General features: G+C 59.7%; 50 protein-coding genes and 1 pseudogene (2 of these 51 cut by a window edge). 21 read left to right on the top strand and 30 right to left on the bottom strand.

Going from position 1 to position 57671, the window contains the following annotated elements; translation table 11 throughout:
* Together G6M89_RS02995 and G6M89_RS03000 are read left to right on the top strand one after the other, a co-directional pair.
* Nucleotides 1–304: the 3' end of a glycosyltransferase family 2 protein gene (locus G6M89_RS02995; protein ID WP_165160309.1), read on the top strand. It extends 407 nt beyond the left edge of the window; 304 of the gene's 711 nt are visible here — the last part of the coding sequence; its start codon lies beyond the left edge, outside the window; it ends in the stop codon at nt 302–304.
* A 65-nt stretch (nt 305–369) separates the two neighbouring features.
* Complete coding sequence (locus G6M89_RS03000; protein ID WP_165160310.1) at nt 370–753, top strand: pyridoxamine 5'-phosphate oxidase family protein; 384 nt, start codon at nt 370–372, stop codon at nt 751–753.
* Nucleotides 754–768: 15 nt separating this feature from the next.
* Here the strand turns inward: G6M89_RS03000 and G6M89_RS03005 are convergent, their stop codons facing one another.
* From G6M89_RS03005 to G6M89_RS03020, 4 genes are all read right to left on the bottom strand, one after another.
* Nucleotides 769–1371 (bottom strand): HAD family hydrolase, encoded by a 603-nt coding sequence (locus G6M89_RS03005; protein WP_165160311.1) that lies wholly within the window; start codon nt 1369–1371, stop codon nt 769–771.
* Nucleotides 1372–1455: 84 nt separating this feature from the next.
* A complete protein-coding gene (locus G6M89_RS03010; protein ID WP_165160312.1) occupies nt 1456–2496 on the bottom strand; it encodes a deoxyhypusine synthase in 1041 nt (346 codons plus the stop codon).
* Between the two features lie 149 nt (nt 2497–2645).
* A complete protein-coding gene (locus G6M89_RS03015; protein ID WP_165160313.1) occupies nt 2646–3935 on the bottom strand; it encodes a hypothetical protein in 1290 nt (429 codons plus the stop codon).
* 766 nt (nt 3936–4701) lie between these two features.
* Nucleotides 4702–5469, bottom strand: coding sequence for a Nif3-like dinuclear metal center hexameric protein (locus G6M89_RS03020; protein WP_165160522.1), 768 nt, complete (start codon nt 5467–5469; stop codon nt 4702–4704).
* Nucleotides 5470–5608: 139 nt separating this feature from the next.
* Here G6M89_RS03020 and G6M89_RS03025 point away from each other — a divergent pair, with 139 nt between their 5' ends.
* A complete protein-coding gene (locus tag G6M89_RS03025; RefSeq protein WP_165160314.1) occupies nt 5609–6535 on the top strand; it encodes an acetamidase/formamidase family protein in 927 nt (308 codons plus the stop codon).
* Nucleotides 6536–6580: 45 nt separating this feature from the next.
* On the opposite strand, the gene G6M89_RS03030 is transcribed toward G6M89_RS03025, so the two are convergent.
* The 3 genes from G6M89_RS03030 to G6M89_RS03040 all read right to left on the bottom strand — a co-directional run bounded on the left by G6M89_RS03030 (nt 6581) and on the right by G6M89_RS03040 (nt 8350).
* On the bottom strand, nt 6581–6937 hold the full coding sequence (locus G6M89_RS03030) for a hypothetical protein (RefSeq protein ID WP_165160315.1): 357 nt from the start codon (nt 6935–6937) through the stop codon (nt 6581–6583).
* Between the two features lie 172 nt (nt 6938–7109).
* A complete protein-coding gene (gene speB / locus G6M89_RS03035; protein ID WP_165160316.1) occupies nt 7110–7976 on the bottom strand; it encodes an agmatinase in 867 nt (288 codons plus the stop codon).
* On the bottom strand, nt 7976–8350 hold the full coding sequence (locus tag G6M89_RS03040; RefSeq protein WP_165160317.1) for a translation initiation factor IF-5A: 375 nt from the start codon (nt 8348–8350) through the stop codon (nt 7976–7978). Before G6M89_RS03040 ends, speB begins: the two co-directional genes overlap by 1 nt.
* Nucleotides 8351–8475: 125 nt before the next feature.
* Between G6M89_RS03040 and G6M89_RS03045 the strand changes: the two genes are divergently transcribed.
* Nucleotides 8476–9054: a hypothetical protein gene (locus tag G6M89_RS03045; RefSeq protein ID WP_165160318.1), complete on the top strand. Its 579-nt coding sequence runs from the start codon at nt 8476–8478 to the stop codon at nt 9052–9054.
* Between the two features lie 173 nt (nt 9055–9227).
* Nucleotides 9228–9632, top strand: a complete 405-nt coding sequence (locus tag G6M89_RS03050; RefSeq protein WP_206335417.1) for a hypothetical protein — start codon at nt 9228–9230, stop codon at nt 9630–9632.
* A 225-nt stretch (nt 9633–9857) separates the two neighbouring features.
* Here G6M89_RS03050 and G6M89_RS03055 read toward each other — a convergent pair whose 3' ends face one another.
* Nucleotides 9858–10934, bottom strand: coding sequence for a hypothetical protein (locus G6M89_RS03055; RefSeq protein ID WP_165160319.1), 1077 nt, complete (start codon nt 10932–10934; stop codon nt 9858–9860).
* A 194-nt stretch (nt 10935–11128) separates the two neighbouring features.
* Here G6M89_RS03055 and G6M89_RS03060 point away from each other — a divergent pair, with 194 nt between their 5' ends.
* Both G6M89_RS03060 and G6M89_RS03065 read left to right on the top strand, forming a co-directional pair.
* Nucleotides 11129–11728, top strand: a complete 600-nt coding sequence (locus tag G6M89_RS03060) for a hypothetical protein (protein WP_165160320.1) — start codon at nt 11129–11131, stop codon at nt 11726–11728.
* Between the two features lie 376 nt (nt 11729–12104).
* The gene (locus G6M89_RS03065) at nt 12105–14480 is read left to right on the top strand and encodes a carboxypeptidase regulatory-like domain-containing protein (RefSeq protein WP_165160321.1); all 2376 of its coding nucleotides are present in this window, start codon (nt 12105–12107) and stop codon (nt 14478–14480) included.
* Nucleotides 14481–14538: 58 nt separating this feature from the next.
* On the opposite strand, the gene G6M89_RS03070 is transcribed toward G6M89_RS03065, so the two are convergent.
* A complete protein-coding gene (locus tag G6M89_RS03070; protein ID WP_165160322.1) occupies nt 14539–16185 on the bottom strand; it encodes an AarF/ABC1/UbiB kinase family protein in 1647 nt (548 codons plus the stop codon).
* A gap of 66 nt (nt 16186–16251) precedes the next feature.
* The gene (locus G6M89_RS03075) at nt 16252–16731 is read right to left on the bottom strand and encodes an Hsp20/alpha crystallin family protein (protein ID WP_165160323.1); all 480 of its coding nucleotides are present in this window, start codon (nt 16729–16731) and stop codon (nt 16252–16254) included.
* A gap of 117 nt (nt 16732–16848) precedes the next feature.
* Here G6M89_RS03075 and glp point away from each other — a divergent pair, with 117 nt between their 5' ends.
* From glp to G6M89_RS03130, 11 genes are all read left to right on the top strand, one after another.
* On the top strand, nt 16849–18162 hold the full coding sequence (glp, locus tag G6M89_RS03080) for a gephyrin-like molybdotransferase Glp (RefSeq protein WP_165160324.1): 1314 nt from the start codon (nt 16849–16851) through the stop codon (nt 18160–18162).
* A 400-nt stretch (nt 18163–18562) separates the two neighbouring features.
* Nucleotides 18563–19744: a hypothetical protein gene (locus G6M89_RS03085; RefSeq protein ID WP_206335418.1), complete on the top strand. Its 1182-nt coding sequence runs from the start codon at nt 18563–18565 to the stop codon at nt 19742–19744.
* A 130-nt stretch (nt 19745–19874) separates the two neighbouring features.
* Nucleotides 19875–24557: a hypothetical protein gene (locus G6M89_RS03090; RefSeq protein ID WP_165160325.1), complete on the top strand. Its 4683-nt coding sequence runs from the start codon at nt 19875–19877 to the stop codon at nt 24555–24557.
* Nucleotides 24558–25229, top strand: coding sequence for a LysM peptidoglycan-binding domain-containing protein (locus G6M89_RS03095; protein WP_165160326.1), 672 nt, complete (start codon nt 24558–24560; stop codon nt 25227–25229). It begins immediately after the preceding gene.
* Nucleotides 25226–26251 carry a phage late control D family protein gene (locus tag G6M89_RS03100; RefSeq protein WP_165160327.1) on the top strand — a complete coding sequence of 342 codons (1026 nt, stop codon included), beginning with the start codon at nt 25226–25228 and terminating at the stop codon, nt 26249–26251. Before G6M89_RS03095 ends, G6M89_RS03100 begins: the two co-directional genes overlap by 4 nt.
* Entirely contained in the window at nt 26248–26985 is a 738-nt protein-coding gene (locus G6M89_RS03105; protein ID WP_165160328.1) for a phage baseplate assembly protein V, read from the top strand. The genes G6M89_RS03100 and G6M89_RS03105 overlap by 4 nt, the downstream gene beginning before the upstream one ends.
* A gap of 36 nt (nt 26986–27021) precedes the next feature.
* Entirely contained in the window at nt 27022–27312 is a 291-nt protein-coding gene (locus tag G6M89_RS03110) for a PAAR domain-containing protein (protein WP_165160329.1), read from the top strand.
* A gap of 3 nt (nt 27313–27315) precedes the next feature.
* The gene (locus G6M89_RS03115; protein ID WP_165160330.1) at nt 27316–27714 is read left to right on the top strand and encodes a GPW/gp25 family protein; all 399 of its coding nucleotides are present in this window, start codon (nt 27316–27318) and stop codon (nt 27712–27714) included.
* A complete protein-coding gene (locus G6M89_RS03120; RefSeq protein ID WP_165160331.1) occupies nt 27707–30940 on the top strand; it encodes a baseplate J/gp47 family protein in 3234 nt (1077 codons plus the stop codon). Before G6M89_RS03115 ends, G6M89_RS03120 begins: the two co-directional genes overlap by 8 nt.
* Nucleotides 30941–31006: 66 nt before the next feature.
* Nucleotides 31007–32962: a putative baseplate assembly protein gene (locus G6M89_RS03125; protein WP_165160332.1), complete on the top strand. Its 1956-nt coding sequence runs from the start codon at nt 31007–31009 to the stop codon at nt 32960–32962.
* A 2-nt stretch (nt 32963–32964) separates the two neighbouring features.
* A complete protein-coding gene (locus G6M89_RS03130) occupies nt 32965–35202 on the top strand; it encodes a phage tail protein (protein ID WP_165160333.1) in 2238 nt (745 codons plus the stop codon).
* Nucleotides 35203–35341: 139 nt separating this feature from the next.
* Here G6M89_RS03130 and G6M89_RS03135 read toward each other — a convergent pair whose 3' ends face one another.
* The 11 genes and pseudogenes from G6M89_RS03135 to G6M89_RS22225 all read right to left on the bottom strand — a co-directional run bounded on the left by G6M89_RS03135 (nt 35342) and on the right by G6M89_RS22225 (nt 45511).
* A complete protein-coding gene (locus tag G6M89_RS03135; protein WP_165160334.1) occupies nt 35342–36268 on the bottom strand; it encodes a hypothetical protein in 927 nt (308 codons plus the stop codon).
* Nucleotides 36269–36273: 5 nt separating this feature from the next.
* Nucleotides 36274–37032 (bottom strand): annotated as a pseudogene (locus G6M89_RS03140) (DUF4157 domain-containing protein); the annotation flags it as partial.
* 20 nt (nt 37033–37052) lie between these two features.
* A complete protein-coding gene (locus tag G6M89_RS03145) occupies nt 37053–37856 on the bottom strand; it encodes a hypothetical protein (protein ID WP_343162617.1) in 804 nt (267 codons plus the stop codon).
* A 171-nt stretch (nt 37857–38027) separates the two neighbouring features.
* A complete protein-coding gene (locus tag G6M89_RS03150; protein WP_165160336.1) occupies nt 38028–39239 on the bottom strand; it encodes a DUF4157 domain-containing protein in 1212 nt (403 codons plus the stop codon).
* Nucleotides 39240–39490: 251 nt separating this feature from the next.
* The gene (locus G6M89_RS03155; protein ID WP_165160337.1) at nt 39491–40444 is read right to left on the bottom strand and encodes a hypothetical protein; all 954 of its coding nucleotides are present in this window, start codon (nt 40442–40444) and stop codon (nt 39491–39493) included.
* Complete coding sequence (locus G6M89_RS03160) at nt 40441–40947, bottom strand: hypothetical protein (protein ID WP_206335419.1); 507 nt, start codon at nt 40945–40947, stop codon at nt 40441–40443. Before G6M89_RS03160 ends, G6M89_RS03155 begins: the two co-directional genes overlap by 4 nt.
* A 130-nt stretch (nt 40948–41077) precedes the next feature.
* Nucleotides 41078–42046: a hypothetical protein gene (locus G6M89_RS03165; protein WP_165160338.1), complete on the bottom strand. Its 969-nt coding sequence runs from the start codon at nt 42044–42046 to the stop codon at nt 41078–41080.
* 2 nt (nt 42047–42048) lie between these two features.
* The gene (locus G6M89_RS03170) at nt 42049–43158 is read right to left on the bottom strand and encodes a DUF4157 domain-containing protein (RefSeq protein WP_241175191.1); all 1110 of its coding nucleotides are present in this window, start codon (nt 43156–43158) and stop codon (nt 42049–42051) included.
* A 71-nt stretch (nt 43159–43229) separates the two neighbouring features.
* On the bottom strand, nt 43230–44177 hold the full coding sequence (locus G6M89_RS03175) for a hypothetical protein (RefSeq protein WP_165160339.1): 948 nt from the start codon (nt 44175–44177) through the stop codon (nt 43230–43232).
* A gap of 6 nt (nt 44178–44183) precedes the next feature.
* Nucleotides 44184–44444: a hypothetical protein gene (locus tag G6M89_RS22840; RefSeq protein WP_394352355.1), complete on the bottom strand. Its 261-nt coding sequence runs from the start codon at nt 44442–44444 to the stop codon at nt 44184–44186.
* Nucleotides 44345–45511, bottom strand: coding sequence for a DUF4157 domain-containing protein (locus tag G6M89_RS22225; protein WP_241175192.1), 1167 nt, complete (start codon nt 45509–45511; stop codon nt 44345–44347). The genes G6M89_RS22840 and G6M89_RS22225 overlap by 100 nt, the downstream gene beginning before the upstream one ends.
* 235 nt (nt 45512–45746) lie before the next feature.
* On the opposite strand from G6M89_RS22225, the gene G6M89_RS03185 reads away from it, so the two are divergent.
* The gene (locus G6M89_RS03185) at nt 45747–48221 is read left to right on the top strand and encodes an ATP-binding protein (RefSeq protein WP_165160340.1); all 2475 of its coding nucleotides are present in this window, start codon (nt 45747–45749) and stop codon (nt 48219–48221) included.
* Nucleotides 48222–48272: 51 nt separating this feature from the next.
* Here the strand turns inward: G6M89_RS03185 and G6M89_RS03190 are convergent, their stop codons facing one another.
* The 8 genes from G6M89_RS03190 to G6M89_RS03225 all read right to left on the bottom strand — a co-directional run bounded on the left by G6M89_RS03190 (nt 48273) and on the right by G6M89_RS03225 (nt 54310).
* The gene (locus tag G6M89_RS03190; RefSeq protein ID WP_165160341.1) at nt 48273–48935 is read right to left on the bottom strand and encodes a Pvc16 family protein; all 663 of its coding nucleotides are present in this window, start codon (nt 48933–48935) and stop codon (nt 48273–48275) included.
* Between the two features lie 210 nt (nt 48936–49145).
* On the bottom strand, nt 49146–49607 hold the full coding sequence (locus G6M89_RS03195; RefSeq protein WP_165160342.1) for a phage tail protein: 462 nt from the start codon (nt 49605–49607) through the stop codon (nt 49146–49148).
* Nucleotides 49608–49669: 62 nt separating this feature from the next.
* Entirely contained in the window at nt 49670–49918 is a 249-nt protein-coding gene (locus G6M89_RS03200; RefSeq protein WP_165160343.1) for a DUF6760 family protein, read from the bottom strand.
* Entirely contained in the window at nt 49915–50478 is a 564-nt protein-coding gene (locus tag G6M89_RS03205; RefSeq protein ID WP_165160344.1) for a hypothetical protein, read from the bottom strand. Before G6M89_RS03205 ends, G6M89_RS03200 begins: the two co-directional genes overlap by 4 nt.
* Nucleotides 50479–50481: 3 nt before the next feature.
* Nucleotides 50482–50637, bottom strand: a complete 156-nt coding sequence (locus tag G6M89_RS03210) for a hypothetical protein (RefSeq protein ID WP_165160345.1) — start codon at nt 50635–50637, stop codon at nt 50482–50484.
* Nucleotides 50634–51086 carry a phage tail protein gene (locus G6M89_RS03215; protein ID WP_165160346.1) on the bottom strand — a complete coding sequence of 151 codons (453 nt, stop codon included), beginning with the start codon at nt 51084–51086 and terminating at the stop codon, nt 50634–50636. The genes G6M89_RS03210 and G6M89_RS03215 overlap by 4 nt, the downstream gene beginning before the upstream one ends.
* Nucleotides 51087–51154: 68 nt before the next feature.
* Nucleotides 51155–52879, bottom strand: coding sequence for a phage tail sheath family protein (locus G6M89_RS03220; RefSeq protein WP_165160347.1), 1725 nt, complete (start codon nt 52877–52879; stop codon nt 51155–51157).
* A gap of 171 nt (nt 52880–53050) precedes the next feature.
* A complete protein-coding gene (locus G6M89_RS03225; RefSeq protein WP_165160348.1) occupies nt 53051–54310 on the bottom strand; it encodes a hypothetical protein in 1260 nt (419 codons plus the stop codon).
* A gap of 255 nt (nt 54311–54565) precedes the next feature.
* Here G6M89_RS03225 and G6M89_RS03230 point away from each other — a divergent pair, with 255 nt between their 5' ends.
* Nucleotides 54566–55582 (top strand): hypothetical protein, encoded by a 1017-nt coding sequence (locus tag G6M89_RS03230; protein WP_165160349.1) that lies wholly within the window; start codon nt 54566–54568, stop codon nt 55580–55582.
* 99 nt (nt 55583–55681) lie between these two features.
* Here the strand turns inward: G6M89_RS03230 and G6M89_RS03235 are convergent, their stop codons facing one another.
* Nucleotides 55682–55999 carry a hypothetical protein gene (locus tag G6M89_RS03235; protein ID WP_165160350.1) on the bottom strand — a complete coding sequence of 106 codons (318 nt, stop codon included), beginning with the start codon at nt 55997–55999 and terminating at the stop codon, nt 55682–55684.
* 162 nt (nt 56000–56161) lie between these two features.
* Here G6M89_RS03235 and G6M89_RS03240 point away from each other — a divergent pair, with 162 nt between their 5' ends.
* A protein-coding gene (locus tag G6M89_RS03240) for a molybdopterin biosynthesis protein (protein WP_165160351.1) crosses the window boundary here: on the top strand, nt 56162–57671 show its 5' portion. Its footprint extends 365 nt past the window's final position; only the first 1510 of its 1875 coding nucleotides appear in the window; its start codon is at nt 56162–56164; its stop codon lies beyond the right edge, outside the window.

Below are 57671 nucleotides of genomic sequence, written 5' to 3' on the forward strand. Positions count from 1 at the left end.
CCCAGTGCGAGCGAAACTGATGGAGGTAACGCTCAATCACATCTTTTCGCGCCTCGAGAAGCCAATTTTGCCGGGGTTTAACTTCCTGATCAAACGGCGTGTCTTCGATGAGGTCGGTGGGTTCCCGACGGTCGCCAACGAGGACACGGCCTTTAGCCGTCTGCTCGGACGTACGTATCCGACCGGCTACTATCCCGGCGTGCTGGTCGAGTCCTCGGGCCGGCGCATCGCCACGCAGGGCCTCACCGGCACGTTGTATCATTATGCTCGGCTGGATCGAAAGCGCCTGCAGGCCGGGGCCTAACACCCCGCTCCGACACACGAACGGCAAGGATGGACTTTTTGCGCGTCGACAACGCCAACTCGACTATGACAGTCGACACCGAAGCCGCACACCTCCTCGAGAGCGAGCCGTTGATGGCCCATCTCGGAACCTGCGTCGATGGCCGGCCACACGTCGCCCCAGTCTGGTATCGCTACGCAGACGGCGTTGTCGAAATCGTCACAACTGGTCGGAAACTCGAGAATATCCGCGAAAATCCGCGCGTGTCGCTGTCCGTCCAGGCTGACGACGCCGGCCAGACGAAGTGGATGGTCACACTGCTCGGGACGGCCACCATCATCGAAGACGACGAGGAAGGGGACGCCGCTCGAGAGCGGATCAACGACAAGTACGGCGCGGGATCGAACGCCTACGAAGAGAATACCCTCGTTCGAATTGAGATTGGGTCGAGCAGCTATCAGACGTACTGATTCCGGCGTGTGCGGTCAGACGTAGTCACTCTCGTCCAGAACGTCATCGAAGCTCCCGCCATCGTATCGGATCGCATCCCAGCCCGCAGCCTGTGCGCCCTCGATATCGCTGTCGCTGTCTCCGACCATCACGTACTGGGCCGCCGGCAGCTGCGTCTCGAGTTCGCGATACGGTGCTTCGTCGGGTTTGTGCGCCCCAACGTCGTACGAGGTGACGACCGCATCGAAGTAGCGCTCGAGGTCGTTGCCCCGGAGTTTCGCCAGTTGCCAGTCGCGGACGCCGTTCGTGAGCACGCCAAGGTCGTGCGCATCTGCTGCTGAAAGCTGCTCGAGAACGCGACGAGCATCCGGCGGTGGCGAAAACGACTCGATCTCGGCCTCGAGCAAGGCGGTTGCGTACGGTTCGGGATCGTCACAGCCGTCGATTCTGGCGAACGTTCGTCTGATCGGGTCTGGCTCACACTCGTCGAAACACTCGAAAAACGACTCCGTGTAGGTCTCGAGCCACGCGTCAGGCACGTCACCGCGAACGGACGCGATTGCGTCTGCGAGTACGTCTTGGTACGCCTGCTCCGTCCGAAGCACGGTGCCGTCGAGGTCGAACACGATAGCTGCCATACTCCGACACTCACGTCAGCGATTATAACAGTTCATGGAGTCAGCGGGCGCTCGAATTGACTCGCCGTGGCTGGCCGTGGCAGGTCACTCCTCGAGTCGCTCGAGCGCCGCGGCCACCACAAGCGGGAACGTAATCGTCGCATCACCGTAGACGGAGACGTTTTCGGCGTCTTTCTCGAGTTTTCCCCACGAGCGCGCTTCGTCGAGCGTCGCGCCGGAGAGGCCGCCGGTCTGTTTTGGGTCCATCGTCAGTTGGACGGCGTAGTCGTAGGCGTCGGGCGAGACGAGCATCGTCTGGAGCGTGAAGTTCTTGGGGACGCCGCCGCCGACGACGAACGCGCCCGCCTCGTCGGCGTAGTAGGCGATGTCGGTCAGCGCGGTCATGTCGCCGAGTGCGTCGAGCGTGAACGGACCGGTCTGGGAGTACATCCACGCCTGCAAGCCGAGGACGGAGTCCTGGACGGCAGGGCAGTAGATCGGCACGTCCGACTCGTAGGCCGCAGCAGCAATCCCAGCGTCTTCGTCGATCTCGTCGCGCTCGTTGACCTCGGCGTTTGCCCGCCCAAGTTCCTCGGTGAGCCGTTGGATTGAGACAGCACCCTCCTCCTCGCACTCGGCCTCGAGAACTGGAAACACCTCGTCTCGGAGGTGTGACTCGAAGGTGGCGAAGAACTCCTGAGGGAGGTAGACGTTGTAGATGCGGTCGACGCCCTCATCGCGGAGAGTTTCGTCATGTTCGCGCTCGGTCTTTCCCTCGGCGTGGACCGCGCCATGGTGGTGCTTACCGCCAATCGCTTCGATGGAGTCGTGGGTGAGATTTGCCCCAGTGGTCACGAGGACGTCAATATGACCCTCACGGATCAGATCAGAGACGATGCGGCGCATCCCGGTCGGCACCATCGCACCCGCGAGGCCGAAAAAAACGGTCACATCGTCATCGAACATCGACTCGGTAATATGGACTGCCTCGTGGAGGTCTGCTGCACCGACGCCGGCCGCACCGTACTCGTCCGCGAGTTCGCCGACCGTCATCCCGGCACGGACTTCCGCGTGGCCGATTGGGTCGTGGGAAAACGTCTCCCGTTCCTGCTCGTCTGACTCGTGTGAATCGTGCGGGTCGCTCATACCGGCCCGTCCGCGAGCCAGCGGTTTGAACGCCGCGGTTCCGGTGTCGATCTCAGTCGTGACTCGAGGCGACTGGTTGAACGGTCATCGAGAAAAGAACCGAGCAAATCCGCGTGAACTACGTCCCGGAAATCGAGGCTCGAGTGTGGTTACTCGGCACCGCTAGTTTCGGCGTCGAGCAGTTCACCTTCGTAGTACAACTCGACCGTTGCCTCACCATCAGGAACGGTGATTGTGAAGTACAGAGAGCTGTTCGGATCGACGGTTGCGATGTCCTCGACATCCGTGCCAGCGATACGCACCGTGACGCTGCGCGGGATGTCGTTGTAGTTCATGATGTAGAACGTTGCCTCGTCGTTTTCTGCGTCGACGCTGTCGACGAACAGGTGGATACGCCCGCGTGGGATGCACTCTTCGTCGGTGTTGCTACGCATGTTGTCGACGACTGCGTCGTTGTAGCGAAGTTGGACCGTCGCAACGCCGTCGGAGGTCGTCGCGCCGACTTCGAAGTAGGTCGCGCTGTTGGCTTCGATGCCGATGGAGCCTTCCTCGGGAGAGAGGTGGACGTCGTAGTCGACGACGACTGGAGCATCATTGGCGTTCTCGATACGGTATCGGGCCAGTCCGAAGACGGTGTCGACACACTCAGGGATGAGTTCGATATCGTCGAGGTCGATTGAGACCGGCTCATCATTGTCACCGTTATCGCCGTTGTCATCGCCGTTTTTGCCTTTTTTGTCGTCGTATTTGCCCTTCCCGTTGCCTTTGTCTCCTTTCTTCCCGTATTCACACTTCTCGTGGACTTTCTTGTCGTACTTACACGCTTCCTTGAGCTTCTTCTCGTCGTATTTGTGGGTCTTATCCTTCGAGTCGCCCTTTCCGTAGCCCTTCTTTTTATCGGATTTTTTGCCGTGTTTCTTCTGTTCGCCTTCCTTGTAGCCGTTCTTGTAGTCGCCGTTTTTGTAGCCGTTGTGGTCGTTGCCGTTGTCGTAGTCGTTCGAATCGTCGTTCGGAACGGAACTGCACTCGTTCGGGTTGACGAGCGTCTCGTCGCCAACCGTCACCGAAACGATCTCGTCGCCGTCATCCGGCGTGCGGTTGTAGAACTGGAAGACATTGAACTCGGCAACGTAGTAGTCGCCGTAGATCGCCGGGAACTGGGTCACGTGTGCGCCCGTGATGGGTTTCACGACGTTCTCGAAGCGCTCACGTTCCGCGTTGTACGTGCGGATCCACACATTGGTCGGCAGCGAGTCCGTGTCCTCGAGGAGGACGTACAGGGAGTGACACTGCTGGAACGTGACCTGCGCCACGCCGTGGTCGTCCGTTTCCTGTGCGCTTGCCGTGCCTAGCCCGATGCCAGCACCGCCGATGAGTGCGCCAGTCGTTGCGATTCCTTTGAGGCTATCCCGTCTTGAGAGAGTACGTTCGTCGGTCATAGGTTCGCTCCCGGCCGCCGGCGGTCACGCCGACCCGGTGAGTATCGACTACTCCACGAGACGGACGGTTTGTAATCAGTGAACTAACCCTTCTCACGAGACTACTACTTCCTGAACGCTCACTGCGACGTGAGAGTCATGAGTATGAACGTCTCGAGAGTGATGTGAATCAACAGCGAAACCATCGACTAGTAGCGCCTACGACCACCATTCGACGAACAGACACACTGGAAGTCTGTGGATATGGATCGAAAGGTGGCCATACAGAGCACGCATCGGGCCATCGTCTGCTTGAGACGACTGACACAGGGGTTCGCTACTCGAGTCGGCCATCGAGAAACGAGGTTGTGTGTACACGCAGGCATGGGACAGCAGTGTCCTACCGACGGCAGTGTGGACTTACACGCTCGGAGGTGGTGACAAAAAAGCGTTGTTCACCGTAGATACCGATCCCAGTGCCGGAGTCTTCAGTACCCTAACGCATCCTTAGAGTCCGGACTGAATGGGTCGAAATCAAACCTCTCTCACTGGTACAACAGCGCACGGAAAACTGGAGAGAGTGCGTCCAAGAGGCTTCGCGTCCGAACTCGGGCATGAACAATGTGAACGATACCCGATTGAGGAGGCCAGGAATTGGCCCATCGACGCAGCGTATGCTACTGATTCTCGAGTAAGACGGTGGTTTCGACCGCGTAGCGAAGGTGCAGAGAGTGACACTCAGGGCTCGCGCTTGCCCGGAGTCGAAACTGACGGATAGCAGTCCGTCTCAGAGACCGGTCGGGATGTCAATGTACGTCGTCTCGAGGCCCCAACCAGTGACCAGATCCTGCAGCGAGCGCACGCCGAAGGTCTCAGTCGCGTAGTGACCAGCCAGTACGACGGTGATTCCGGCCTCTTGGGCGGCGTGGTAGACTTTCTGTTTGCCCTCACCCGTCACGAGCGCGTCGACACCCGCTTCCTTTGCCTCCTCGAGCCAGTCCGTGCCGCTGCCGGTGACGATGGCGATTTCCTCGAGTTCGTCGGGACCGAAGTCGAGGACGCGGACGTTCTCGCCGCCAGTGTCGAGGGTGTCCTCGAGGCGTTCACGCAGTTGCGTGGCAGTATAGCTGTCGGCGGCGACGCCGCGTTGGCCGATGTATTCGCCACCATGCTCGCCGAAGGGTGTGCGGTCCTCGAGATCGAGAACGTCTGCAACGCCTGCTGCGTTGCCCAGTTGCTGGTGCCCGTCGAGTGGGAGATGAGAGGCGTACAGCGCGAGGTCGTTCTCGAGCAGCGTGTCGACGTGGTCGTAGGTGCGGCCGGTGACGCGGTCGAAGCCGCCCCACGAGATGCCGTGGTGGACAACCAGCACGTCAGCGCCGGCGGCGGCCGCGCGCTCGAACGTCTCCTGTGCGCCGTCGACGGCGAACGCGACGTGCTCGACCGACCCCGTCTCGGGGCCGACCTGCAAGCCGTTTGCGCTCGCATCGATATCGGCGTAGTCGGCATGGTGCAACTCCGCGTTGAGTTGTGCGGTGAACTCCGCGAGATCCATACCCATACCTTGGCCTCGAACGGTTTGTATGCTTTCGATGCGTGCGGGTCAGAGCTGAGTCGATAGCAGACGAGCCACAGAACCCCACCACAGTCGCCGGGAGGGAGGAATTTACCAGCACCCCAAGAAAAAGAACGCTATGGCACGTTCTACTGTGAGCCACGAAGCCGGTGCGATCTACGAATTCACACCCGATCTCGAGGCACTCGAGACCGTCGACTCGGGCGCTCAGCTAACGATTGACACTCGCGACAGTCTCGATGGCGCGGTTCAGTCCGATTCAGACGTCCTCGAGTCGGTCCCAGAGGAGGTAAACGCGGCGACAGGGCCAATCGCTGTTTCAGACGCCAAGCCGGGAGACATCCTGCGAGTCGAGATCGAAGCGGTTCGACTCACCGAGGACCACGGTCGCGTGGTCACTATCGACGGCTTCGGCCTGCTCGATGGCGACGAGGCGATTGAGGCGCCACGGACGCGTATGACGCCCGTCGAGGGTGGCGGCGACGACAAGCAGACGATTGCCTTCGGCGACCTCGAGGTCCCTGTTGAACCCGTTATCGGAACGATTGGTGTCGCCCCCGATGCGGAGTCGTATACGACGCTCGTTCCGCACGACCACGGCGGGAATCTGGACACGACGGATATCACGGCAGGAAACACGGTCTACTTCCCCGTCTTCCAGGAGGGCGCACTGCTCGCGATGGGCGACTGCAAGGCCGCGATGGCCGACGGCGAAATGTGTGGTACGGGTGCCGAAATCGCCTGCGAAATCGACGTGACACTCGAGGTTATCGGCGGTAACGACGCCGCGGTCGACCTCAAGCGGCCGCTGGTCGAAACCGACGACGCCTGGAAGCCTATTGCGAGCGCGGAGACACTCGAGGAGGCCTGCAAACTCGCAAACCGTGATGCGATTGCGCTGCTGGCGGCTGCACACGACCTTGATGAGACCGAGGCGTACATGCTCTCGAGTCTCACTGGCGGCCTCGAGATCAGTCAAGTGGTCGACCCACTGGTGACGGTGCGGAACGCGATTCCAAAGGCGTCCCTGTCGGCGCCGTTCTAAGCGTTGGCATGGACGTCTCTGAGAGCGTGAGTTCCTGACTGTGGCTTAGGCCTGCCCGAGTGCTGGCTCGAGCAGTCGTTCGAAGACAGCGTCGGGACTCTCGCTCGTAATCGGCGTCGTAAGCACGACTTCACTTGCGTCCGTATCGTACTTGAGGACGTCATGCTCGTCCAGTCGCGGCAGGTGATTGTGCACGAGCGAGACCGTGAGCTGTCGGCGCGTCGATGGCTCGGGTGGTTGGTCACGTTCGGATCGCTCGTGTGTCGCAATCTTGCGTGCGACCTCCGCAACGGAAACGCGTTCGCCCCGCTCGAGCACACAAACGAGCGTCCGTCGGTGACGGTGAGAGACGATAGCTCGGGCCGCCAGTCGATCCAGTGTGGAGAGGTCCGGCTGTGTCACGGTCCGAGAATTGGTGTATAATGGCCCAACTGTTATCCCTAACTAGTAGGGTTTTACACGTCAATTACGTATTATGTTCGCGATGATCAGCAGGGATGGCTCCGGGAGACCAAGCTGAGTCTGTGGACCAGCCACTCACAAGTAGCGACCGCAGAGTGGGCGTGACTCGAGGTTACTGGCTCGAAGCGGCCGAAAAGACGAATTCTCGCAGCAGTTTGCCAGCCAGTGACGCTGCCTGTCCGTCGTCGCGGTCGTTGACTTCGACCACGTCGAACCCGCTCGCATGGGGAGCAACCGCGCGGACAATCTCGCGCATTTCGCGGGGCTCGAGACCGAACGGCTCCGTTGTCCCCGTTCCGGGTGCATAGCCTGGGTCGGCGGCGTCGATATCGACGCTTAGATAGGCAGATCGGCCCTCGAGATCGACGACATCGCTGACGGTAAACGACGGCTCTGCGACCGTCTCCGGTGAGACGATGGTCACGTCGTCGGCATCGGCACGCTCCCACTCGAGTTCGCTCCCTGTTCGGGCACCGAGGATGACGACCTCCTCGACAGAATCGACATCCTCGAGAATTCGGCGCGTGACCGCGGCATGAGAGAGTTCGTTGCCGTCGTAGGCGTCGTACAGGTCGAGATGTGCGTCGAGACAGACGAACACCTCCGGTTCGACGGCGCGGACGCCCGCAAGCGAGACGGTATGTTCGCCGCCCAGAACGAGCGGGATGGCGTCGTCCCAGACGGCATCTCGCAGCGTTCCCTTGAGCCACTCGAGATACGCTGAGACGTCGTTCCACGCGTGAACGTCGCCGTGGTCAACGACGCCGAGGTTGGAAAAGTGCTGGTCCGTCCGGTAGTCGTAATCGTCGAACGGCTCCGAAAAGGTTCGAATGCGACGGGGCCCGAATCGGGTCCCCGGCTGAAAGGTCGTCGAGACGTCCAGGGGCGCACCGACGACCACGAAGTTCGCGTCCACCGAATCTGCCGTCTGGCCGGCAGCGTCGCCTGCTCCGTGTTCGTCAGTTGCCCCGGGAAACATTAGACGATCTTTCGCTGATCTTCCATCTCGAGGTATTCGATGTCCTCGTCGGGGGAGACATCTTTGTCCTCAGGAATACGCATCGTGATCGTCTCGTACGTCTCGAGGTCCATCACCTGCATGTCGTTGCCGTCGACAGAAACGACTTGTCCCTGTTTGCGCTCGATGATTGGGACCCAAATCTTCGCGTCGACGGGCTGGGAGAGCGAGCGTTTCTTGCCGTCGAAGACGCCCTTGGCCTCGACGCGGGCCTTGGCGCTGCCGTGCTTGCCAGGCTTTGCGGTCGAGTAGCCGTTGATCTTACACGCTGCATCGTCGATCATGACGTAGCTGCCTTCCTGGAGATCGCGAACTTCAGTTTGCTGTTTCGCCATGTCCCGGGGTAATCAACCGACGGGCATAAACCGTTTGGAATGCGCTCCGGACGCCTGTACTGCGATACCAGGGACCGACCAGCGGCGAAATCACTACTATCTGGCCTGCGAAGGGGGTGACAATGATGGCAGTCTTCGGAGACGTTCCACCAGTACTCGGCGGCATTGTCGTCGCAATCGCGGTCGTCGTCGGCGTCAAACTCGTCCAACGCGTGCGAACGCGCGGCCAGCGCAGTCGCGTCGACGCACTCGAGGCTCGACTCGCCGACTTGATGCCGACCGGTCGGGGCACCCACCTCGAGTCGCCACCACAGGTGCGGGCGGTCGAAACCACCGACGACGAGCCACCGGCGATCATCCCGGTGATCCGAATCGACCTCGAGACCGCCGACAGACCGGGGATGGAACTTGTCTTCGGCTACGTCGTCGACGTCCTCGAGGCAATCCAGCCCATCCTCGAAGAACGTGACGAACGCGTCGAGCGCTACGACCTCGAGTTCACGTTCGGCCCTGGCGGCCTGCTCGTCGACGGCGAGTGTCGGCGCGTCTCGGTGCCGCCGGCGTTCGCACAGCGAGTAGCCACCGAAGAGGAGTATCGGGCGTTCGAACTGCACCGAGACGTCAAGGCTGCCTCCGAGGACGAGAGTGACGAGCCAAACGCGAAACGGGCGACCCTCTGGGGCCCCTGTCGAGAGTTAGCATAGTGGCCTTGTTGAAACCCTCAATCAATGATGGGTTTTAGCAATTGTGCTGAATATAGAGCCGAATGTGGCACGAGTCAAAATTTAATCAACAATAGCAACGGTCAATCAAAACAGGAATATTTGCTCCTTATTTTCTCCAGAAAGTATTTACTGATTGTATATATACATACCCTATGAAACGGCGTACCTTCGTTTGGGGCACGATTCCTCTCTGTTCGGGGCTTGCTGGATGTTCTAAGGTGTTCTCTGATTCCCCGATGCTCTCTGTGACCGTCTTTAACCAGTCCGAGAACCCCTACACAATCGAAATGGCTTTCTCACGAACGGATGGAGACCTCTCCAGAAGCGAAGCCCGAGTGTTCTCAGGACGGATCGATGTTGAGCCAGACGAACCAACGGTTCGTAAAGATGTTGCTGAACGACAGCAGTATCTTATAGAATACAGCCTCTATGAGGACAATACCAGTCTAAAAGAACAAGACAGTTTCTACTACTATCCGGGTGACGAGTATGAGAGTGGTGGTCTGGCGTTTGATATCCGTTCAAGGGGAATTCTGACACGAAGGTGGGCTCCTTGAACGATTACTGAGCGGATGAATTATATCAAGGTGCTTGTAATAAACAACATCGGTTTACTGCACCCATCCTCTGTATTTAGCACCTCCCTCTTGTCAGGTAGTGAGGGTTTCAACAGAGCCAGTAGTTGTCCCGTTCTCTCGAGTCGGCGATCCCACGAGTACGATACTGGTCGACCAGAACCACTGACGGGGTTGTCCAGTCTGTGATAACCCTCGAGAATTCAGTTACCAGCGAAAGCCGACCTGCTCCGCTGGCACCTCGAGTGGACTCTCCGGCAACCCATCGCTCACGTCAGGGTCGTTGTACGCGCCCGGTGCGACGTCGTTCGGTGTGTCCGGATAGAACAGCGACGCCAGCAGCTGTAACTGACCACGGCCGACACCGAGTTCGAACTGGCCGCCACCGTACATCGTAATCTCCCGCTCGGCGCAGTACGAAAGCGTCTCGAGGAGCGACTCGAGCGAGCCAAAGCGCGAGGGTTTGATGTTCAGCCACTCGGGTTCCCAGGGTAGCGCTTTGATGTCCTCGATGCCGTGGATCGGTGCGTCCCAGGAGAGTCGACGTTGGACTGCAGGCTCCTCGAGCAACGGACGAGTCTCATCAGTCACCGCAGGATCCTCGATAACGGCTTCAGGGAACGCCTCGAGGACGCGCTCGTAGAGGTCGGGATCTGCAGGGACGTCTACGTCGGTGCCCTCGTACTGGCCCTTGAGATCGAGGATTGTGATCGCGTCAGTGCCGACAGCGTCCTGAATCGAGTCGACGACGGCGTCGTCCCACTCTGGCGTTGGATCGAGTTTGAACTCGAGGTTGGGCACCTGCGCGTGCAGTTGCTCGAGTCGATCTGCTGTCGGCGGGTCGCCGAGTCTGGTGCTGGTGACGAATCGCACCGACTCGAGCGAGCGCCCGAGGGCGTCCTCGAGCGTTATATCGTTCTGTCGGAGTGCAAGGTCCACGGCGGCGCTCTCGAGCGCCCAGCGCCGGTAGTTCCGAAAGACTTCGCGGTCGGGCGCACCCGCGGGAAAGAGATCCACGTCGTCGAGCGTCCCAGCGAACGACTCGAGGGTGTACTCACCGGTCAGATCGGGAAGGCCAGTTTCAGCGAGCACGTCGTGTTCCTCGGTTTCGTAGGTGACGTCCTCGCCAACGCCCTCGAGTCGGTCGTCAGTCGATTTGTCGGCGGGACCGGTAAGCGTCACTTCCGTCGTCACACGGGTGAACTCACTCGAGGTCTCACGCTCGAGGCGGTCGGTCGAAACGGATGCAATCTCGAGGGACAACTCGGCGATCTCATTGAACATCGTACTCTCCCATCACGGGCGAGTCAGAAGTACGTTTCACCGAATGCGAACGCTCAGTTGGTGGTAGTGGGAGGAGTTATTTGATGTGCAATGGTTGCTCTGGCTCGAAACCCGGCGTGGGTCACGTTGCGCCGTACACAACCGAACACATTGATAGCGTCATGTATATCTGGTGACGGAAAATGCGAACCATCATGAACCGAAGACGGTTGCTTACTTTTGTTGCGGGAGGAGCGATTGGCTGTATCTCGGGGTGTTTGACGCAACTGGCTGGTGAGACCTATGAGGTCTGTGAGGCCCCAGTCATCATGTACAGCGATCTGCCCGATGCAGCACGCGAGGAGGTCGATAGTGCACTCGAGACTGGGGAGTATGAAACGGATGGTGAACTCCTGTGGAGTGCGATCACACAATCGGAGCCTGAGTTGTTCACTGGAGATGCGCTCTATCACTCAAACGTGGGACGTGCTGGCGATGTCAGCCGCCTTCAGTTCGAACGGGACGAAGGCAGTTATCGTAGCCTGACCGTCGCGAATGAGACTGCAGATGACCTCACAGTGACGGTAACTGTGGCTAGTGAGAACGCAACTGATCCACTACAGATAGAGACCGTTGCGCTTGGCCCGGACGAAGACACACAATGGCGACGAACCTTTCCCGGATACGGTGAATATGAGATTTTCGTCGACACAGATTCCCGTTCGGAGACGCTTGTCTGGGACTATCCACCGTCTGCGTGGAATTCATATGACTCCCCCCGTGTCGCCATCGGTTCTGCCAACATCGAACTATAGTAGCCACTGAAAGTCAGTGCACACCCAATCGCACGACAACTGTGCGATTGGTGTGTAAACAGTTTCAGTTGTTACTATAATGGCACCGGTTGCTGTGCCTGGACTCCCGGATGACTACAATTGCGCTCGCATCTGGGGTACTCACGAATAGGAGACAAGGCGGTTGTCGGCCTGCTCGCTCCGTACTTCGCTCATAGTGAGTCCCCACTACGCGTTCAGTGGTGACTGTCTGCAGCAAGAAAAGTTGTGCATCTGCCACCGGTTCAACGGAACCGTTCCAGCGAATCTAAACACTCGAGTGGCGATTGGCACCTCAAGTCCCGTACTAGTTGATACACCAACAAGTTATAAATAATTGTATTCATGATATAATAGTATGAAAACTACAGTGCAAGCAGTAGTGCTCACAGCTATCTTGATTATATCGCTCATTGCGATGCCACTCGGTGTGGCAGGCCTCGACAATACCGGGCCAGTAATAAACGAACCGGATAACGAAACGCAGCCGGAAGCAACGGCGTCGATCTCGGACAATACGTCCACAGAGACCGACCCCGCCGATTCTGAACGGATAGACGGTGTGACTGTCGATGAGGTCTCATCACCGCACACAGTGACAAACCAATCGGAGACGACAACTGCGACGACTGACTCTCACTCGGAGTCGTTCTACGTCACTGACACCGAACAACTAACCGAGGCCCAAGACCACGGAGAACGTCTCGACGTCACCTATCACATTGAAAATCGTGGTGACGCCGCTGGGTCACAAACTGTTACCCTCGAGCTTGGAGACTATCAACTCGCGAGTGAACAGCACTCACTCGATGCAGGCGAACAGATGACGGGGACGCTTTCTGGAACCATCCCTGCCGAGGCAGCCGGAACAGACGTACTCACAATCACCACAGCGGACCACGTTCGATACGTTGGGTCAGTCACGGTCCCGTACGGGACTGTACACGGAGACGTGGTAGCTGCGGATGGCTCTCCCCTCGTTGCAACTGTCGAGATCATCGATGCAAGCTCCGATGAGCGGGTCGAAACCCTGACAACAAGCGACAACGGGACCTATGAGGCACTTGTCCCAGAGGGACAGTACGTCCTCGAGGTTGACGCGACTGGGTATATCCCACAACAGTATCCAGACCTCGGAACGGTCAACATCAGACCAGGGACAATCGCGGACTCCACAGTCACGCTGGACCCACGGACTGGCACACTCGTCGGTACCGTCACTGACGCAGATGGAACCGCTATTGACGGCGCCACGGTGAGCGCCAGTAACGAACGAACAACTACTGACGAAACCGGAGCGTACGAGCTCCCAGTCAGTCCCGGCGAGCACACGCTGGTAGTGGATGCCCCTGCGTTTGACAACAGCACCGAGACGGTGACTGTCGATGCTCACGAACAAGTGACGACGAACGTGACGCTCCAACAATCATACAGCACGCTCGAGGGGACGCTCACCGATACCGACGGTGACCCCATCTTCGATGCGGTCGTCTCCGTCGGCGATCAGACGGCAATCACTGACGAAGACGGCACCTACGAACTCACAGTTCGGTCTGGGACCCATACAGTCGAAATTGACGCGTTCGAAAACAGAACTGAAACAGTCACACTCGAGCCTGACGAGACGACGACGCTTGACACGACGCTTGGAACTGACGCGCCTCGACCCGCGACGTTCATCGTGGCGGAGAGCACTCCGCTCATTACCGATCCCGATCCTGGAACGAACGTCGATGTCGAGGTACTCGTCGAGAATTACGGGTCTGAAACTGGAACACAAACGGTTACGCTCGAACTCGACAATGAGACCGCTGCGACTGAGGAGGTAACACTCGAGGGCAACGAGCAGTCGCTGTTAATCCTCTCTGTTGATCTTCCGGACGACGCAACTGGTGACCAGGCACTCACGGTTCGCACTGACGACCACGAACAGGACACAGGGACGGTGACCGTCCCGTACGGCACGATTTACGGAACGATCACCGACGAGTTCGGTGAGCCACTGGATGCGACCGTTTCACTCAGATCGGGAACGGACACGAAAACCGTACAAACCGACGCTGATGGCACGTACGAGGCTATCGTTCCGAGAGGGACATACTACATCACCATAGAAGCCGATGGTCACAACTCGGTGAACTTACCGAGGAAAGCTGATCCGTATCCAATATCGCCCGGCTTCGAACTGGGAATTTCGCGGAGCCTCGACGTAGACTCGGTCGCGATCATGCACTCGGACATCTATCAAGACGAGCGAGCCCCCGGTGACTGGGTCGACGTTGGGTACGTGGTCGAAAATCATCAGGACGAAACTACGACGGAGACACTCACGTTCGAACTCGACGGCACTGTCCTCGAGACGAAAACCGTAACGCTCGAGCCGAAAGCCGAGGCGGGCCTCGCGACACTACAAATACCCGAGAACGCGACTGGTGAGTCGTTGCTCACCATCAGTACTGAAACGAGCGAACACGAGGCTGGAACGATTGTCATCGACGCCGGCACGCTCGAGGGAACGGTTACGGACGCTGACGGAACACCACTCGAGACGGAGGTTGAAATCAGAGACGCGGAAACTGGAGCCGTCGCCGACACGGTGATGTCTGACGACGACGGGAGCTACAAAACGACTGTCAGCTCTGGGACCTACGAGATTGCTGCTGAGGCAGTCGAATCGACTGAATCGGCCACAGTGGAGATGGACGAAACGACGACCGTCACTATCAGTAGCTAGGGTCTCGGTCCCGTTATTCAGAATTACACTTGAAACCGAATCTAGCAGTTGTGGCGTGCTATTCCTCGCCCCGTCGCTGGCGCATGCTCTGGCGAGTAAACTGCGGTTTGACGCGCGTCGAGCGCCGGTCGCGGAACGAGCGATACAGCAAGACGATGACGACGACAGAGAACCCGGCCGCGATGACCGAGGCTTCGGCGGCGTCAAGCGCGTACAAGACACCCATTGAGAACACCGACATTGTCAGCAACATCCCGTAGATCAACCGCTTTGCGAGCAGTGCAAAGACGTCTTTCGAGTCTTCGACACCGATCCGGACGTAGAGGTCGTCGCGGTCGATTCGATCGAGCGTGCGCTCGGTTTTGGGGGCGATTCTGGTCAGCGATTCGGCCGAGCGCCGGACCTGGTGGCCCGATTCGGAAAGATACTGGCGAATCGACTCCTCGCGGTAGCCCTCGTCAACCAGATAGTCGGTTGCCGTTGCGATAAAATCGAAGTCGGAATCGAGCGTCACGCAGACCCCTTCGACGACGGTCGCGACTCGAAGGACGAGTGCGAGGTTCTTCGGCAGGCGGAGCGGAAACTCGTAGATCGAATCCTCGACCTGGCCGATAATCTGCTGGACGCGATACTGCTCGATATCCTCGCCGCGAGCGTCCTGAATCGCGAGTTCCATCACGTTGGCCATTACCGCCCGGTCGGCCTCCGGCGAGAGCGTGCCAATCTCGATAAGCGCGTCGAGAATCGCGTCGATATCCTGGTTCGCAACGGCGATGTAGAAATCGACAATCTTCGACTGGACGAACTCATCGACCCGTCCGGACATCCCGAAATCGTAGAAGACAATCCGGCCATCGTCGGTGACTGCCAGATTACCAGGGTGTGGGTCAGCGTGGAAAACCCCGTCGTCGATGATCATCTGCATGTACGCCAACTGGAGGTTTTCTGCAACCTGACTACGGTCGACACCCCGTTGCTCGAGATCGGCCACATCGTTGATCTTCGTTCCGCCAACGTACTCCATCGTAAGCACACGTGGGCCTGAATGGCTCTCGATCACGTCCGGGATGACGTAGCGGTCGTCGCCGTCGAAGTTGGACTGAATCTCGCGGAGAATCTCCGCTTCGCGCTCGTAATCCATCTCCTCACGGATTGTCTTCGAGAACTCGTCGGCGAGGTTCTCGAGCGAAAAAGCACGCGCATCGTCGACAAAGTACAACAGGATGGGGAGTGCCCAGTGGATCACCTGTAGATCCGTTCGAACGAGTTCCTCAACGCCGGGCCGGCGGATTTTGACGGCGGCATCTCGGCTGCGGTCGGCCGCGTCCGGTGCGTCGGCGGGTGCGGTTGGGTCGGCGACGCGGGCGCGATACACCTGCCCCAAACTCGCGCCGCTGATCGGCTCAGTCTCGAACTCGAGGAAGCGCTCGTCGACCGGCCCGAGTTCGTCCTCGAGCACCGCTTTCGCGTCCGCCCAGTCGGCTGCGGGGACGTCGTCTTGCAGTGCAGAGAGTACCTCGATGTACGACGGAGGCAACACGTCGGGACGGGTTGAGAGCAACTGCCCGAGTTTGATGAACGTCGGCCCGAGGGTAAGCAGTGACTCGAGGAGGATTTCAGCGCGTTTGCGGTGGGTTTCGGGCGAGACCTGTCGTCGGGAGCCAAACAGGAGAAACCGGCGTCTGTCACGGGCGTATGCGAGCAACAGTGGCAGGAACTGCCAGGCGACGAGGACGAATCGTTTGTACGCACGGAGCGAAATCAGTGTCAGTCACCCAGATTCCGTCGTGGTGTCGGTGTCTGTCTCTGGATCAATCTCGGTCTCGGTCTCGGACTCTGAAGCGTGTACCTGGCCAGGTTCTGCGGTAATCGTCGTTCCGCCAGTTTCTGCGTCGTCGGCGTCGACAATATCGATCGTTGTTTCAGTCCCGCCAGTGCGTTTCGGGATCGACAACTCGAGAACGCCTCGTTCGACCGTTGCCTGGGCCTCTGCAGGGAGGGTATCCGCAGGCAAGGGGAGTTCAACATCGAAAAACAGCGAGCGGGTTTCCTCGATGTACTGATACTCCTCAGGGAGGGCTTTCTCGCGTTGCGCGCTGATCTCGAGATGACTGTCTTCGGCGGTAAGATCGAGCGAGTCGGCGGAGATGCCGGGGACGTCGAGGATGAGCAGGTACGCCTCGTCGCTCTCTAAGAGATCGAAGAAGACGTCGTCGGAGAGGGTCCGCAACGCGTCACGAAGCGCTGACATGGATACAGGTTCGAACGCCGATACGAAAAAGCCCGCGGTAGCGGTTGCCCCCTGAAAGCCGGCGCTCGTCTCGAGTGGTCCCGTACGCTTTTGGCGTCAGCCAACCCGAATCAGCGTATGAACGGACCAGACAGCGACCGCACGGAATCGGGATTCAAAGTGCGGACGCCCGTTGCGGACGCGCGCCAGCGACTCGGCGAGGCGATCAGGAACCGGCGCGAACGAGAGGGAAAGAGGGATGGTGACCATGGCTCGAGGCTGGATACTGAACAGATCGACCTCGAACGCGCAGATGGGCGTGTCCTCGCCGCGCCGGTGACGGCAGCCAGGAACGTCCCCCACTACCGGCGCGCTGCGATGGATGGCTACGCGGTCCGCGCGGAGGACACGTTCGGCGCGAGCGAACGCTCACCCGAAGTGCTCCACGTGGCGGACGAAATCGGTGCGGCAGCGACCGTCGGACCGAACACCGCAGCGCGAGTGCACACTGGCAGCGCGCTGCCGGACGGCGCAGACGCCGTCGTCATGATCGAACACGTGACAGAGCTTGAGGTAGCGGGCGAACTCGAGGTCGAAGACGCTGTCGCAGGTGGCGAAAACGTTGCTCCAGTGGGCGAAGATATTGAGGCAGAGCAGCACCTCTATGACGCGGGACACCGCCTGCGGCCATCTGATCTCGGCTTGATTCGCTCGGCGGGCTACGACCGCGTCGCCGTCGCCTCACAGCCGACCGTCGGCGTGATTCCGACCGGCGAAGAACTCGTTTCGGGTGATCCCGGACCGGGCGAGGTGATCGAAACCAACGGCCTGACCGTTTCGCGGCTAGCCGAACGGTGGGGCGCGCGTGCGACCTACCGCGGTGTCGTCACCGACGACCCCGAGTCGCTTCGCGTGGCGATCCAGCGAGACCTCACGAAAGACGTCGTCGTCACGACGGGCGGTTCGTCCGTCGGCCAGCGGGACCTGCTCCCCGAAGTCATCGACGACCTGGGTGAGGTGCTCGTCCACGGCGTCGGGCTCAAACCCGGACACCCCGTCTGTCTCGGCATCGTCGAGGAGACACCCGTGCTCGCTCTGCCCGGCTACCCGGTCGCCTGCATCGTCAACGCTGTCCAGTTCCTCCGGCCGACCCTGCGCTGGCTCGAGGGAACCGAGCCAGCCCCCCATCCGACCACGCAAGCCGTCCTCGAGCGCAAGATTCCGAGTGAGCCGGGAACGAAGACATTCGCGCGCGTGCAGCTCAAAGACCGCGACGCAGCCGAGCGCGGGGACGACGACACCCAATTCGCGGCGACGCCGACGCGGGCCAGCGGCTCGGGCGTCCTCTCGAGTGTCGCGCTCGCAGACGGCTGGGTCGTCGTCGACGACGATCTCGAGGGCGTTCCGGCGGGCGAGACGGTCGCAGTCCAGGACTGGGAGCTGAATCCCTGAACTCTGTTTACGTTCGGATACAGATTTGCCGACTCGAAAGCGTGTAACCGACACAGCGTGAGTACCGACGACCAGTTCGTGATCGTCTCCAGAGAGATGCCGACTCGAGCCACTCGGCCGTCGATAGCGCAGATCTGACAGGAACCGACAGCCCGGATTTCAACAAGCCATCCCCGCGACGACCCATATTTGAGAGGGTATAATCACAGCATTTATAACAATACACTTTCCTTAAGATAACAACTGAGATAAATGCATATTTGGGGATGCGTTGGCTCACAGACGACGTGGAGGATACTCGCTCGCGGGCCGGAGCCGCGTTTAGCAGCGTTTTCGGCGGTCGTGACGAGCGTTTGTCCCGCAAGAATCAGCCCGGAACGACAGGTTGAGGAATACTGACATGGCGTTCGTAAACCGACTCCAGAAAGTACTGGGTACGACTCTTCGAAAGCGTCTTGCACCGATTCTCCCCGTTCTGTTCGGAGCACTTATTGTCGCGCTCGTGACCGTCGCGACCCTCCAGTTTACTGGGTTCATCGACGCCGTACCGTCGATCTCGGTCCCGCTTCTGGGCTGGACATTCTCAGCGCGGCTCACTGCGTTTCTCCTCGCGGCTGTCGTCAGTCTGGTGGTCGGCCTCTGGTATCTCTCCTATCGGCGCTACCGCGAACCGATCCACGAGTACTGGGGTCAGTACTCGACGTGGGCGCAGGCACTCATCATCGGCTGTGTCTGTGGTCTCGTCGTTGCGCTGGGCCTCGGTATCGGCGCGTTGTTCGGCCGCGCCCATCCGGCAAGCGTCGTGCTCGGATTTCTCGTGGCGTGGCCGACGTCGGCCGGCCTGTTGCTGCTGGTTGATCACCGGAGCGACGGTGCTGACTCCTCGCTTTCGTCCGTCAAGATCGGCTACGTCCACACGCGAGGCCTCGAGAGCCGAACGCTGTCGATTATTCTCGGGCTGTTAGTCGCCGTCGCCGGTGGGCTGGGTATCTGGTACGTCGGCGCGCGGTACATCAACGGCGTTTCCCTCGCTATCACGGGTCTCGGTGCGCTCGTGTTGTGGCTCGGAACGACTGTGTTCATGTACAACAAGTACGATGCCACGACGACGGAGCGGACGGACGTCAGCATTATCGCCGTCAGCACGCCCGAATCCCGTCACACACGAGAGCTGACGATCAAAAACGAGTCAGCAGCGTCGGTCGACCTTTCGGACTCTCGGCTTCGCGATACAGAGTTCGAACTGTACCGACTCGGCGTCACCGTGACGCTCCGGCCGGGAGCGGTGTGTACGTTCGAAATTCCGGAGTCGTTTACGCTCGAGCCAAACGACGATTCGGTGGAACTGCCGCTTGGGTACAGTCTCAAGCGAGGCGGTGAAACGCCCACGCTCTTTACGAAAACAGGTGAGATCTACTCACTTCAGTGGTCCGAATCGGCGGGAGAGCGGCCAGAAGCGGTCGATTCGACGACGATTTCGGAGCGGGCTGACGGACCATCGGATGGGGCGAATGCCGGTGGTGATGCGGACGTAGAGTCGTCGCTTCAACCGTCCGGACCGAATCCCGCGACGCAGGATTGAGTCGTGTCACTCGAAAATAATTAAGGAGGTAGCGTGTCACTCACGAGATACCGCGTGAGTTGACGACTCGAGTTTCGGTTGTCCATCGTGGACAGCCCCGATTTCACCAGCAGTCGACGGAGGAGATGACATGGACGAGTTTGACAATATGGCGGCTGTACCGGGCCTTCGTAACATACGCGTAAGCCAAGCCTGGATGAACATCGAGACGGCATCCCACTCGCCACCCGAGGCGGCGACACGGAGAGTGACAGAAGCCGATGAGGCTGGACACACGGACACGACGCCAGCGGACCGGCTGCCGATCAGTGGACTCAGCCGCCGTCAGCAGTCAATCACAACGCTGGACCCCTCCCGTCTGATGAGTGGATTCGTACTCCGTATTCTCAACCGCCATCAGCAGGCCGAGTTGACGTACCGCCGGTTTCATTACGGACGCAGGGACGAACCGCTGCCCGAGGAGTCAATCACAGAATCAGCCGATTCGATTCCAGGTCGACCGCCACTTTCGTACCTGGCGTCGGTCACAGACGACGACCGGGCCACCCCACCCGCCGATCTGACGCCGCAGTCGACGCGCCCCGCCGTTCGCGAATTGGCGGTCAACTCCCGGGTGCCGGCTGTCTCTGTCCGGCGGTCTGTTCACCGCATCCAGTCGAATTCGAACTCGGCCGATGTCCCCGAATCTCCTCCTGAGAGTCGCTCCCAAGGCGCTGCGAAGTCACCGGAGTCTTTGTTCACCGATGGAAGTCGACCCTCACTTTCGCTGGCGTCCACAACTGACGCTGCTGCTTCGGCCGCCGGAAAAAAGCCTGACACCCACGCGCCACAGGTGTCGGATTCGGCGGTCGATGAACCAACTCGAGACGACCCGATTCGCTCGAGTGTGCCAACCACAGTCGAGACGACCGAACGCAACGAACGCACCGACGTTCCCTCGTCGGTCGGGCCGCAGTCGGACTCGTCGCTCGGCGTTTTGCCACGAACCAATGAGGGATCCCAGACAGAGTCAACGACCTGGCGTCGTGCTCCCGGAGAAGGACCCGATGCCCCTCGTGCGGTCGTCCGTGAGGACAACGACGACGGAAAGCCCGCTGCGACGAACGACGCTATGGACACAACTCGCGATACCATCAGCGCGGGAACCACAGCGAACGCCGCAGCAGCGGTTCGAACGCGTTCCGAAAAACACCGGAAGCGAGTGACGGCTCGGCTCTCGCAGAACAGTCACGTAGAAGCGATGGAGACGATGACGGCGGCGTCGCTCGAGCGGGCACGGGACAAGATGACACTGGCAACGCGAACGGACGAGTCGGCCCAATCTGTTGCTTCGACACCCAATGGCCCGACAGATCGGCCGTCACCGATGACGGACCCCCAACCCAGGTCGGTCCACCAGCAGCAGGCGGTAGTGCCGGACGACGGGTCTGAAACCGTCCAGCAATCGGGGCAGTCCCCGAAACCGATGCCCCCAGACTCCAGTTCGGTGCTCAGTGAGTCTGCTGGCTCACTCGAGCGCGCCGCCAGACGGTCATCAGGTGGCGAGGGATCACAATCAACATCGCAAACGACTGGTCGGGACCGCAGCGAGCACCCTGGTACCGATACTGGCCCGGCCGAGGGAGAGAAAGCAACCGGAAAGCAGTCTGTCGGTTCCACCGCCCGCGAACCGAGTACCCGCGACCGGGTGCTTCGTCGGACTGCCGGAAACGCAAGGCAGAGACCCTCGAGTACCGCCAGCGTCGATTTTGGCTCTGAGAGAGCGCCGAAACTGGGTCCGCAGACGGCAGAGGGCGTGCGGGCTGCATCGGCTGACACTCCGCTGGTCGAGTCAGTCGAAACGTCGGCGACTGGATCGGCTCAAATTTTGACAACTGAAGCGACCCAAACCGCAGCGACTGAACCGGCCCAACCTACGACAACTGAGCTGGCCCAAGCTGCGCCGACTGAATCGGCTGCACCTTGGACGAAGACCCGACTGGGCCGAGCAATCGGTACGTTGAACGCCTCGCGCGTACGCACGGGATCACTTGTAGCCGGTTCCGTGCCGGCCGTGACGCTCGAGGGACACTCGGTTCGTAGATCGTCGACCCCCGACAGTGAACGGATTGGTACTACCAACGGCGCTGACACCGACGCCGACACCGGATCAGCGGCCCCACTCGAGGTCGCGGACCAACCGTCTCCCGTCACCGAAACGAACGCACAGCCGTCAGGCACGTCAATTCCCTCGAGTGGCGAGAGACCGGCGTCTACTCGGTCTGGCTCGCAGTCGGACGCGCTGTCAACGTCAGTTGTGCAGCCGTCTTCATCGACAACCGAGTACGGCGGGCAAAGCGGTCAACCCGTCAGTCAGGTCGCGGAAGGTGGCCAAAGCGACGCACACAGATCGAGTACACGCACAAAGACACAGCAGAACAGGCCGGCGCGGAACAGACAAGAATCGAACTCCGTCTCGGTGATGCACGCACGCGGGCCAGCGCTCGATCCGAAGACGGCTGGTGAGGACGGTAACCCGCTGTCACGTCCTGTCTCGGCTGCGAACACACCCTCGCTGGACCCACAATCAGAAAGGCGGGCTGACTCACCGCCCCGGCTGACCAGCCCGAACGAGACGAGAAGGGTTCGACCACCCGTCAGGTTGCAGTCCGTTGCGAGAGTCGCCAACGCGCTTGCTCCGGCTGGGGAAGGTCCGCCTCGAGCCGAAACCGACGTCGACAACCGACACCAGCGCCCGTCTCGTCGAGAACTGAGCCGTCGACCCGAGACGACCAGTACCACCACGCTGTCTTCGGACCAGAGAGTCGATCACCGTTCGGAACCAGAGTCGGCAACAGCGGTTGAATCGAGTGGGCAAACGGGTGGGCCGGAAACGAGTGTCTTCGTATCGACGGCCGCGTTCTCTCGTCCCGAACTCCGGCCGGATACCCACCGTGCTGACAGCGAACAGGCACGGCCGTCTCCGCAGGTTCGGACTCGAGCCGACCGCGGGCAGCGCTCCCAGACGGCAGCGGATGCTCCCCCTCACGTCTCGGAATCGGTCCGTAACCCGTCGTCGCGGCCGTCACGCTTGAGCGCTCGAGACGACGGGTTTGACTCGAGTCCTGCGAGCCACGGTGACGGACGCGGTCAGGAATCGGGAACTGGTGGGTTGACGGGCGAGAGTGTTCGACGGAGCCGCTCACTGACGATTCATCGTCGGTCGAAGACGGCGATTACGACCGGGACGCACCCGACAGCGCTTGAACCGCGAGCGAGCCAGCGTCAACCGGGACATGCTGGAGCGACGACACAGGGTCCGAGTGCACAGCAGTCGCCGCCAGCGAGTAAACCGACTGCTCGAGCGAACGCGACCCAACCGTCGCTCGAGTGCTCGAGTGGATCTGCCGCGGTGCTCGAGAAGACCGGTGAGTCGAGTCCCAACGGAGGCAACAGCGGGCATCTCTCTGCTGCAGTCGACACACAGCCCGGAGCTACACCGGGAGCCGAGAGCCCGATCGGCGGAGTCGAAGAGCAGTCAGCGGAGAACCAATCCGTAGGGGCCTCTGTCGCCGCTCGAGATGAGCGATCCCCAACAGATGTATCAACACCCCCGATGACGGCCAGTGGATCGATGAGTGAGTCACGACCGAAGACACCGACAGCGACTGATGTCGACTCTGCGGAGACGACAGTTCGATCCGAAACGGGGTCAGAAACCAGTCCCGATTTTGCCCGGATTCACGCCGTCGGACCGACCGTGAATCGGCTTTCGGCGGCCGTTCAGGGCCGGACTACCATCCCAACCGTCTACAACCGCGGCCGCGAGAGAGTCCCTTCTGTAGCCAAGCAATCCGCAAGGGGTCGGGCGACATCCGTCCTGGCTCGTCGACCTCCCGAACCGCCGACGGATGAGGCGCAGTCGAGGCAGACCTCGAACGCTAGGACTCGAGTCGGCGAACACCCGCAGTCGGCAACCGAACCGACACGTTCGACAGCTGATACGGACCGGCTGACAGCGTCCAGCAAAACGGATACCGCTGGCTCGAGACTGCACAGCGTCGCACGGAATACTCCCTCTAACGAGGATACCGGCAGAGAAATGATTAAATATAAAACATACGAGAATAAAGGAAAAGAAAGTCAATCGGAGAAAAATAGTATGAAATCGATCAGTCGCCAGGCAACGCTCGTCTACCGGGATACGTCCTCACCAAGAAGTACCGAGGACGCTGCGGGTCGGGGTGGTGCCCCGAACGCTGCTGGAGCAGACCGCCATAGCGGTTTGACTGGGCGGCCCGCTGCAAACACTGCCCGTCCACAGGGCGCGACAGCACCACTCGAATCGCGACGCGAGACCGCAACCGATTCGATGGCTGGTCGTGGCCAGACTGCCGGATCGGCCGCATCTCGAGCGAGCACCGAGAAGCACCGCCGAAAGCACTCGAGCAGGGCAGACCGAGGGCGACCAAGAACGGACGTAAGCGCGACTGCCCGCCCGGCAGATACCGGCCCGTCAGCCGCCCGAGGCCAAGGGAGCGTCGGACCCGGTAGCGGATCTCGAATCGGCGTCGACGACCGATCACCTGACTCCAGTCTCCCGCCCGAACAGGGTGGCAGGCAACCGCGCCACACCGAGGGGATGGGCGATCACGATCAATCCAACCGCCACGGTCACAACCGAACTGCCGACAGGGACCAGCGTCCCGCTGTCGATCTCCCATGGGGCGAAGAGTCTGTCCAGTTCGACGCCGACGTCGACCGGATCGTTGACCGTCTCTATCGGAAACTCGAGCGAAAGCAGCGGATCGAACGCGAACGGAGGGGACTGTAGATGGCATCCAGCGGAAAACTCGAGAAAGCCCAGATCATGATCCTCAACGGGAAACAGAAGGGCGAAGCGATAGAGTGTAAGTTCAACCCGAACTCGTATACCCTCGAGAAGAGCGTCAACTACGGCGAGATGAAGGCGACAGGGTCGGGAGCGTCGATCATGCAGTTCGTCGACGGCAACGCGGAGACCCTGTCGATGGAACTGTTCTTCGATACGACCGACGAACTCGAGAAAGACGGCGGCGATGACGCCATGATCGATGTCCGAGAACAGTATACGAAGTACATCGACCTGTTGCTGTCCGTCGACGGCGAGTTACACGCGCCGCCGGTCTGTCGGTTCGTCTGGGGCGAGGGGATCGATTTCACCGCGCTCGTACAGAGTGCGAACAAGCAGTTTACCAAGTTCCTCCCCAGCGGAATCCCCATCCGGGCCCGCGTCTCGATCGTCTTCACCGAGTTCAAAACGGCCGACTACCACAAGTCAGAGGTCTCACCCGAGTCCACCGATAAGACGAAGGTTTGGACGGTAACGGAAGGAGATACGCTCTGGCTCATCGCGTCGGAGGAGTACGGTGATCCGTCCCACTGGCGGACAATTGCGGATCAGAACAACGTCGACAATCCACGCGCCATCGCGCCCGGGGACAAACTTGAACTACCGCCGTTATGAGCACTGAACTCAACAATCACCCGCGATACTCGCCGCGATTCAAGGTCGACGTTGGCGATCAGAAATTTCAGGAACCCGGCGGCAGAATCGCCGATCTCGTCGTCGAAACGACCTTCGAGGGAGCGGATCGGTTCTCCTTTACGCTGAACTATCCGTTCGACGAGGAGTTAGACGAGTTTGCCGGCCTGTCGTGGGACGACTTTGCCGTCGGGACAGACGTCGAAATTTCAATGGGGTACGGCGACGACGGACAACTGACGCCGTTGCTGTCTGGAAAGATTCAGTCAATCACCGGCGAGTTTACCGTCGACCGTGGCCCGTCGATACAGATCGCCGGCTACGGGTTGCTCTGGGAAACCATGCAAGGGTCCGCCGCCAACTCGTGGTCGGAAACGACAATCGGCGACGCCGTTGAGGATGTTCTCTCGAGGTATCCGTTCTCGACGGTCCACGTAGAACACGCGGATATCAAGCGAGAGAAGCTAATTCAGAACGATTGCAGCGACTACCGGTTCGTCCACGATCTCGCATCGACCTACGGATTCGAGTTCTACGCGAAGCGAGATACAGCCACGTTCGTCCCGCGCTCGTCGGCGGTGTCCGACGATCCGGTTGCCGAACTGTGGTACGGAGAAGCGCTCCACGATTTCTCCGGAGAGATCACCCGTCGAAAGCACACACACCAGGTCGAAGTCCGATCGTGGGACATCGGAGAGAAGTCCGAAATCGTCGCCACTGCAGGCAGTTCCACTGCACAACACAAGGAGGTATTCAGAGTGCCAGCTATGTCACGTGATGAGGCCGAACGAATCGCAGCAACGAAACACAATCAGTTCTCCGATGGGATCGTCCAGGCCCACGGTGAGGCCGACGGAATTCCGGAAATCCGCGCCGGCGAGACGATTGAGCTCGCCGAACTCGGTAACCGGTTCTCGGGGTCGTACCACGTTACCAAAGCGACCCATCGAATGGGCACTGCAGGCTATCGGACGACATTCGAAGCGACGGAGGTGTCGGTATGAGCAGTCCGGGCTTTTTCGACGGCGAAACCGCCGAGGGCGGGATTCAGGGAGTCGTCGTCGGGATCGTCACCGACAACGACGATCCGAAAGACCTCGGCCGCGTCAAGCTCAGGTTCCCCTGGCGCGACGCTGACGACGAGAGCTACTGGGCCAGAATCGCCACGCCGATGGCGGGTGACGAGTACGGCACGTACTTCCTGCCGGAAGTCGACGATGAGGTGCTCGTCGCCTTCGAAAACGGCGATATTCACGAACCGTACGTCATCGGGTCACTCTGGAACGGCGAGCAAAAACCACCTCGTCGAAACGAGGGTCACAACAACACCCGCGAAATCCGATCGCGCAGCGATCACACAATCGCGTTCGACGACAGCGATGACGGCAGCATCACGATCCGCACGAGCGACGGCCACGAAATCGTCGTCGATGACTCGAGCGGGTCAGAAACGGTTGCCATCCGCGACGACCGCGGCAAGAACACGATCACGCTCGACTCATCGAGTGGCCGGATTTCGATTGAGGCGGACGACGAACTCGATCTCTCTGCATCGAAGATTTCCATCGACGGCACGAAATCCGTCGAAATCTCCGGCGGCACCGATGTCGATATCTCGAGTAAGAACACCATTGAACTCTCGAGTAAGGCTCGACTCGATATCTCGAGTAGCGGACTCATGGGAATCGATTCGACGGGGCCGCTGACGATCCGCGGTGCACTCATTCAGCTGAATTGAGTTGGAACTGAGACAAGCGAAACACGAGACTCATACATGAAACCCGCAGCACGACTCGGCGATGCGACCGCCCACGGCACACCGCTTACTGGAACCGCGAGTCCAAACGTCTTCATCGGCAAGCAGCCAGCGTGGCGCGCTATCGCGGACGTCCACGCGTGTCCGTTGACAACAGGGGCGGTCCCACATGTTGGTGGAAAAGTTGCAGTAGGAAGCAGTACCGTCCTGATCAACAAGATGCCGGCGGCACGAATGGGTGACAAGATCATCGAGAACGGCCCGCCGAATACGATTGTCGACGGCTGTCCAACCGTCCACATCGGGTGAACGATGGCCGACGATTTCCTTGGAACCGGCTGGCAGTTTCCGGTCACGTCGGATCACCGCGGCGATATCCAACTCTCGGATACCGACGCCGACATTCGGGAAGCGATTGCGATCATCCTCGGAACTGCGAAAGGCGAACGGATCATGCGCCCGGAGTTTGGCTGCGATATCCACGATCATGTCTACTCGTCGGCCTCGCCGGCGACGTTGAACCTCATCGAGAGTAGCGTCCGCGAGGCGCTCGTTCGCTGGGAACCCCGGATCGACGTCGAAGACGTGACCGCGAGACCCGCCGACGAAGACCCAAACAGGATCCTGATCGACATCGAGTACCGCGTGCGGACGACGAACAGTCTGTCAAACATGGTCTATCCGTTCCATATTACAGAGGGAGATGGCTGACGAACCGATTATCGACGAGCGAGACCAGGAAGCGGTGTTCGAAACGCTCCTCGAGCGCGCCGACGGCTACACCGACGCGTGGGATCCCCAGACGTCAGACGTCGGACGGACGCTGTTGCGCATCTTCTCGACGTTCGAAGCCGACGTACGAAAGCGACTGAACGAGGTTCCCGAAAAGCACCTCCTCGCGTTTCTGGACGCTCTCGAGTTCGCTCGACGACCACCGCAGGCGGCTCGGACGCCGCTTACGTTTACCGTCTCGACGGATCTTGACCGAAACGTCCCGATACCGGGTGGTACGCGGGCGACCGCCAATCCGGGCGATGGAGATACCCAGCAGTTCGAACTCCCCAAAGACGGCGGGTTCGAAGCGACGCCGGCGCGGTTGCGAGACGTCGTCGGCGTCGAGCCGACGGACGACGCCATCGTCGATCACGGCGACGTTCTCGAGGGAGAGGCAATCGAACTGTTCTCGGGAAGCAACATGCAGGCCCACGTGCTCTACCTGGGAAACGACGCCGCGTTGAATCTTGAGGGAGGGGCGACGTTTTCGGTGTCGGTCGAAGCAGAGACGGGCGCCGACCGGTTCTTCGAGGCAACGGTCTGGGAGTACTACGGCGAAGATGCGGACGGAACTGAGGGATGGCACCGACTCGAGCGCCCAGCCGACGATCACCGTGATGACGACGTTGGCGTTGAAGCACTGCAGGAACGGCTGCAGTCTGACGCCGCAGGGACGCGACACCATGCCGACCGAGAACAGCGCAGTGAACGAACGTTTCGCGTACCCGGAAAACCGGTCGAACACGAACTCAACGGCGTCGATAGTCGGTGGATCCGCTGTTCGATCACCGACGCCGATTCGAATGTGCTCTCGACGACGGTAACCTCACTTTCAATACACGTCGCAAGCACCGGGACGGAAGACGGTCTCGAGGCAGATATGTTGCTGTTCAATGACGTTCCGCTGTCGGCCGACGACGGTGCGATCAGGCCGTTCGGACGCATTCCGCAGCCGCCGGCAACGTTCTACGCGGCGTGTCAGGAAGCGTTTACGAAACCGGGCGCGGTCGTCGACCTCGAGTTCATCCCACCGACCGCCAGCGCGGGTGACGAGGCGGAAACGACGGATTCGGAAACGAGCAGGGAAACGGCGGAGACAAGAGCGGGAACGGGGATGGGAAGCGACGGGCCAGCGACGAACGCGGGTGCCGGCGTGCTCGGTGGTCCGCCGCGACTCTCCTGGGAGTACTGGAACGGTGACGGCTGGACGCGACTGGAGTCAGTCGAGGACGGAACTGGTGCCTTCCAGACTGCAGGCACAGTCCAGTTCGATGTCCCCCAAGATATCGAGGCGACGACGGTGTCCGGTCACGAGAACGTCTGGATTCGGGCTCGACTGGTCGGTGGGAACTACGGCCAGCCGTCGTATGAGGTAACGAGCGACGGCACCCGTGGATCGCTCATCGACGAGCCCGACTCGCCAACGTTTGGCGACGTTAGCATTCAGTACGACCGCGGCGAACAACCGTTCGAGACGGTGTTTCGGTACAACAATGCGGCATACAGCGAGGATTTATTCGACGCCACTGGCGGGTTCGAGCCGTTTACCGACGTTCCTGACGAACACCAGACGCTGTATCTCGGGTTCGATGACACTCTTCGGAATGGGCCGTTGACGCTGTTCGTTCCGGTCGAGGATACGACCTACCCCCAGTCGTTCGATCCCGGTGTCCAGTGGGAGTACTGCATCGACCCCGTCAGCGGTGAGTGGGCCAAACTCGATACCTACGACCGAACGGGCGGCTTGACCGAACGAGGAATTGTCACGCTCACGTTCCCCGAACCTACGTCCGCACTCGAGTTGTTCGATCGGGAGCGCCACTGGATTCGAGCCCGCGTAACCAAAGACGAGTTCGATATCGATCACGACCCACGCGATGGCCAGCCCGCAACGACTGAAACGGTTTCGGCCGGCCACACGGACTCGGATCCGGTGGCCGGCTCGGTCCCGGCGGACGTCACGAGCGAGCGGACAACCTCGTCGCCCGTTCTCGAGGGGATCTACCCGAATACGCAATGGGCGTACAACACCCTAACAGTCGAAGACGAGGTCCTTGGCTCGAGCGATGGCTCTCACAACCAGTCATTTCGATGTGGACACGCACCGATCATCGATATCGACGTGTGGGTGGACGAACGCTCGACCTTGTCTGCGGGCGAACGCCGCAGGCTTGATGAGGAGCGTCCAGAGGCCGTCGCGCCGGAGTACGACTCCCGTGGGGAACTGACCGCATTCTGGGTTCGCTGGCACAGTGTCGACGATTTCCTCGATTCGGATCCGACCGACAGACACTACGTGATCAATCGAACGCTTGGTGTCGTCGAATTCGGCGACGGCGACAACGGCGCGATTCCGCCGACAGGACAAGACAACGCCAAAGCAACCTACACTACCGGCGGCGGCAGTGACGGCAACGTCGACGCCCGAACAGTGACCGACCTGAAGAGTTCAGTCGCGCTGGTCGAGTCGGTGTCAAACCCGACACCGGCTGACGGCGGTGCCGATATCGAGTCGACCGACACGCTCGTCTCTCGGTCGACGAATCGACTCAAACATCGCAACCGGGCGGTGACGGCGCAAGACTACGAGCAGGTCGCGAAAGCCGAATTCCCCGAACTCGCTCGCGTCACATGCGATCCGGCGCTCGGCGGTGGAGATGGGTCACGGGTGACCGTTCTGATCGTCCCGCAGACCGAACGCGAAAAACCCGTTCCATCGATGGAACTCAAACACCGTGTTCGCGAAACGTTGTACGACCGCGCACCCGCCTCGCTCGTTGCCGACGATGACGCTGATATCGTCGTCCGTGGCCCCGGCTACGGTGAACTCTCAACCGAAATGACAGTCCGTGCGACTAACGTCAAAAGCGTCTCGTTACTCAAAGGAGCTATCGAACGGCGGCTCAACCAGTATCTCCACCCCCTGTTTGGAAACGACGGCAACGGCTGGAAGTTCGGCGCAGTACCCGATTCGAAACGACTTGCAACGGTCGTCGGCGACGTCGATTCTGTCGCCGAAGTCACAACGTTCGACGTCACAGTCGAAACCGGATCGCAGCGTCACATGCTCTCGGGCCACGACGATACTCAAACACTCCCTCGAGACACGCTCGTCTGCAGCGGCACACACGAAATTACGGTGACGACGGAGGGACAACGATGATCGAATCGATCCAACGGCGACCGCACTGTCACACCCTGCGGCAGACTGAACTGAGGTAATACGACGATGGGACTCGACGTACCAGAACTCGACGATCGGGAGTACGAAGCGTTGCTCGAACAGGCTACAAAGCTGATTCCAGCGTATTCGGACGAGTGGACCGACTTCAACCCACACGATCCTGGGATCACGATCCTGGAAGTGCTCGCATGGCTCACCGAAACGCACAGCTACCAGCTCGATCAGATCACCGATGAGCACCGCGAGAAGTACCTTCGACTGATTGATCACGGGTGTCGTCCGCCGAAACCGGCAACGGCGCAGTTGCAGCTTTTCCCGCCCGCTGCAGTCAGTGGCGACCGCTTGCCGGCCGGAACGCAACTGGCAGTGACCGACGGATCCGATGCTGTCTATCGGTTCGAGACAAACCACGATGTCGTCTGTTCGGCGGCTGAAATCCAGCGCGTCATCACCGTCGACGAGACCGGAACGACCGATCACGGCGAAGCAAACCAAACTGACGGCATGTTCTACCGGCCGTTCGGTGACGAGATTACCCGCGGAGACGCAGTCTATCTCGGCTTCGACCGGGATCCGTTCGAAAACAAGGAAAGCCTCACGCTGTCGGTCGACTACCACGACGAGAACCTCCCGGATCCCGAACCGCCACAGTCCGACGAAGCGCCACCTACGTTCACTCCATCCGTGGCGCTGGCCTGGGAGTACCGCGACCCAGAGACAGAGACGTGGCGAGCGCTGTCCGTTGTGGCCGATGAGACCGACGTCCTGTACGGCGGCGGCTGGCTCGAACTCATCGACGACTCGGACGAAACCACCTCGAGCGAAGACGACGACTCTTCACCTGAGCCAGCAACCACCGGCGAGGTCTGGATTCGCTGTCGCGTTGAGAAGCCAGGCTACGAGATACCGCCACAGGTCAACGCGATCAGACCGAACGTCGTCAGCGCCAGCCACGCCGTGTCGGTTTCGAACGAACGCCTGTCTCCAGTTGGGGACGCTAACTGGTCAGAGACGTCACCGGCACTCGACGGCCAGACGTACGCATTCGAGCATGATCCAGTCCTCTCGGCGACCGTCTACGTCGACGGCGACCGCTTCGTTGAGGTTCCCGACTTCGACGCGTCAAGTCCCGATGACTCTCACTACGTCCTTGACCAAACCCGCGGACAAGTGACGTTTGGCACCGGCGTTGCCGGCCGCGTTCCGCCACCGGACGCGACGATCACCGCCGACTACGTCACCGGCGGCGGCACCGATGGCAACGTCTCCTCGAGTGCCGTCTGGCGATTCAGCGACTCTAATACCGAACTGACGGCGGGTGTCTCGCCAGCCGACATCGACGTCGAACCATTACGAGCGGCAACCTGCGGCACCGACGAGGAAACGGTCGACGCCGCGCTGCGCCGTGCTCGACGTGACCTTCGACGGCCCCATCGGGCGGTCACCGAGGACGACTACCGCTATCTCGCGTCACGAACGCCCGGACTCAGGATCGGGCGCACGACCGTCCTGGTCGACGGCGACCAGACGACCGTGGTCGTCGTCCCCTACGCGCCACGAGATATCCCCAGCCCGGAGCCAAGCGAGGGCTTTCTCGAGGCAGTCAATCGACACCTCCGCGAACGGACGCTCCTGACCGACCGCATCCACGTCAGCGGGCCGCGATACGTTCGACTCGAACTCACCGTCACCGGACGGACGCGCCCTCGCTACACCGACAGCGGACACGAAGCTGCGATCACCGATGCCGTCGAGTCGTATCTCCATCCGTTGTACGGGTACAACGGCGAGGGGTGGCCGTTCGGCCGCAGACTCGAGGGAGCGGGACTGGCCGATGTGATTGGCGCTGTCGACGCAATCGATGAGGTGACAGACATTGCGATCACTGCCCACGGCGGGACGACCGTCGACGACCGGACGGTACTGATCGACGAGACGTCGCTGTTTACCGTCGCAGACGTGACCGTCGATCTGACGACGGCGAGCCGACGAGGTGACTAACAATGGAATTTTCGTATGCAACGACGACCAGCGAATCAGACTGGAGCGGGTGGACGACCCGAAACGTCGACGTCGCCGACGGCGGCATCACGCTCGCCCGAACGACGGCGATCCGTGAAAGTGACCTCGGCGCGTCGTACGTCGATCTCGCCGTTGATCCATCTGGACTGCTCTATACGCTCCGCTCGTCCGGAGCGCTGTACAGATACAACCCAAGCACCGACACCAGACAGCGACTGCTGGACGCGACCGATACCTCACTCGAGTCGCCGCGTGCGGTTTGTGCGAGCGAGAACCGGATCTTCGTCGCCGACGGTGCAACTGAGTCAATCGTGACGGTCTCGCCGCGACTCCAGCGGGAGACGGGAACGCTGCGCGCACAGGCGGTCGACCCAGTCGAACTCACCTACGACTCCGGAACGATCTACGTCCTCGACGGCGACGAACGGATCGTTTGCATGGGTGACGACGACCTCACTATCGACTGGTGGCTCAGATCGCCAGTCGACATTGCCGTCACGGACGAACTGAGCTACGCACTCGATACCGTCGACGGCGAGCCAACCGTCCGTGCATTTCGAGACGAACAAGAGATTCGTGATGAGACGTTCCCGCTGTCGGCTGATGCGTTCACCGTAAACGACACGCGATTCGTTCCAACCGCTGTCGCCGCACCTCGAGGCAGCGTCGTTCTCGCCGGCACGATGGCTCAGGACGACCACGGACTGTTCGAGTGGAACCCGGAGACACGCGAATTCGAACAGCTTGCGACCCTCGCGGATCGCTGTGTCCAACTCGTCAGCCGCCCCGCTGGACCCACCCCCGGTCGCGTCTTCTACGCGCTCGTCGGCGACAACCGAACCTGTTACGCACTACGAGAGGTCACCGAGTACGCTCGACACGCAGAGCGTGACCGCCACGTCGGTCTCGCGGTTCACCGATACGACTCCGGCGCCGATGATATTGAGTGGCACCGACTCGCGCTCGAACTCGCCCGTTCTTCGGCCAGTACGCAGGTTCGCGTCCGATACCACGCAACCGACGACCGAACCCTGTTCCCCCTCGATTCCGACGGGGAAAAGACACAGGTGGTCGGACTCTCCGCCCTCGAGACGGAGCAGACCGACGCGACGACCGGCGGCGGGACCGCGCAGGCTCGAGAGAGCGGGCAAGAGTGGGACCCATTTGATGCCGACGCTCTCGAGGCCCTCGCTACAGCTGGCGTCGACTCAGTCTGGGAACTCGCGACAGCGGACCCCGACCGGCTGACAGCCCAAAGCGGGCTTGCAGGCGAGACAGTTCGCCGATCACAGCGAACCGCAATTGACGTCCTCGCCGCCCACATCGAGACGGCGTGGACGCATGTCGACGAAATCGATCCTGAAGACATCTTGTTGCGGTCGGCAACGGGGCGGTACCTATACGTCGCCATCGAACTCGTTGGCACTCCAACCGTAGCGCCGCTGATCGACTCGATGACCGCGTACTGCCCCCGTCAGTCGTATCTCCGATATCTGCCCGAACTGTATCAATCAGACACACGCTCGAGTGCGTTTCTCGAGCGGTATCTCTCAGTCTTCGAAACCTCGTTCGCCGATATCGAGTCTGAAATCGAACGTCTCGGCCGCTACCTCGATCCACATGGCGCTCCGAGTCAATCACTCGCCTGGCTCGAAGACTGGCTCGCCGCCGACGAGTACCGACACTGGCCCGAGAGCGCCCGACGGGAATTTCTGGCCCGTGCACCCGAGTTGTACAAAAAACGCGGCACGAAAGCCGGCTTGCGGGCAATCCTCGAGTTGTACCTACGACATGCAACAGGATCACGTGACGGCGTAACCCAATCACCAACCGGCCGTGAGACTTCCATCGATGACGATCGCGGCGGTCAGGGCGACATCGGCACAGGTCATCGCCTGTTTTTTGTCGATCCCTCCGACGTCGGTCGGCTCGACGACCCAGCCGCCCAAGAGTACGCTTCGATGCTGTCCGGGGACCGAGCGTTCGCCCTGTTCTGTGGCCCCTTCGAATCCAACGACCACCAAGCGGCAGTTGAGCACATCGTCGAAACCGAAAAACCGGCTCACGTCGACGCGCACGTCCTCGCACTCGAGGATGAGTTAACCCTCGGCGGCAGTACGTTCCTCGGACTCAACAGCAGTCTCCAGACGCGGACATTCGCGATGGGCGATGCCGTCCTCGGAGAAGATACGATCCTCGGCACTCGCGGGTCAGACTGAGATCGAATGTGCGTCGTTCCACACATCGGATAGAAGGCGACGTTCTCACCCTGCTCTATCGCGTCTCCGGCCCCAAAACCGAGACACTGGACCTGCTCGAGCAGCTCGAGACCCATGCGTCTGAATTTCTCCCTGTGGATTACGCGGTTGGAACGTCCGCCTCGAGGGTATGGTACTCGTCGTACATCTCGAGTTTGCCATAGCGCTTCGTGTAGTAGAGACGACCGGGACCGAGAACGCGGAATTCGGCAGGTGGTTCGACACCCATACCGATGAAGCAATCCCGAATCTGGCATTTTAGGTGATGAACCAGAAACTCCTGACACCGCTCAAGCGAATCGAATTCGACGGGCAGCAGTTCGATTCGAGCATCGGGGTCGCGAGCGACGGCTGCGTCACCGTCGACAACGTGCTCGGTCCACTCGTCATCGAGATAGAACATCCCGAGATCGGAGACGGCTCCAATCTCGAGTGAGTCACCAAAGTCGATCTCAGGATGGGCGGCGACAGCATCGGTAAACGCCTCCCAGTTCCCGGAGTCTTCTGCAGGCGGCTGCTCGAGGTCGATATCGTAGGTGTCAGCCATACTCATCGCTTGCTCCAAGCCTGTCGACTGATCGGAATCGACCGCGAGGTGGATATCCTTCCGATAAAGGATTTCAGACGGCTCTTCAGCGTTTTCGGGGATCTCAACAACCCGTTCGGTGCCAGCATCGAAATAGCTGGTCACCTGCTGATAAAAGTCACCGAACAACCGCTCGAACTCCTCGAGCGAGAGGTCCTCGAGGGCGACACGGACGGTGTTGAGACGATCCGGATGTTCATCCCATGAGAGCGTCTCGTACCCGCGTTCTTTGTAGACGTAATACCGAGCGAATCGACGAGCCTGCTCGACGTGTTCGTTCCCCTCGTTAGTTCGCTTTGATGGATCGTCTGGATAGCCATCCTGCTCGTGATATTTAATATCTCCGTTGAACTCCATCTCGACCCAGTGTTCCACGTTATTATTATCGTATGTGTAGAGTCCAACTCGCTCACCATTTTCACCGGTGATATTGGCCTTCATTGTAATCACTTACCCAAATCATTCGCCTGTGAATCTCCTTCTCCAGTCTCAGACCCATCACGAAGCCCAAGCTTCTGCTTGAGCGATTTGTATTTGTCTTTAAGGAACTCGATTTCGTCTTCGTACTTCTGACCGACCCATTTGCCGCCTTTATCGAGTGCACGTTTGCCGACCTGTTCGTAAAGGTCTTCGCTGGTCGTGGCTGCGTAGGCCAGCAGCGGCGCACCGATAAGTCCTGTCGCGGCGGTCACGGCACCAGTCGCGACGCCAGCAATCCCTGCTCCGAATGCGAGGCCGCCGGCTAACATTCCCTTCTTCGACGCATCGACAGCATCCACACCATCAGAGCTGTAGACATCCTCTTTTAGCTGTTTCACGTCGTCGATGATTCGATTGACGGACTCTGATAGGTCGGCCCGCTCGTCGTCCTCAATCGCGTGCACTCCGTCCTCGAATTCCGGCTGTTCACCGCCGAGCAAGCTCTCGAGTGTTCCTTTGGCCGACTGCTGAATGTGCACGTCGGTTCCCATCCGATTGACGACCACAGGTTTCTCACCAGACAGTGCTTGTTTCGCCGTCTCGTCAGCTTCCCGCTCGAGTTGGGGATCCGGATCGATCTCTACCTGTGCACCCTCCTGGGGCATCATCGAAACCGTCGCACCACCGTTCTGTTGTTTGACGTGTTCTAACTCGTGCGCGAGTAGGAACGGCCCCTCGCCAGACTCCGGGTCATACTCGCCGGAGTTGAACACGATATCAGTTCCTCAGAGCGCACATTGACTCATCACTTCGATGCGAGCAACTCTTCGTTGTCGGGATCAGTGAAATCGGGATACATCTCGAGAGTTTTGTACTGTTCAGCGGCTTCGATTCGCCCCGGTCCAAGCACACAAAACGCTGTAGGCGGATGTAGCCCCATTCGGATGAAGCAATCCCTGATCTGGCATTTGAGGTAGTGATCAAGGTAGCCACGGAACTCCTCAAGCGGTCCGGGGTCAATCGGTGCGAGTTCGATCAGCGTGTCCGGTTCGCGGTCGAAAGGGTCTCGGTCGGGCTCGCCGATGTGTTCGACGCCGCGGTCGTCAACGAAGGCCGTGTAGAGTGACGAAACGTCGGCAATGGTGAGTTCGTCGTCAACTGTTACATTCTGCGTGCGTGTCACAGTAGCCAGATCCGCGGAGAAACGCTGCCAGTCGTCGACTGATGACGTACTGAATTCATCGATATCAGTGCTATCCCAGATGTCTTCAAGATCCACGCCATGTTCTGATGCGAGGGTTTCAGCCCCCTCAGCGAAATCGGTCTCAAGAGGATCGACACCGAGATAGATGTGCTGGCGGTACAGCACCGAATTTGGGTCAGCCGCAGCGGACGGAATCGGGACCGACCGAGAAATTCCGTCGTCGTGATAACTCCGAAGTTGTTGCTCGAGATCGCCGAATAGGTCGTCGAACGCCGAATCCGAGAGTTCTTGGACCGCTAGCCGAATAGCGTTGATCCGCTCGGGGTGAATCTCTGATGGGACGGTGTCGTAGCCCTGCTCGCAGTAGATGTAGTATTGGGCGAATCGGCGGGCCTGTTCATTCAATTCATTTTCTTCCGGCGTACGATCAGCTGGTTTATCAGCATATGCGGCGCACTGATGTGCTTTTATATCTCCATATCTATCAATTACAATTTTGTGATTCGACTCACCATTATCTATAACAGTAACTGCAACACCAACGTCTTTTTCTCCAATATATTTGGCGTTCATGACTTACCACCCTTCGAACTCGTCAATGATGCCGTCGCCACCGTGTTCAGTTCCACCGAAGCGTTTACGGAACTTTTCATCGATGAGGTTCTCGATGTAGGTACCGAAATCGGCCGATTTCTCGGCGATCGCTTTCGACCCGGCCTCGAAGGCCGGATCGTAGGCAGCTTTTGAGACATCACTGGCGATTCCCGACGCGAGTTCGGTGAGGACTTGCTGGCCGGCAACAGCACCACCAGCAGTCCCTACACCAGGGGCAATCATCGTTCCCACGGCAGCGCCGACTAACCCGCCGGCTGCCCCAATGGCACCTTTTCCAGCGGCCTTCCCAAGCCGGCCTCGCCAAGCGGTATCACCCTTGATAGCGTCGAACAACTCGCCCTGATTCGCCTTGATCTGTTCGACCTCTTTGGCAAGCACTTCCGGGTCTGCAGAGACACGATCACCGAATCGCTCTTCAGCCTCCATGTGGGCCTGCTCGAGCGACTCGGCCTCGGGCATCCGCTGAATGTGAACGTCAGTACCCATTCGGTTGACGACCACTGGCTCGTCACCAGACAGCGCTTGCTTTGCCGTCTCATCAGCTTCCCGCTCGAGTTGTGGATCCGGATCAATTTCCACATCCGCGCCTTCCTGAGGCATCATGCTGATCGCTGCCCCAGTCTGTTGTTTGACGTGTGCGAGTTCGTGAGCCAACAAAAACTGCCCCTCGCCAGATTCCGGGTCGTACTCGCCGGAATTGAACACGATGTCGTTTCCACAGGTGAACGCCTTCGCGTCGATTGCGTCGGCGGCTTCGGCGGCTTTCGCGCCCGTGTGGATGCGTACGTTCGAGAAGTCCGCATCCATGCGCTCCTCGAGCGCGCGTTGAATCGGCTGATCTAACGATTTGCCACCATCGCCGAGTACGTCAAGCACCGTGTCGGGAACCTCGTCCTGACTCGTGCCAGTCCCCTCGAGGGCGCGCTGGATATTGAGCTCGCTGGGTGAGGGTGCGATACCGGGATGGCCGAATACGCCGGAGGAAAGCGGATCGCCACCGTATACCTCGTCCGGGTTCGGCCCGTGCAGGTTCGACTCGTCGGCCAGCGCAGTACCGTGGACTGACTGTGCCCCCATCGCCGCGCTCGAGCGTGTTGATTGCTGGGATGACGTACGCTCGTTCGTTTGGTCGGACGATTGCGTCTTTCGTTTGCGGGACTTTTTCGATCCCATCTACCGACTCACCACATTGGGTGTGGATTTCTGGCGTCGGGGACCACTCAAGCGACTCATACTGTTAGAATTTGTAGTAGTCTATCTTAATAGTTATCGTTCGAATTCGGTGAAATAGTGGGCCAAACTCCGCCGAGACGGCCATCGCGCTCGAGTTGGGGGCCCGGATCGATCTCGACTACTGCACCGGCCTTAGAACCGGTCGAACCCATACTCGTCTGCACAGTAACGGGCGAACACATTCCGAGTGATTACCGAATGACAGCGTTGTGATCGCCGTCTCGAAGGTGTAGTTGCGGATACAGATCGTAGTGGTCGTACCGGCGGGCGTAGATGAACTTCCCGAAGCCGACGACGCGGTATGGCTCCGGTGGAACCTGACCCATCCCGACGAAGCAGTCCCGGATCTGGCAGCGAAGATGATGATCGAGGTACTCCCGGAACTCCTCGAGTGAGCCAGGATCAGCGGGCATCAACTCGAGACGGGCGTCGGGTTCGCGCTCGAGGGGGCTGTCGTTCCACTCGACCTCGTGTTCGCCGCGGGCATCGGGATAGCCGACGTGGATTCCTGACACCGCGCTCAACTCGAGTTCGAGATCGTCGGGATTAGCGAGATCCATCAGGTGCTCGCCAAATTCGGTCCACTCTTCGAGGTCGGCCTCTGAAACGGCAGCTCCGGTTTTCGGGGTCGTTCCCGGTTCGTACTCGAGGCTGTGGGCCTCTGCGAGCGCTCGAGCCTGCTCGGTGAGACCGCTTTCCGCGATGTCGACCCCGAGGTAAGTGTCTAGTTTGTAGATGACCGCATCCGGTTTTTGGACGCCTGCTGGGAGATTGACTGGACGATCAACGGACTCGTGGTGACTCCGGAGTTGCTGGTGTAGTGCGCCGAAGTACTGTTCGAACTCCGCGTCGGAGAGTTGGAGGATGGCTTGCCGAACAGCGTCAATGTAGTCTGGGTTCTCGATGTGCTCGAGCGTGTCGTAGCCGCGCTCGCGATAGACGTGGAATTTAGCGAAGCGACGAGTTTGATTCACGTGTTCATTTTCTTCTTCTGTTCGGTTATCAGGATCGTCGGCATAGCCGTCTTGTTGGTGTGCAGTGATTGTACCGTCCTTTTTCATCTCGATAACATGTTCTGCATCATTATTATCGAGAAGATTTACACCGACCAACCTGTCATTCTCACCAGTGATTACGGCTTTCATTGGTTTCTCACCGCCCCAGATTTACCAACACCTTCGGTTTCTTGACCAGTCAAAGCTCGTTCGTCCTTCAACTCAGCGTACATTTCCGAGATTTCCTGGTACATTCGCTCGAGTTCGGCGGGTTTACCGTCAGGTCGGTTATCGACGAGGTAGTCGATGCCTTCCTTGGTAAGATCGCTTGCAGCCCCGGAAACGGCAGCGCCGACAGCAGCACCGGTAGCGGTTCCAACAACCGGGATGACTGAACCTGCAGCAGCACCAAGGGCGGCCCCAGCACCGGCACCAGCCAGTGATCCGAAGACACCTTTCGTCCCTGCTGTTAGCCAGTTCCCATCGGATGCAGCTCCGGGTTTGGCTTCTGTTAGCGCTGCCATCATTGTTTCTTGACCTGCTTTGAGCTTCTCGACCTCTTTGGCCAGCACTTCCGGATCTGCAGGGACACTATCATCAGATAGCTCTGCAGCTTCCACACGGGCCTGCTCGAGCGACTCGGCCTCGGGCATGCGCTGAATGTGTTTACGACCTCATGCTGGGTGTGTGGTGTCGTACGTGTGTTGACGAGTTGCATTTCGACCAACTCAAAACCGTTTGCGTCTCCAAACCGAATTTATCCGAAACGCAGTCGATATCGATTCAGCAGAACGCGCGCTCTTCGGCTGGATCAATGTAATTGGGATACATCTCGAGAGTTTTGTACTGCTCGGCGGCTTCGAAATCACCGTAGCCAAGGATGCGGAACGGCTCTGGCGGTTCAAGCCCCATGCGGATGAAGGCATCCCGGACCTGACATGCTAGATTGTGGTTGACGTACTCCTGGAACTCCGCGAGTGGCCCGGGATCCATCACGGGCAACTCGATCCGTGCGTCGGGTTCCCGATCAAACGGCTCGGAAGCGTCCGTAACGTGTTCCTCACCTCGACCGTCGAGATAGGCCATGTGGAGCGACGAGACGCCGGCGATTTGAAGCCCGTCGGAGAGGTCACCGTCTGCGGCGTCAGCCAGTGCTCCCAGTTCTCGAGAGGCAGCGGTCCACCCATCGAGGTCGACCGTGTCTCCGTCCTCGAGCGACATGGAATCTATCCGATCCGGCGAGAGATCTAACCCGTGTCGGGCAGCGATAGCCGCCGCTTCCTCGCTGAACTCGGTCTCGAGCGGATCCACTCCCAGATAGACGTTTTTGCGGTAAAGCACTGAGTCGGGGCTCGATGCTGCCGACGGAATCTCGACGACACGGTCACTGTTGGAGTCGTCGTAACTTCGAAGTTGGTGGTAGAGGTCGCCAAAGTGCTGTTCGAACTCCGACTCGGTGAGTTCAGCGATTCCTACCCGGACAGCGTTGAGCCGCTCGGGGTGGATCCGAGGTGGTTTGACGGTGTCGTAGCCGCGCTCGCAGTAGACGTAGTACTGGGCGAATCGACGAGCCTGTTCGACGTTCTCGTTGCCTTCATCACTACGTTTGGCAGCTTTATCTGGATATTTGTTTTGAAGATGACTGTTTATTTCACCATCATATAGAACTCCGATCTTGTGTTCGACGCCATTATTGTCTACGACCTGAAGTCCAAACCCACGATCTGTTTCTTTTTTTATATCTGCCTTCATATTTAGAAGTCCGTCTCCTCAGCTTTCGATCCAGTATTGTTCCCACCAAAGCGCTGACGAAGCTTCTCGTCGACCACTTTCTCAATCGATGCTTTGACACCACCAAGTTGCTCGAGGGAGACGTCAGGAATATCTGCGTTGGCAATCGCATCTCGTCCGTTGCCCCAGAGTTTGCCGTACAGGGTTTTGCCGACATCGGAGACCGCACCGCCAGCGAGCGCCCCCAGAACTGGATTCGCAGTGACGGCTCCGACGGCTAGACCGGCCGCGCCACCGACAACTCCGGCTCCCGCGGCTTCACCAACTCTATCGACCGTACTTCGTTCGGAACTGACTGCGTTGAACAGTTTGGCCTGATTGGTCTTGATCTGTCGCACTTCCTCAGCCAACGCTTCGGGCTCGGCTTTTACCTCGTCAACGACCAGATCGCCCGCTTCGTTCTCCGATGAATTACTGAACGGATTCAATTTCCCTAGTGCTGTTCGCTGAATGTGAACGTCAGTACCCATTCGGTTGACGACCACTGGCTCGTCACCAGACAGCGCTTGCTTCGCCGTCTCATCGGCTTCCCGCTCGAGTTGTGGATCCGGATCAATTTCCACATCCGTGCCTTCCTGAGGCATCATGCTGATCGGTGCCCCAGTCTGTTGTTTGACGTGTGCGAGTTCGTGAGCCAACAAAAACTGCCCCTCGCCAGATTCCGGGTCGTACTCGCCGGAATTGAACACGATATCGTTGCCACAGGTGAACGCCTTCGCGTCGATTGCATCCGCCGCTTCGGCGGCTTTCGCGCCCGTGTGGATTCGAACATTACTGAAGTCCGCGTCCATGCGCTCCTCGAGCGCGCGTTGAATCGGCTGTTCGAGGGGTTGTCCGCTTCGACTGCCGAGTACGTCCAGGACGATGTCGGGGATGTCCGTGGGCCTGGTGTCGGTGCCCTCAAGGGCGCGCTGGATGTGCTGTTGTTCCTCGGGGCCGTAGCCGCGACTCGAGAACGGGCAGCGACTTGCCCGCGGAATCACAACTTTGACCGGACAATTCACCAGATCGATCGGCAACTCTATTTCGGGATCGCGATTGAGTTGCAGATCTACGCCTTCCTTAGATATCATGCTACGACCCTGCCTGCTGTTTCACGTGTGCAAAGCGTAAGTGAATAAGATGTTGAATGAACTCTGCTCAGTTACTGCTGGAACGCTCTGGCATTAGGGTTGTGGAACTCGGGATAGAAGTCGACGTAATCGTAGCCGCGGGCAGCCATGAACCGACCCATACCGAGCACGCGGAACTCCTCGGGTGGATGAACGCCCATTTCGACGAACGTATCTCGGATCTGGCAGCGCAGATAGTGGTCCATGAAGGACTTGAAGTATTCCAAGTCCTGTGGATCAATCGGCAAAAGTTCGAGAACCGTGTCTGGCTCGCGTGCTGCTGGAGCCAGATGATCATCTGCAGCCACCAGATGACCGCCACTGGGGTACTTCACGTAGAGTTCCGAGGTGTCGTCAATATACGCTGCGTCACTGAGATCGACGTCCTCGTCGATAGCACGGACAGTGAATTCGCCAGCAAACTCGCCCCAGGCATCTAACTCGCGGCCAGAGACATCAGTGAGATCGATCTCGGCCGCATCCTTCGTCACGTCCAGATTGTGTTTCCGTGCAAGTTCCGTTCCAAGGTCAGTCTCCAGCGGATCGACACCGAGATAAACATTTTTGCTGTATATCGTCGGATCGGTCGCTTCTGATGGGTGTGTCATCGCTGGTCTGGTTCCCGTGCCATCTTCGTAGTCGAACTGCTGGTAGAGGTCGCCGAAATGCTTCTCGAATTCGGCGAGATCCATTTCGGTAATAGCCTGGCGAACAGCGTCTATTCGCACCGGGTTTTCCGGTGCTGGGACAGTGTCGTAGCCCTCTTCGACGAAGACGTAATACCTAGCAAATTTCCGAGCCTGGAGTACGCGCTCACCTTGTTCATCAGTACGTTGAGCTGGATCGTCTGGGTATCCATCTTGTTGGTGGTGATAAATATCTCCGTCATGTTCCATCTCAATCAGGTGTTCAGTGCCAGCATTATCGATAACACTGAGCCCCACAGCGATGTCATCTTCACCAGTTATTGTTGCTTGCATAATTTATTAGCTCGGTTGGGTTCTTTTTGCAAGTCCACGTCCACTGTTCTCAGAGGAAGTCGAGGGGTCAACTTTCTTCAGTTCCTCAACCTCTGCCTTGAGCGATTCGTATTTCTGTTCGAGTTCCTGAACGGACTCAGTGTGCTTTTCTGGGAGCGTATAGTCAGTTAGTTGCTTGGCTGCATCACTGGCAGCCCCGCCGAGCAGTTCGCCACCGACTGTTTCTCCGAGTTTCGATCCGACAGCAGCACCGGCAGCCGTCCCCATTGGCCCAGCAAAGCTTCCGAGAGCACCACCCAAGACGGCACCGAGACTTGCCCCCCCCCAACCATTCCGACGGCTTTTCCACCGGCACCGGCGAGGGAACCAATCGCACCTTTGGTTACTGCCTGGGAGAGATCACTCCCAACCTGCTTGGTCTTCTCCCACGCGTTGCTGAAAAATCCACCATCATCCGTCGCCTGGGTGGACTTACCGGCGATGTTTCCAGGCGTCTCACGCTCTGGGCCTGCCTCGAGCGGATCTTGCTCGGCCTGGTTCCTGACAACGCCCTCGTAGTGGTTCTGGACGATTTCGTACACCTCGCCTCTGGTGACGTATTCCGACTCACCTTTCGCCGTCCGCTGAATGTGGACGTCGGCCCCCATCCGACTCACGAACAATGGCTCGTCGGCCGACAGCGCCTGTGATGCGGCCTCGTCGGCCTCGCGCTCCAACTGTGGATCCGGATCAATCTCCAAATCCGCCCCTTCCTGGGGCATCATGCTGATCGCCGCGCCAGTCTGCTGTTTCACGTGAGCGAGTTCGTGCGCAAGGAGAAACTGCCCCTCGCCAGACCCCGGGTTGTACTCGCCGGAATTAAACACGATATCGTTCCCACACGTGAATGCCTTCGCGTCGATTGCGTCGGCGGCTTCCGCCGCTTTTGCACCCGTATGAATCCTGACGTTCGAGAAGTCCGCATCCATTCGTTCCTCGAGTGCGCGTTGAATCGGCTGATCTAACGATTGTCCACCGTCGCCGAGCACCCCGAGCACCGTATCAGGTACCTCGTCCTGGCTCGTGTCAGTGCCCTCGAGGGCGCGCTGGATATTGAGCTCGCTGGGTGAGGGTGCGATACCGGGATGGCCGAATACGCCGGAGGAAAGCGGATCGCCACCGTATACCTCGTCCGGGTTTGGGCCGTACAGGGTTGACTCGTCGGCCAGCGCAGCACCGTGGACTGACTGTGCCCCCATCGCCGCGCTCGAGTGTGTTGATTGCTGGGGTGACGTACTCGCGTTCGCTTGCTCGGACGACTGTGTTTTCCGTTTGCGGGACTTTTTTGATCCCATCTACCGACCCTCCGTTGGGCTTCGATTGGAGGGCAGTCGACACGAACGATTCCAACAGGTCATTTTTCTTCTCTACCGACAGCAGTAACATAATACTTTCTCTTCTGTTGATGATTTGAGGCGTATGTCCCGCAAGAACGCTCAGTAGAGACGAATCGATCACAGTATACGAATAGTGCCGACCGAACAGACCCGAAGCAAAGTGTTATTTATTTCCAGACAGTTACCGAGTGGTATGTACGAGCACTTCAGCGAGCACCTCCAGGCCGAGTTTGATCGGCTTCAGTGGGTTCTCGAGTACGTCCAAGAGAACCCCTCGCTGATCGCACCACCGCTTGACGGCGGTGGATCGCAGCTGTCGACCGCTGGCGTACACATTCGCGCACTCTCAGCTGGCATCGATACGAACGAACACCCAGCGTCACTCGAGACGGTTCGCGAGGAACTGACTACCCGAACCGAGACCATCGACGAACGCGTCGACGAGGCGCTCGAGGCAGACGTCGACCTCCGACTCGAGACGATCCATCGAGAGTTCCATCTAACGCGAGCCGACCTCGAGACGCTGCTCATCGTTCTCGCACCGGCGTTCGATCGATCTCTGCTCACGATCTACGGCTCACTCACCGGACTCGATACGCCCACCTTCCCGACGGTTCAGTTGGCCGAAACACTGCTCGCGCTCACGGCTCCAGAATCCGACCGCACCGAGTCGCCGCTCGCCCCCACCGCCCCGCTGTTCGAGTACGACCTCCTCGAGCGCGTCTCTGAAAACTCAGCCAGCCCCGAAACCTACGACGTGCTCACCGTCGACGACCGCATCGTCCGCTACCTCAAAGGCGACGACAGTCTCGAGCCCGCCCTCGCCGAGTACGCCAGTCTTGAGTCACACGACCGCACGCTCGAGGAGCTCGTCTTCCCTGACGAAACGGCCGCCGCACTCGAGGGGATCGCCACGCGCTCGCGTGAGGCCGAGTGGCCGACGATCTACTACGCCTCGGGCGAGGACGGCACCGGCAAGGATCGACTACCGGGCGCGCTCACCGACCCCGAGACGCCGATTCTTCGCGCCGACGCCGCCGATATACTCGACGATGATGCCGTGTTCACGCGATTCATCCGCGAAGCGACGTTGCAGGAGACTGCGATTCACCTCGAGGGTCTCGAGGCGATTACCGAACAGAACGACGGCCCCACCCTCGATGACGACGAAAGCGGCCTCTCGATCACCGACGGCGACGACACGCCGACGGTCGACGCCATCGTCGAACGACTCGACGACGCCCCCGGCGACGTCTTCTTGAGTCATGCCAACCCTTGGACGCCCAATGTCGACCTCGAGCACCATCGCCTCGAGACCTGCGACTGTCCGTTCCCCGACTACGAGACGCGGTTGACCATCTGGGAGGAGTACGCCGCGGAGTTTGCCGACGACGTGCTGTGTTCGACGCTCGCAACCAACTTCCGGCTCCCTCAGCGCGACATCCGCCACGCGGTACGGACCGCCCGCTATCTCTGTCGTACTGACGCCAATCCCGACGACCTTGAGGCCGGAGCGCCCGCGGACGCGGTCGACGAGAGCGACGAGAGCACCACGTCCGACCCCTTTGCCCCTGTTGACGGGGAACTCACCCGGGAGCACTGTTACGACGCCTGTAAACGCTACTCCGCGAGCACACTCGAGGCGCTGGCAGAACCACTCGAGCCTGGCTACGGCTGGGGGGATATCGCGCTCAACGACAAGGCCCAAACCCACCTCGAGGAACTCGCAGGACATCTGCAGTACCGCGGTCCCGTCACGAGCGAGTGGGGCTTTGGCGAGCCGGGCAGCCGCGGCGACGGCGTCGTCGCGCTGTTTTACGGCCAACCCGGCACCGGAAAGACGATGGCCGCCGAGATCATCGCGAACGAGACCGGTCTGGATCTCTACCGCGTCGATCTCTCGCAGGTGATCAACAAGTACGTTGGCGAGACCGAAACCCGACTTGCGGCGCTGCTGGACGAAGCCGAACGCTCGAACGCCATCCTGCTGTTCGACGAGGCCGACGCGATCTTCGGCAAGCGCGCCGAGGTCAAAGACGCGACGGACCGCTATGCCAATACAGAGATCAACTTCCTCCTGCAGCGACTCGAGTCGTTCGACGGAATCGTCTTGTTGACGACGAACAAGGAGGCCGGAATTGACCCGGCGTTTAAACGGCGCATCGACCACGCAATCAAGTTCCGGAAACCGCAGGAACTCATCCGACGCGAGCTCTGGCAAACCGTCTTCCCCGACGAGGCCGTCGTCGCGACCGATACCTTCGACTACGAGTTCCTCGGAAGACTCTCGACGACGCCCGCAGTCATCAGAAAGGTCGCCAAATACGCCGCCTACATCGCCGCGACCGAGTCCCACGACGGTCGCCCGCTCGCAACCGCCACGACCGATCTCGAGGCGGTGACGATCACCTTCGATCACATCATCCTCGCGTTGCAGTACGCCAAGGAGGCCGGCGGTGGTGGATTCGAGATTGATTTCCGCGAGTACGAGGACAAACGCCGCACCTACGAGAGCGCAACTGTCGAACGGGATTGGCAAGAAGAGCTTCGCCGGACCTACGGAACTGCTCCGGACGAAGCGAACGTGGACGCGGATACAGATGCAGAAGGGGATACGACTGCTGAGCAAGGGGACGCTTCGAAGTCAACGCGCCACAGTAGCCATTGACGGACACGCGACTGTCGGTGTCGGATATTCGTCGACTCAGTTTCCAGTATTTTAGCTATCAGTACGTGGATCGGCACTGGCTGCATCATCGATGTCCTCGTTGGTATCGTCCTCGCTGCCGGTTCCGCGACTCATCTGTACGTCACGATCGCTGACGCGTTCGAACGGCGTCGACTGCGTCGAGGGAATTCTGATGGGGCCGACCGCGTAGGTCGCACACGGCTGCAACGGCAACTCGGGAAAGGTACTCCAGAGATCCGTCAGCTCCGTCGGGTCTCGCTGCTCGAGTGTGACGGTTAAGCGCTCATCACCAAGCTCGGCAGGGAGTTGCGCGGGCTCAATCGTCTCGGCGTCGTACAATGTCTGCATCGCCTGTCCCAGCAACTGATGCTGATCCAGTACCGACTCTCTACTGTCGTCGCCATCGGCCCCCGGGACAGTCATCAACAGGTACCGAAGCTCGAGTCCGAGCGGTGACTTTTCCTTTCGATCCCCGGAGACGCGGGTGGTCTCGGTGTTGAACGAGCCGGCCTTGGAGACGCCATACAGGTACAACACCAGCCGAATCGTCGACTCTTCGCCGACCGCAGACGGGGAAATCGGCTGGATTTGCTCTTCGTCGAGCATCTCGTCGTCGTCGTTGCGAGCCAACCGGAGTCGAAGCAGGTTCACCAGCAGATCCGTCGTCGCCTGGATCGCCGACGATGACGCCATCAGGCGCTCACCACCGATGAAAACGGCACTGTCGGGATCGATAGCTCCGCCTTCGAGTCCGAGGCAAACGGCGTGTCTCTCTGGTCGCGTTGTGCGTCGTGATTCATCAAGTATGTTGAGACTACCGGATAACCGCCAGTAAAGATTTTCGACCAGCCGTTCGGTCGAAACGCTGTAACTGTCCGGAAGTATGGATGCTCTCAGACCGGATTACTCCGGTAGTCCAGACATCTTCGTGAACTGCTCGTATGCCAGTTCAATCTGCTCGATTGCCATTCCCTGGTTGGTACTGACGAGGTCGGGACCGCGCCACATCGTTGGGTAGGCGCGTTTGAACTCCCAGCCCCAGCCACTCTCGCCGTTGAAGCCATCTCGCATCTTGATGACGACGTTCTTTCGCGTCACGTTGCCGCTCATCACCTCCTGGATCCACTCCCAGAAGGAGACATCGTTCGTCATCCCGCGTTGTAACACGAGATTCGCGTGCGCGAACGTTCCCGGGAGCGTATGCACGTGATCGTTTACACCACCCTCGTTGTACTGGATCGTCTCGAGTTGCATCGTGACGCCCGAGACCTCGGCGAAGCCGGCGACCGAGTCGCCGTCGATCTGCACCTCGAAGTTGTATTGCGTGTACAGGTCGTTATCGTCAGTGTACGGTTGGTCTGTCATGGTATCAAATTCCCATCCTGCCTTCGAAATGAACGTTGACGGGTGCTCACTGGCGGACCGAGTTAGTGGTCCCCCAACGAGTTCTGCAGCACGATTCCGTCGCCGTCATTGCCGAGGATACTACCGCCGCCGGTGTCGTGATCCGGTTCGACGTCCCCGTTCATCCGGTCGTTGATCTCGCTAATCTCCTCACACCAGCGCTGTCGCTCCCAGTGGGGGAGTTCGAGCACCTCGTCGTGGCTCCATCCGAAGTGATAGGCGACGAACGCGACTTCCTCGAAGAGGACGTCGGAATCGTACAGTCGCATCACTCCGTTGGATTTCCCAGTTCGGCCTCTTCGGCGTCGTCCGACACCCTCGAGTCGGTATCGGAGTCCTCGAACGCCATTTCGTCAGCGTCGTCGCCGGCACCGATGTCGGAGTCGAGCGCATCGGATGCGTGGGCTGTCCCTCCCGGAGCGGGGTGATCGAGACCGGCATCGTCGTCGGTCGGCTGCAACTGAGCGCCGGTTTCCGTGTCGACCTCGAACACGGCACCGCACTCGGGGCAGGCTGTCTCAACGGTGTTTCGGCCCTGATTATTGACTCGCTCGTACATCGCCTGGAGGTACTCGAGGTCAGTGACGAACAGGTTCTCGATCACCGACTCGTCGATGGTCTCGAGGGACCCCAGTTCCGTCACGACGCGCGAGAGCAACACGATGGTCAGGTACGACGAATTCGACTGCACCCGCGGATTCTTCAGCGGCTGGATCTCGTCGGCAGCCGTCGCGAGTCGCATCCGGCCCTCTTTGTGGAGGGTTCCGTCATCGTCGACGTAGCCTCGTGGCAGCGTGAACTCGAACTCGGTCTGCAGTGATTGGCCGGTCATATGTTATCGGGAGGTGCGGTTCGTGACCGAGACGCGCTCGGCAAACGGTGTCGCTGTGCCCATGTGCAGACAGCCCTCATCGTCGACAGTCCATTCATCATCGAACCGGTTGCGGGTAACGGTGAACGGACGGGACGAACTCGTGTGTGAGCGCGTCATACGTTCTTTCGGTCCATTTCCTCGAATTCGACGGTGTACGTCTCGACGGCAATCGCCTGCGAGCCGCTTCCCGCCTGTGCGTTGAGCGTCGGCGGTTCGTACTTTCGAATCCAGGCGTTCGTGAACTCGTATCGAAGGGCGGATTCACCCGACTGGTCCTTGATGACGACAGCGATGTTCTTTCGTGCTTCGTCCTCTCGCCCTTCCTGAACGGCCTGTCGCCACTCATCGAGCCGTTCGTTGTCCTCCTCAGCACCGCGAGCGAGCACCAGCGGCGAGTAGCGAACGTCGCCGAAGAGTTTGCGGGCGTGCTTTGCGTCGTTTCCTTCCCGGTAGTCATGTTCGTCGGTTTCCTGGGTCGGCAGTTTGACCTCGAGGAAGCCGGGTACGTCTGCACCGTCGAGTTCGACGGCGAATTCCGTGCTTGGAAGTGGTCCGTGTTCTGGCATTTGCGTTTGTATTTCCGTTAATGATTATGTTTGGTTGGTTGATACAGTGATAGAACGTGTCGGGGTCGTTATGAGTCCCCGGTGTCCTGGCTGATGCGGAAGACGACGAATTCGGCCGGTTTGACCGGTGCAATACCGATTTCAACGATCAGACGACCGTTGTCAATATCGTCTTGAGTCATCGTTTCGTCGCCACAGCGGACGTAGAACGCCTCGTCGGCGGTCGATCCCTGCAGGCCGCCTTCACGCCAGACGGTCGTCAGGAAGTTCTCGGCCGACTGGCGGATGCGAGCCCAGAGATCCTTGTCGTTTGGCTCGAAGACGGCCCACTGGGTCCCTTCGTCAATCGACTGTTCGATGAACAGGAACAGACGGCGAACGTTGAGGTACTTCCATTCAGGATCGCTCGAGGTAGTTCGAGCACCCCAAACGCGAACACCGCGGCCCTGGAAACTGCGGATGCAGTTGATTCCCTTCGGATTGAGCACGTCCTGTTCGCCCTTGGTGATGTCGTGTTGCAGTCCGACGATGCCGCGAACGACCTCGTTTGCCGGTGCCTTGTGGACACCGTGTTGGGCGTCACTGCGAGCGTAGATGCCGGCGATGTGACCGCCCGGTGGCGCGAGTTTTTCGCGGTTCGTCACTGGATCCAGCACGGTAAGCCACGGGTAGTAGTACGCCGCGTACGAGGAATCGACCGGCGTCTCCATCTCCGAGACCGGGCCGGGGTTCTGCGGTGCCTGCAAGATCGCGAATCGCTCGCCCATGTTCTCACAGTGAGCGACGAGTGCGTCCGTGAGCCCTGCGACGTCGTTCTCGTCGGGTGCACAGACGATCGAGATGTCATCAAGGGATTTGAGTCCGGCCAGACCGGTTCGCAGGCCGGGCTTGTCGATCCCTTCGTAATCGCTCAGGGAAACTTCCCCTTCGGACTCGGGTTTCGTCGGCTCTTCAGTGACAACTTCGACATCGACTTCCTGTTCGCCGGAGCGAATCTCTGTTAGGTCGGTGACGAGATCGTCTTTCGACGCATTTCCGTCGGTATCGAACGGCTTTGCGAGTCCCTTGAGATCGTTGTACTCCATCTCCTCGAGATCCTCGGGGATGTAGACAACAGTCTCCTCGCCGTCGGTTTCGACGAGACCGCCATCGGAGTACGCCGTCGGGCGGTCTCGGTTGAGCCAAGTAAGCCCGTCGACGGGACGACCGTCTTCGAGGTACTCGACATCGACGAGTACCGAGTTCGTGACCTGTTTCTCGTAGAACTGACTCGACTGTGGATCCGTCGACAGTCCGTCGAACACTTCCTCGACGTCAGGGGACGGCTCCGGTCGATCTGAAGCGGGCTGACTGACCTCCTCGAGATCACACGACCAGTATCGAACGACCATGTCGAACTGGCCCGGACGCTGGCCATCACGGACGACCACTGCGACGGAGGTACCCCATTCGCCGGGACCGTCGGCTTCGACTTCGAGGACATCCGTGCCGTTCTTGTCGATGAGTGTGGTCGATGCGACGTCGTTCGGATCGGCGGCGGTGACGCGACTAACGTAACAGCGACTTCCACCGTTTTTGAAAAATCCGTCGATGGCGACATCCAGATGTGAGTTTTTCGGACTTGCTCCGTACACTCGTTCGAACTCCGTGTAACTCGTTACGAGTTGCGGCTCCACTGGACCGCGGTGAGTCTGGCCGAGGAATCCGGCCGTGCTTGTACTCACACCCTCAACTGATTTGCTTCCACTGCTGACTTCTTCAACGTATACGCCTGGCGACTGATACTCTGGCATTAATAATTTCCTCCACTTGTCTGACTACAATATGTGTGTTGTATATTGATATAATATAAGTCTTTTTGATTAACATACACTTTGCCGCTGAAATCGAGTGACGTGACCATCACACTGGAGTGGCAAGCAAACCACTCTGAGAGTGACTCAACTCACGACTGCGATGTGAACTCAGGCCTCGGGGACGACGTCAACGAGGATTTCCAGGGAATCTGCGGCCTCACAGACCCGGTCATGAGCGTCGACTAACTTGATGAGTGGCTCGTTCGACTCGATAGACGACTGCAACCGGGAGACGGACTTCAAGTATCGCTCGAGGCTCGCCTCGGTGACGACCCGCTCGAGTGGTTCGCCGAGTTGAATCAGTTGCTCGAGGAGGGCAGAGAGTTGCGCTCGATACGCATCCTTGGTGATGGGGTCGTCGCCGTCGACCGTCCGCAGGCGCTCGCGAGAGTGTTCGACGACCTCGCGTGCGAGACGTGCGCCCTCACCTGAGTGCGGCTCGATCCGCTGGCTCAGCGTCTCGAAGAATCGAATTCGATCCTTGAGCGTTTTCCGCAGGACGTACCGTTGGAGCGTCTGTCGTTCCAGGTCGATCTCCTCGACCGTTTCCTCGAGTGCGGAGAGTCGTTTCGTGACTCCCGAGAGACCGTCGGGGCGGTTCGGAGTTTCGTCTTGGATCGGCGTCTCGTGTGGGTTCTCGGTATCGGTGATGTGGTTGACGAAGACCGTAAACAGCAGTTCGTGGTCGTATACGTACGCGCGGCCAGGTGACTCTGCTGCATGTATCCACGATCCGTCGGGCGCACGCTCGAACGCGCCGAGATAGACAGCTGGATCAACGTCGTCCGCCCCGCTGGTACGGTGGTGCTCGTGGTACTGTTCAGCGAGGTGTTGGGCGATAGTGTGTGGGTCATCGTCGCTGGATGCGAGCGACGAACAATCGAACTCGGGGATGTTTGACGACCCCGATGGTGGTTCCTCGCGATGGGTGAGTTCGAACACTTCGACATTTCGGTTCGGAACCGCTTCGTCGTCGATTGCGCCGTCCGTATCCGGAACCGGGACTGTTTCGACGGCGACCTCACTGTACTGTGCGTACAGGTGGAACTCGTCGGCTGGTGGGGCGGGCAGCGATTTCGTCGTCACCTGTTCGACGACAATCGGTCGTCCGTGCCCATCGAGGGCGAGGCCAGCACTAATCGTCACGTTGATTCCGTCGTCAGTGTCTTCGACTGACTGGATCTCGAGGCCGTAGACGATGCCTGCGCCGTCGATGAACCGATTGACCGTGTGCAACCGCTCGGCGTGATACGCCTGTTCGGCTTCCATATCGCGAGGCGTCATCAGCTTCCCCTTGAAGAACCGATTCTTCTCGAACTGAGAGAGCCATCCCTCATCACCAGTCGTATAGTCCGCATCCCGAGTCATGGCAGCGTAAGCACACACATGGATCCCACACATGAGATATAAAATGATCGATCAACGTCCGTGTAATAACTATTCAACTTACGGAGTGGTGGGAAAATGTTTCCACCAACCAGTTCGAACATTGAACTGATATCGTGGTAATTTATACGAGGTAGAATCAAACATCCGTCATCGTCCGCGGAACTGTCCGTGTTCGGACACCGCCTCAGATGGCGGCTCATCGAACGGCCAGCCCGCATGCGTCTCTCCATCGGTATGAAAGCGACAATAGAATCCGAATCTGACCGCACCGCGACGCTAACCGTCTCCGACAGCGAGGCACACAGCCATCGACTTGTCATCGACCGGACCGGCACCATCCAGCACCATCACTGTGACGCGTATCCGGCCGAACCGGCGGATCGAACGCCGGTAGAGTACGAACGCTGCGAACAGGTACAACGGTTCGCGAAGTACGCGCTCTTTCGACGCCGCGGCGACAACGTGCTATCCCCGTATGATCCGGCCGACCGAATCGCGTATCCGGAACGGATCGCCGCGACCACACTCATCGTCGGTGCAATGTCCCTCGAAACAGTCGAATCGACGTTCGACAGCGTGTACCGCCAGCTCTCGAGCGCGACCGGCGCCGACGCTACCGCTGACAACCGCCCCGTCCAGCCGCCGGCCGAGGCGCCGGACGCCAACTGGACTCTCCTCGAGCAAGATCTGGCACTCAGAGTCGGGGATGATCGGCTCAGACCGCTTTTCGAGGCCGTACTTGAACTTGAAGCGCTAGGCGCACTTCGGCAGTTACTGGACGAACGACCTGAGCGAGACGACCAGCCGCTGTTCGCTCGACTCAACCGCGTACTCGAGGTGACGCCGCCGCGGGCGGACGGGCGAACGCCCCCATCGCGTACTGTCCCCGAGTGTCTCGCGGAGCCGTCGGCGATACGGGTTCACTGGCAAACTGACGGCGGGACGAGAGTGACGTACGGAGATGAATCCGCTTCCGTCGACGCACCGCTTGCGGCCCGGCTTCAGCTTCCGGCCGCCGAGACACCCATACGTTCGGTCGCATCGCTGCAACGATCGATCGTCGACCACCTTCTGTGCCAACTCCGAGACTGTTACGTCGGCATGGGACTAGCCCCGCCTCGGGGACTCCGTGTTCGCGGGCCAGGAATTGCGGCGTTCACCGATACGTACGAGCAAGATGCCGTCTATCAGCGCTATCACGACCCCGACGCGATCATCGATTGGACGCGGCTTTCGCCAAATCCGTTCTGAACGTGTGTGAGACAGGCGGACGAACGCTTGCACTCGATTCCCGGACTCGAGTACTCATGTCTAGCGTTTTGCATCGTCAACAGAGACTGCTTCAATCGTTCACTCGAGTCGCTGCCAGCGCGTTGCGGCCTCGAGTTCAGGGATAACGGTCGCCAAGTCGAGTTCGGCGATGTTGTAGAAGCGTTCGCGGCCGACGGGGGTTTGGACGCGGACGACGGCCGTATTCGTTTCGACGCGAAAAATCGAGAGACGCCACGTACTTCCAATTCGTTCCCACTTGCTGTGACACGGTGCGTCGTCCTCGAGAAGTCGGGCGCCGAGTTCCCAACTCAGCCGAGATAACTGTGGCAGATCGAACGGGACGACATCAGGACGCACACCCCCTGTTGCCCTGTTACGAGAGCCATGGGTAGCCATACCACAAGATCCGTAGTCTATCATAAAAAGCCACCTATATCCAGCAGATCGTGACTCGGATCCGAACAAAAATCCAGCAGATTCGTGGTGGATCACGTTCTCGCGAGCAGGGTCGTCCCGACTTGCAGTGGCTACTATAGCCTCCAGTTCCAATACCCCGCTATGGACCGCAAGGAGTTTCGCGATCTCGCCTCCCCCGCTATGGCACGCGAGGCCATCGATTCACTCTCGCTCGAGGGTGGTGTCGACCGGGTATCGCTCGCAGATGCCCGCGGTCGGGTACTGCTCGCACGACTCGATGCCGAACTCGACGTGCCGGGGTTCGACCGGGCGAGTCTCGACGGCTACGCGCTGTCCGCACGCGACACGTTCGGCGCTGACGAGGCCGACCCCGCGCGCCTCGAACTTGTTGGCGAAGTACACGCCGGCGAGGAACCCGATGTGGCGCTCAAGTCCGGACAAGCTGTCGAGATTTCGACGGGGGCCGTGATGCCCGATGGTGCGGATGCGATGGTGCCGGTCGAGCGAACCGATGTCGACGAGAACGGCGACGTGTTGGTTCGAACGTCGGTCGCACCTGGTGACAACGTCATGTTCGCGGGCGCGGACGTGGCCGCGGGTGAGCGGGCACTCGGTCCCGGCACGCGGATTACGCCGCGGGATATCGGGCTTCTTTCTGCGCTCGGAATCGATGAGGTCCCCGTCCGCGCGCCCCCGACAGTCGGCATCGTCTCGACGGGCGACGAACTCGTCCGGCCGGGCGAGGACGTCAACAGCGCCCGGGGAGAGATCTACGACGTCAACAGCTACACCATCGCCGCGGGCGTCGAAGATGCAGGCGGCAAAGCCGTTTTGTATCCTCACGCGGGCGACGAACAAGACGAGATGGAAGGCGTGCTCCGGGAGGCCGCCGAGGAGTGTGACCTTGTGCTCTCCTCTGGCTCAACCAGCGCCAGCGCGGTCGACGTCATCTATCGCGTCATCGAGGAGCAAGGAGACCTCCTCTTACACGGCGTCAGCGTTAAGCCCGGCAAGCCGATGCTCGTCGGTCGACTGGATTCCTCTGCGTACGTCGGCCTCCCCGGCTACCCCGTCTCCGCGATGATGGTCTTTCGGACCTTCGTCGCGCCGGCGATCCGCGAAGCGGCCGGACTCCCCGAACCCACCGCTGCAACTGTCTCGGGTCGACTGGCTCGAGAGGCACGCTCCGAGCAGGGCCGGCACCGGTTGCTTCCCGTCGGCCTCGTATGCGATGGCGACGGCGAGATGCTCGTCTACCCCGTCGACAAAGGGTCCGGTGCGACGACCAGCCTCGCCGAAGCCGACGGCGTCGTCGAAATCGACGCGGAAACGGACTATCTCGAGGCCGACGAGTCTGTTACCGTCCAGTTGTTCTCGCCGGATGTTCAGCCACCAACCCTGCTCGGTGTCGGCGAAAGCGACCCGACGCTGAATCGCGTGCTTGACCGTCTCGAGAATCCGCGCTATCTCTCGGTTGGCTCGCGTCCCGGCCTGCGCCAACTGCGCGAGGGCGTACCGGACGTTGTTGTCGTCGCTGGGCCGCTTGAGCGGGATCTCGAGGCGACGACGCTCGCCGAATGGGACCGCGAATGGGGGGTGGTCGTCCGGGCCGGGAATCCGGACGAAATCGACGAACTGGCAGATCTCGTTG

Origin of the sequence: Natronolimnobius sp. AArcel1, assembly GCF_011043775.1 — an archaeon.
GTDB lineage: Archaea > Halobacteriota > Halobacteria > Halobacteriales > Natrialbaceae > Natronolimnobius.

Excerpts from the sequence above, each read along its gene's own strand:
- G6M89_RS03000 (WP_165160310.1), top strand. The coding sequence starts at position 370 with ATGACAGTCGACACCGAAGCCGCACACCTCCTCGAGAGCGAGCCGTTG.
- G6M89_RS03005 (WP_165160311.1), bottom strand. The coding sequence starts at position 1,371 with ATGGCAGCTATCGTGTTCGACCTCGACGGCACCGTGCTTCGGACGGAG.
- G6M89_RS03010 (WP_165160312.1), bottom strand. The coding sequence starts at position 2,496 with ATGAGCGACCCGCACGATTCACACGAGTCAGACGAGCAGGAACGGGAG.
- G6M89_RS03015 (WP_165160313.1), bottom strand. The coding sequence starts at position 3,935 with ATGACCGACGAACGTACTCTCTCAAGACGGGATAGCCTCAAAGGAATC.
- G6M89_RS03020 (WP_165160522.1), bottom strand. The coding sequence starts at position 5,469 with ATGGATCTCGCGGAGTTCACCGCACAACTCAACGCGGAGTTGCACCAT.
- G6M89_RS03025 (WP_165160314.1), top strand. The coding sequence starts at position 5,609 with ATGGCACGTTCTACTGTGAGCCACGAAGCCGGTGCGATCTACGAATTC.
- speB (WP_165160316.1), bottom strand. The coding sequence starts at position 7,976 with ATGTTTCCCGGGGCAACTGACGAACACGGAGCAGGCGACGCTGCCGGC.
- G6M89_RS03040 (WP_165160317.1), bottom strand. The coding sequence starts at position 8,350 with ATGGCGAAACAGCAAACTGAAGTTCGCGATCTCCAGGAAGGCAGCTAC.
- G6M89_RS03045 (WP_165160318.1), top strand. The coding sequence starts at position 8,476 with ATGGCAGTCTTCGGAGACGTTCCACCAGTACTCGGCGGCATTGTCGTC.
- G6M89_RS03050 (WP_206335417.1), top strand. The coding sequence starts at position 9,228 with ATGAAACGGCGTACCTTCGTTTGGGGCACGATTCCTCTCTGTTCGGGG.
- G6M89_RS03055 (WP_165160319.1), bottom strand. The coding sequence starts at position 10,934 with ATGTTCAATGAGATCGCCGAGTTGTCCCTCGAGATTGCATCCGTTTCG.
- G6M89_RS03060 (WP_165160320.1), top strand. The coding sequence starts at position 11,129 with ATGAACCGAAGACGGTTGCTTACTTTTGTTGCGGGAGGAGCGATTGGC.
- G6M89_RS03065 (WP_165160321.1), top strand. The coding sequence starts at position 12,105 with ATGAAAACTACAGTGCAAGCAGTAGTGCTCACAGCTATCTTGATTATA.
- G6M89_RS03075 (WP_165160323.1), bottom strand. The coding sequence starts at position 16,731 with ATGTCAGCGCTTCGTGACGCGTTGCGGACCCTCTCCGACGACGTCTTC.
- glp (WP_165160324.1), top strand. The coding sequence starts at position 16,849 with ATGAACGGACCAGACAGCGACCGCACGGAATCGGGATTCAAAGTGCGG.
- G6M89_RS03085 (WP_206335418.1), top strand. The coding sequence starts at position 18,563 with ATGGCGTTCGTAAACCGACTCCAGAAAGTACTGGGTACGACTCTTCGA.
- G6M89_RS03090 (WP_165160325.1), top strand. The coding sequence starts at position 19,875 with ATGGACGAGTTTGACAATATGGCGGCTGTACCGGGCCTTCGTAACATA.
- G6M89_RS03095 (WP_165160326.1), top strand. The coding sequence starts at position 24,558 with ATGGCATCCAGCGGAAAACTCGAGAAAGCCCAGATCATGATCCTCAAC.
- G6M89_RS03100 (WP_165160327.1), top strand. The coding sequence starts at position 25,226 with ATGAGCACTGAACTCAACAATCACCCGCGATACTCGCCGCGATTCAAG.
- G6M89_RS03105 (WP_165160328.1), top strand. The coding sequence starts at position 26,248 with ATGAGCAGTCCGGGCTTTTTCGACGGCGAAACCGCCGAGGGCGGGATT.
- G6M89_RS03110 (WP_165160329.1), top strand. The coding sequence starts at position 27,022 with ATGAAACCCGCAGCACGACTCGGCGATGCGACCGCCCACGGCACACCG.
- G6M89_RS03115 (WP_165160330.1), top strand. The coding sequence starts at position 27,316 with ATGGCCGACGATTTCCTTGGAACCGGCTGGCAGTTTCCGGTCACGTCG.
- G6M89_RS03120 (WP_165160331.1), top strand. The coding sequence starts at position 27,707 with ATGGCTGACGAACCGATTATCGACGAGCGAGACCAGGAAGCGGTGTTC.
- G6M89_RS03125 (WP_165160332.1), top strand. The coding sequence starts at position 31,007 with ATGGGACTCGACGTACCAGAACTCGACGATCGGGAGTACGAAGCGTTG.
- G6M89_RS03130 (WP_165160333.1), top strand. The coding sequence starts at position 32,965 with ATGGAATTTTCGTATGCAACGACGACCAGCGAATCAGACTGGAGCGGG.
- G6M89_RS03135 (WP_165160334.1), bottom strand. The coding sequence starts at position 36,268 with ATGAAGGCCAATATCACCGGTGAAAATGGTGAGCGAGTTGGACTCTAC.
- G6M89_RS03150 (WP_165160336.1), bottom strand. The coding sequence starts at position 39,239 with ATGGGATCGAAAAAGTCCCGCAAACGAAAGACGCAATCGTCCGACCAA.
- G6M89_RS03155 (WP_165160337.1), bottom strand. The coding sequence starts at position 40,444 with ATGAAAGCCGTAATCACTGGTGAGAATGACAGGTTGGTCGGTGTAAAT.
- G6M89_RS03160 (WP_206335419.1), bottom strand. The coding sequence starts at position 40,947 with ATGCCCGAGGCCGAGTCGCTCGAGCAGGCCCGTGTGGAAGCTGCAGAG.
- G6M89_RS03165 (WP_165160338.1), bottom strand. The coding sequence starts at position 42,046 with ATGAAGGCAGATATAAAAAAAGAAACAGATCGTGGGTTTGGACTTCAG.
- G6M89_RS03170 (WP_241175191.1), bottom strand. The coding sequence starts at position 43,158 with ATGATATCTAAGGAAGGCGTAGATCTGCAACTCAATCGCGATCCCGAA.
- G6M89_RS03175 (WP_165160339.1), bottom strand. The coding sequence starts at position 44,177 with ATGCAAGCAACAATAACTGGTGAAGATGACATCGCTGTGGGGCTCAGT.
- G6M89_RS22840 (WP_394352355.1), bottom strand. The coding sequence starts at position 44,444 with ATGGGGACGGCTGCCGGTGCTGCTGTCGGATCGAAACTCGGAGAAACA.
- G6M89_RS22225 (WP_241175192.1), bottom strand. The coding sequence starts at position 45,511 with ATGGGATCAAAAAAGTCCCGCAAACGGAAAACACAGTCGTCCGAGCAA.
- G6M89_RS03185 (WP_165160340.1), top strand. The coding sequence starts at position 45,747 with ATGTACGAGCACTTCAGCGAGCACCTCCAGGCCGAGTTTGATCGGCTT.
- G6M89_RS03190 (WP_165160341.1), bottom strand. The coding sequence starts at position 48,935 with ATGGCGTCATCGTCGGCGATCCAGGCGACGACGGATCTGCTGGTGAAC.
- G6M89_RS03195 (WP_165160342.1), bottom strand. The coding sequence starts at position 49,607 with ATGACAGACCAACCGTACACTGACGATAACGACCTGTACACGCAATAC.
- G6M89_RS03205 (WP_165160344.1), bottom strand. The coding sequence starts at position 50,478 with ATGACCGGCCAATCACTGCAGACCGAGTTCGAGTTCACGCTGCCACGA.
- G6M89_RS03210 (WP_165160345.1), bottom strand. The coding sequence starts at position 50,637 with ATGACGCGCTCACACACGAGTTCGTCCCGTCCGTTCACCGTTACCCGC.
- G6M89_RS03215 (WP_165160346.1), bottom strand. The coding sequence starts at position 51,086 with ATGCCAGAACACGGACCACTTCCAAGCACGGAATTCGCCGTCGAACTC.
- G6M89_RS03220 (WP_165160347.1), bottom strand. The coding sequence starts at position 52,879 with ATGCCAGAGTATCAGTCGCCAGGCGTATACGTTGAAGAAGTCAGCAGT.
- G6M89_RS03225 (WP_165160348.1), bottom strand. The coding sequence starts at position 54,310 with ATGACTCGGGATGCGGACTATACGACTGGTGATGAGGGATGGCTCTCT.
- G6M89_RS03230 (WP_165160349.1), top strand. The coding sequence starts at position 54,566 with ATGAAAGCGACAATAGAATCCGAATCTGACCGCACCGCGACGCTAACC.
- G6M89_RS03235 (WP_165160350.1), bottom strand. The coding sequence starts at position 55,999 with ATGGCTACCCATGGCTCTCGTAACAGGGCAACAGGGGGTGTGCGTCCT.